Consider the following 57,671-nt stretch of genomic DNA (forward strand, 5'->3'; position numbering starts at 1 on the left):
GAGTACGCCCAAGCGGAGCAATCCTACCACCAATCTTTAGAAATTAGACGGCAACTTGAAGACAAAGCGGGGGAAGGCAACGCCCTCCTCAGTCTCGGAAATGTTTACTCTTATCTGGGAGAGTACGCCCAAGCAGAGCAATCCTACCACCAATCCTTAGAAATATCCCGGCAACTCGCAGACAAAGTGGGGGAAGGCAACACCCTCTACAACCTTGGAAATGTTTACCGTTCTTTGGGAGAGTACGCCCAAGCGGAGCAATCCTACCACCAATCTTTAGAAATTAGACGGCAACTTGAAGACAAAGCGGGGGAAGGAAACACCCTCAACAACCTCGGAAATGTTTACCATTCTCTGGGAGAGTACGCCAAAGCGGAGCAATACTACCGGCAATCTTTAGAGATATCCCGGCAACGGGGGAGTAAAGCGGGGGAAGGCAATACTCTCAACGGTCTCGGAAATGTTTACGGTTCTCTCGGAGAATACACCCAAGCGGAGCAATACTACCGCCAATCCTTAGAAATATCTCGGCAACTGGGAAACAAAGAGGGGGAAGGAAACACCCTCCTCAACCTCGGAAATGTTTACTATTTTCTGGGACAGTACGCCCAAGCCGAGCAATTCTACCGCCAATCCTTAGAAATTAGACAGCAACTCGGAAACAAAGAGGGGGAAGTCATGGCCCTCAACAACCTCGGAAATGTTTACTATTTTCTGGGACAGTACGCCCAAGCCGAGCAATACTGCCGCCAATCCTTAGAAATCTCTCTACAAATTGGAGACAAAGTGGGGGAAAGCAGCACTCTCAGCAACCTCGGAAATATTTACCGTTCTCTGGGAGAGTACGCCCAAGCGGAGCAATTCTACCGCCAATCCTTAGAAATAACCCGGCAACTCGGGGACAAAGCGGGGGAAGGCAACAACCTCATCGGTCTCGGAGTTGTTTACAATTCTCTGGGAGAGTACGCCCAAGCGGAGCAATTCTACCGCCAATCCATTGAAGTTCAGGAACAATTACGTCCAGGGTTGACCGATGAGCAAAAAATCTCCCTGTTTGAACAACAGAAATCAACTTACGAATTCCTGCAAACCGTTCTGATTGCTCAAAATAAACTGGATGCGGCCCTGGAAATTTCTGAACGGGGACGTGCCCGTGCTTTTGTGGAATTACTCGCCGATCGCCTCTCGGATAATCGAGAAACCCCAGTCACGGTGACCCCGCCCAATCTGCGAGAAATTCAACAAATTGCCGCAGCACAACAGGCTACGATTGTTCAATATTCTTACATTCGTGAACCTTTCACCTTTGGTAACATGGAGCGATTGTGGGAATCGGAACTGTATATCTGGGTGATTAAACCCACTGGAGAAATCACCTTCCGGCGCACGGACCTCAAACCGTTAGGGCAAGAGGAAGGCGGTTCCTTAGCCAAAGCGATCGCAGATGCCCGGTGTTTTGATAACTTTGCCTGTCTGAATAACATCACGGTTTCCCAAAGTCGGGAAGGAAGTACAGAAGTCCGCAGTGCAGGGGGTTTATTTAATTACCAGGCGCAAGATGAGCAAGTTAGTTCAGTTTACCAACAGGAAAATCGGGAGTTGAAACAACTGTATCAACTGTTAATTGACCCCATCGCCGATTTGCTGCCAACCAACCCGAGCGAACGGGTGATTTTCGTCCCTCACAATGCCTTATTTTTAGTCCCGTTCCCGGCGTTACAAGATGGCCAGGGTCAGTATTTAATCGAAAAGCATACTATTCTCACCGCGCCTTCGATTCAAGTCTTGGGGTTAACTCGGGACCAGAAACAGGCTCAGACGGCGGTGAATTCAGAGGTTTTAATTGTGGGCAATCCGACAATGCCGGTGGTGGGAACAGCACAACTGACTGCCTTACCTGGTGCAGAATTGGAGGCGCGGGAGATTGGGCAATTGCTGAATGTCACTCCCCTGATTGGGGCAACGGCAACTAAAGCGAGTGTCGTGCAGAAGATGCAGTCTTCACGGATTATTCACCTGGCGACGCATGGCAGTTTTGACCCGAATATTCCCTTAGATAGTTGGTTGGCGCTGACGCCTTCGGGTGCGGATAATGGATTGCTCACCGCAGCGGAAATTTTTGGGTTGAATCTGAATGCGGAGTTGGTTGTGCTATCGGCTTGTGATACGGGACGGGGGAAAATTACTGGGGATGGGGTGATTGGTTTATCTCGGTCCTTTATTTCTGCGGGTGTGCCGAGTGTGTTGGTGTCGTTGTGGAAGGTGCCGGATGATTCTACGGCGTTGTTGATGCGGGAGTTTTATCAGCTTTGGGAGGAGAGTGGGGATAAGGCGCAGGCGTTGCGGCAGGCGATGTTAACCACGATGCAGCAGTATCCGAATCCGGTGGATTGGGCGGCGTTTACGTTAATGGGGGAGGCGGAGTGAGATTGGATTTTTAACCACTGATTACACTGATTTGCACTGAGGGGGGAGATTTAGGGAGAGGGTTTGAGGGGGTGAGGGTGGGAGGTTGTTGCTCCCACTCTTACTTTTTGAAGGGTTTAAAATTGACAAGGCCCACTTCTGCCATTGGGACAAACTGTGAGGTTATCGGTGGTAATTCCGATGACTGTTGCTCCGGTGATATCGGCATTGGTTAGCTTTGCTGCGGATAAATTGGCTCCGGTTAAGTCTGCTCCCATTAATTTGGCTCCGCGCAAGTCGGCATTGATTAGGTTAACTTTTTGCAGGTTGGTTCGTTGCAGATTGGCGTCGATTAAACTGGCATTGTTTAAGTTAAATCCACCCAAGTTTAATCCGGCTAGTTGTCGGTTTCGTCGGGGCCAATTGACGATTTTCCAATTGAGTAAATCTTCGGAATCAATGCGGGTGGTATTAATATCAATTTGAGTATTCAGTAAATTCGCACCCCGAAGATTGGCTCCGCTTAAGTTGGCTCGAACTAAATTGGCTCCGCTTAAGTTGGCGAATTCGAGGTTGGCATTGGTGAGGTTGGCCCAGTCTAAACTGGCGTCGGTTAAGTTGGCATATTTGAGGTTAGCCGATTGCAGACTTGCTCCATTCAGATTGGTCTGTTGGAGGTTAGCGTTGATTAAACTAATTTCGGCTAAGTCGGCGTTATTTAAGGTTGAACTGCTGAAGTTGCTGTCATCTAATTGAGCTCCGGCTAAGTTGATTTGACTTAAATTTTTGTGGGTGGCGGTGGTCAGATATCCTTTGCGTAAGGCAAATCTTAACAAGGGGTCAGAGACTCGGGGATGAAAGAGTAATAAAAATGGGCTTAAAGAGAGCAGGACAAAGGCAACGCTCATGGCGTTTTTCATGTTTTGTCCAAGGCCGGTATTTCGGGTGAATTGGGAGTTGTAAGTGGCTGAAAGTAAGCGGCTATTTTCTTGGTTGGCGACTTCGAGTTGCCATTGGGTTTGGGAGAGTTGGGTTTGCAGCAGAACCCGCTCCTCATTGGCTTGTTCCAGTTGAGTTTGGAGTTGATTGCGCTCATCGAGTAACCAAGCGGTTCGGGATTCGCTGATGCGGCGTTCTTGCCGTTCTTCGCCGAGTTCGGTTTGGATTAGGGAGAGTTTGGTTTCGAGTTCTGAGGATTTGGCGGCGTTGGTTTGGAGTTGGGTTTGGAGTTGAGAGCGCTCCTCATGGGAGACCCGGCCTCCATTGTTTTTGTAGTGATGGAGTTCCGATTGAGTATCGGTGAGTTGGCTTTGCAATTGCCAGTAGGCGGTGGCTGCTTGTTGGAGTTGGTTTTGCAATTCTAGGACTGTTTCTCCATCGCTGGAATGGGAGTGAGCGGTTTGTTGTAATGTTTTTTCGAGTTCTTCAATCTGACGCTGGAGTTGAGTGGTCCGGGCTTTATGCAGTTTGCTGTCGGACTGGGCTTTGGTGAGTTCGCTTTGGATGCGATCGCGCTCTTTTTCTTCCTGTTCTAAACGGTCTTGCAAGCGCCAATAAGCTTTAGCCGCTTCGTGAATTTGCGACTTATATTGAGCACATTCCTGGGTAAATTCTTCCAGTTTAATCTGGCTGGTTTCGAGTTGAGATTTCAGGGATTGCTGGGCTTTTTTGGCGTCTTCTAGCTGGGACTGGGCCTGTTCTCGGTCTTTTTTGGCGGTTTCTAGTTCAGCGTGGGTGGTTTCTAGTTTGCTATGCAGTTGCCAATAGGCTTCTTCGGTTTGCTCAAACAGGGATTGGAGCTGATCTCGTTCCTGATTGGAGAGTTCTAGCTGGGTTTTGAGTTGGGACAACTGCATTTGAGTCTGAGTGACTTGCTCAGAATCAATGGGTTTAGACTGAGACTGCGATCGCCAATGGTTGCGGGCCCAACTCAGTTGTGCTCGTTCTTTCCGCAAAAAACTATCCGGGATTCGTCCCAAGGTCAAGGGGTATGGCGTCAAATCCCAACCACAGGTCGAGCAATTTTTGACCTCGCCCTCAACATAAGTTGCTTGACAAACTGGACACTGTGCCACTGCTCTCTCCCGCATCGAAATCAGGACTATGATATTGAAGGAGGGGAACTGGATTTTCTCCTCTGACAGATTATCTCCCAACATTCGACTTTTGCGATCGCCTCTTTCGGATTTTACCGGGGAAACTACCCGAGAGGGACCTAACTCTAGGCTATCCGGGGGCCAAATTCTCCGGCAACGACCGGCGGGGGATTAATCCCCCGCCTAACAGCTAAAGTCGGTTGAAACCGACTGAAAACACCACTGTATCAGGCTTGCAGTCGTCTTTAGACGACTTAAGCTATTAGACCGGCGGGGGATTAATCCCCCGCCTAACAGCTAAAGTCGGTTGAAACCGACTGAAAACACCACTGTATCAGGCTTGCAGTCGTCTTTAGACGACTTAAGCTATTAGGCCGCCAATCGTTTAAACCCCCGCCGGGTGTTGCCACTGGTGCAAGATCTCAGTTGAAACCGACTGAAAACCCCACGGGATAAGACTTGCACTCGTCTTTAGCCGACTTGATTCTATCAGGCTGGGGATTTATCCCCCATCGGTGTTGAGCCGGGTACTGTAGCGGCAACTTGATGTTCAGAAGCGGGTTCTCCCGGACTGCGGATGGCGCGGAACATTCCAAAGCGGCAGAGTCCCGTGCCAAAGGCTAGACGCATTAACAGAATTGTGGGAACTTCCCGCACAGATTTAATAAATCCAGATACTCCAAATTGCATCCATCCTTGAGGTCGAATGATGCCTTGCCAAATGGTATCAATCCAGGAGGGGAGGGTTTGTTTGGTCCAGTCATCGGTGGTGACTTCTGCGGCTACTAATCCGGTGGATTCTAACAGTTCAGAAAAGCCTTCAATGCTGGAAAAAGCGGGATGAGACCATTGTTCGAGGAGTTGCTGCATCACCGGGCGTTCCCAGAAATTGAGAGGAGTTTGGCGATCGTCCCGTTGATTCCAGTCGGCAACGACTAGGATACCTCCGGGTTTGAGGACCCGCAATAATTCTTGAGCAAATTGTGCTTTATCTGGCATATGCGGTCCGGCTTCAATGGACCAAACGACATCAAAACTGCGATCGCTAAAGGATAAAGCGAGGGCATCATCTAGGGCGAATTTAGCATCTAAATTCGGGGGGGTCAGTTCTTGTGCCCGCTTGACTTGTTCAGGACTAATGGTAATACCCGTAACTGAAAACCCATAGTCTTTCGCTAAGAGGCGACTGCTTCCGCCAATGCCGCAACCCACATCTAAAACTGTCGTTCCTGGGGGTAATTTATCCAATCCTCCCCAACGCACCATTTCATGTACAAAGTCTTCTTTGGCTTGGAGAAAATCTTTGGATTCTGGGGGAGAACCATAATGCCCGAGATGAATATGTTCTCCCCAGTAATATTCTAAAATCCCGTCTTGAGTCCATTCGTCATAAGAATTGGCGACAGAATCGGGAGATTGATATTTGCGGGCGCTGCTGAGATACAGAATAAGGCTAACAATAAATAGGGTGAGCGTTAGTCCAAAAATTAAAGTCATAAGCTGATTTGCAAGGTTTAACTAAAAAACAGAGGATTGGCGAGAAGCAGATGATATTAAAACCGGGTTGGGTTAGGTGAGGGCCCTCTCCCCCCTAACCCCCCTCCCCTGAGAGGGGAGGGGGGAATTTTATGGGTCAGAAACCCCCAATTTTTTGGGGGTGATGATAGTCAAAATGAGAGGAGAATTGACGAGGCCATTTCTGCGGTTAAATTGCCGGGGATAAACGGGCTGGAACGGGGAAAGGAGGCAGAACAAATGCTGTGGATTCCCGAATGATGTCCGGACGTTCTTTGTAGGGAACTTTTCCCTCAGAAGCGGCGGTATATTGTTGACAAAAGGTAGCTAAATCAGGTGCGGATTCTGTTGGAGGCAGTCCACTCAAAACAAAGGTAATTTTATCGGCCGCTGTAAGGGTAGCATTGCAAGCATCGCTGCAAGCTGCCATACAGCGCACCGGCTGAAGTTGGATTACCGATTCCAGGTTTTTGGCTTGCAATTCACTTTGCAATTGCTGAATTAAATACTCTCCCCCCGATAGCCCGTTTTGAGTGGGTTCTTTACGGGAAAATCGGCAGAGGGAACAGACAAATAGGGTAGCTTGGGTCATGGACTCTCTATCAAAGTTGAATGGATGGGACACCCGTAAGGGATTGTGAAGGTTGGCCGATCGCCCGTTTAACGCACTTGGGTCAAACTCGCGATCGCTGAGTGAATCATGCCCTGAATTCGGCGGCCTGATTGAGACAAAACAGGAATAACAATTCGGCTGTGGTTTGGCTTAAACCCAGACAAATCTTGACCCTTTATTCGGTTAGGAACCTTACCCCGTTGAAATCGAGCGTTCTGCCTATCCTACCACAACTCAACTGCAATTGTGCTTAATTTTTAACTCCCTCGCCCAGAAACAGCCACATCAAGAATAAAAAAAACAGCTTTGATGCAATAGTTTTTGTATTCAAATCAAGATAAAATGAAGAAAGTGGATTAACTTAAAAACCCCTTTCTTCCTCTTCTCCACCTTCTTCAAAAGGGAAGGGGTTTGGGAGGTTCGTTCACGGTAATTAGGGGATTGCAAAATATAAATCATCCAACCGTTTGTAGTGACTCCTTCAGGAGTCTTCTTTAAAGAAACCCCTGAAGGGGTTACTACGAACATTTTGGCGGTTTTATTTTTTGGAGTTTCCTGAATGGAGCAACCATGATACAATCCCTTTGATATCCGCTAACTTTAATATCCTAATGCTGCACCTGCGGGACGACGGGGGTCGTTTGCTCCCCAGAGGGTGTCTCCTTCTACAGCAATGGATGAGGCTGCACCCCAATTTGGGAAGGAATCAATGTGATATCCCATTGCGGACAACCGTTCTACAGTCTCTGGAGAGAGTGCCAAAGGTTCAGTCATCACCCTGTTCGGTAATCCTTGGTAGTGGAAGCGGGGATGGCTGACGGCTTGTGCTACGGTCATGTTACGATCGCTGATATGAGTAATGACTTGTAAGACGGTGGTGGGAATGGTGGAACCTCCGGGACTGCCGGTAACCAGGAACAATTCATCGTTGCGGGTGACAATGGTTGGACTCATGGAGGAGAGAGGACGTTTCCCCGGTTCGATGCGATTGACGGTTCCTTGGACTAACCCAAATTGATTGGGAACTCCAGGTTTAGCGGTGAAATCGTCCATTTCATTATTGAGGAAAAATCCCGTTCCCGGTGAAATTTCCATTGCCCCAAATAAGGAATTAATGGTATAAGTAACTGAGACGGCATTGCCGTAGCGATCGACGATGGAGTAGTGAGTGGTATCGGTTCCGGTGGATTCGGGAGTCTGATGGAAAAGCGGTTCCGGGGGAATGGCTTGATTTTCGGGAATTTTGGCGCGAAGTTGTGCGGCATAGTCGGGAGAGAGTAGCCGATCGCTGGGATGATCCACAAATGCTGGGTCCCCTAAATAAGTATTGCGATCGGCAAAGGCAAACAACATCGCCGATAGCATCAAATGCAAGCGGTGGGTTTCACTGCGGTTGAGTTCGGCGATGGAATATCCATCTAGCACATTCAGCATTTGGCAAAGGGTGGTTCCGCCTCCCGGTAGCGGTGCAGAAATCACCCGATCGCCTCGATAATAACATTCCACGGGGGCGGATTCGGTCACGCTATAGGTGCTAAAATCTTCTAAAGTGAGAATTCCCCCATTTTGTTCACTGGCATTAACAATTTTCTCGGCAATGGGTCCCGTATAAAAGGCATCCGGTCCTTGATCCGCAATCTGTTGTAAGCTGTTGGCTAAATCCGGTTGGATGAGGCGATCGCCAACTTCGTAGGGAGTTTTACCCTCTTTTAAGAAAATTGCTGCAACTTCTGGCTGATCTTGGAATTCTTCTACACTGCGATTGAGAATCTCAATGTCACCGGGTTGTAAAATAAATCCATCTTGGGCTAAGGCGATCGCACCAGCCATCACTTGAGCGCGATCAAGCTTACCATACCGAGTTAAGGCGCGATCGAGTCCCTTCACTGTACCCGGAACCGCAACCGCCAAATATCCCCTCCGACTCAATCCCTCCACGACTTCCCCGGTTTCATCCAGATACATCTCAGGGGTCGCCGCCAGGGGTGCCGTTTCCCGAAAATCTAGGAACACCTCTTCCCCATTCGCCTGACGAATTAGCATAAATCCACCCCCACCCAAGTTGCCACAACAAGGATGAGTAACGGCTAAAGCATACCCCACCGCTACCGCAGCATCCACAGCAGTTCCCCCCGCTTTCAGGATTTCTAACCCCACTTGAGAGGATTCCCTAGAGGCGGTGACAACCATGCCATTCTTTGCCGCCACCCCTTCGGTGATGGGAACATTGGCGAGGTGACTCTTGCTGGAAAGTTGAGCATTTACAAACTTCAACCCTTGAGACAGGGGTGGAAACGGACGATCCAGGTTTCTAAAAATCGCCATCTCCACTACAATCGATAAGGGAATGGCGATCGCCGATGCCACCATCAAGCGCAACAGTCCAGTTTTCAGGGGTGGGGGAACCCGACGCATAAATTCTCGACCCGTTTAAACAGTGAATCTATCTAGTTTAAATCATTCAGGTCTTCGCCAGATTAAAACAGTCCCTCCATTCGGATGCTTCCCATCCCTGAATCCACACCCGTCGGAACCCTCTGCCTCTGATTCCAATCCTCTGGAATCAGTAGGGACTAGAAACCGTGGCAATTCCTTCACTTCTCCCTTGCCGGTCATCTTCCATACAGCGTCAGGGGAATTCTGAAATCCTTCTTTAGATAGATAGCCGTTTCAAGCCTTTGACCGAAAATTGATATAACAAATGTTACATCAACTGAAAAAATATGGGGTCTTCCTCCAGAATCACCCCAGGGGCTAACAAAACGTTGCCCCTGAAGCAACCCCAAGTTGGACATCTGATTCGGGAACTGCGACAGCTTGCGGGATTAACCCAAGAACAGTTTGCATTGAGGTTGGGGGTGGCTTATGCGACAATCAATCGCTGGGAAAATGCTCGCGTCCAGCCATCTTCTTTAGCCTTGCAGCAGATTCGAGCAGTGATTGACGAACTCGGGGATTCCCCATCACCCAAGCTCCGAGAGGGGAGTCGGGACCTGCTGTTGAGCTATTTAGGAATAGAGGATTAGAGCTTCGTACCCAAGGAAAGCAAAGTAATGGAAGTGGAGGATAATTATTTGACAGTCGGTGGCAAGATGGGTCTGCTGATGGGAAAAATAGACTGGACGGGAACCCCCCTCGGTGCGATGGAAAGTTGGCCGGGGAGTTTGCGGAATGCGGTCAATTTGAGCTTGACTTCTCCCGTGGCGATCGCCATTTTGTGGGGACCGGATTGGGTCCAATTTTATAATGATGCTTACCATCAGCTACTCCAAGAAACTCCGCAGTTGCAATTATTCGGTCAGCCTGTGCGGGACTGTTGGATGAGCCATTTTCCGGCAATGGCAAGAGCAGTCGCCTCGGTATTTGCCACGGGACAAGCTCAAGAGTTAGAAAATCAATGCTTTGAGTGCGATCGCTGCAATTGTGCTGAGGAAGTAACAATTACCCTCTCTTCTAGTCCGATTTTCGATGAACAAGGGGAAGTTGCTGGGATTTTTAATATCATCACCCCCACCCTTGAGACGCCGAAAACTCTGCACCCGGAGCCAGAACCGATAGAGTTGATGGTTTCATCCGGGCGGAGTCCAGAACCATCCCCAGAGGGTGAGCAATCGTTGAGAATTCTGCCGTTTGAGGAATCGGTGCAATCAGCAACCCACCGGATCTCGAATGTTTTAGAAGGCATTCCCGATGGATTTATCGCCTTGGATGGGAATTGGCGGTTTACTTATGTCAATTCCGAAGCTCTCAGGCTGTTGCAGCGATCGTCCGATGAGTTATTAGGCAAAGCTTTTGGTGAGGAACTCAGTACCGAAGGGAGTCACTTGGAGTGGTTGAATGCTCCAGTGTTACAGCGATCGCAACTCCAGAGAATTCGGGTAACGGAGGAATATTTTTTATCCGAATCGAATCAGTGGTTAGAGCTCTCGGCGTTTCCCTTAAATGAGGGAATCGGGATTTATATTCGAGATATCAGCGATCGCAAGCGGACCCAACAGCGCCAATCGGCTCAATATGCGATCGCCCAGGTGTTAGCTGAAGCCAGCACTTGGGTTGATGCCGTTCCCGCTATTTTACAAGCCTTGTGCGAAAGTTTAGGGTGGCAAGTGGGGACGATTTGGATGCTCAATCCCCAGGATAATCGTCTGCACTCCTTCCAAACTTGGCATTCCCCCGGTTTAGAAGAACTCCAGGAGTTTTTGGACCTCACCGCACAAATTAGCTTTGCGCCCGGGGTCGGACTACCCGGACGAATTTGGGAGAACCGTCAACCGGCGTGGATATCAGATTTAGAACTAGATGGGAACTTTCCCCGAGCAGCAGCAGCCATCAAAGCGGGACTGCGGACTGCCTGTGGATTTCCGATTCTGTTGGGAGATAAACTCTTAGCCGAAATCGAATGCTTTAGCGATCGCCTCCAACCCTTGGACCCGGATTTGCTGGACTTAATGGTAGCCATTGGCTCTCAAATTGCCCAATTTATTGAACGCAAACGCACGGAAGATGCCTTGCGCGAGAGTCAAGAATTATTTTCTCACTTCATGAGCCATAGCCCCTTTGCTGCCTTTATCAAGGATGCTACCGGACAGATAATTTATGTCAATGGGCCATTAGAGCGATGGTTGCAGCGTCCGAATGCAGAAATTCTCGGCAAAACTGATTTTGAATTATTTCCCGTTGAGGTGGCGAGGAATTTGCAAATTAACGATCTCCAGGTGCTAGAGCAAGATATACCCATTCAATTTTTAGAAACAATTGAACGAGAAGACGAGGAAACCTGTTATTATATGTCCTACAAATTTCCCTTCTGGGATAGCACAGGACAACAGTTTCTCGCGGGGGTATGCCTCGATATTAGCGATCGCATTCGGGCAGAAGCCGCCCGGGAAGAAAATGAACGGCGGTTATCCCTCGCACTCAGTGCCGCCAATGCCGGAATCTGGGAATGGGACCTCACGACCGATCGCTGGTTCTGGTCCGATGAAAATTATCGCTTGTTAGGCTATGAACCGGGCGATTGTGAAACCACCTATCAAAACTGGTTGCAAGCGGTGCATCCGGACGATCGCCAAACCGTTGAGGCATCGGTACAAACCACCCTGAATAGTCCCAGTAACTTTAACTTAGAATATCGAGTCTTGCTACCCAACGGGTCCGTGCGCTGGTTGAGCAATATTGGAGAGACTCTATTAGATGAGAACGGTCAAATTAAGGGAATGAGCGGCATCCAAATCGATATTACCGATCGCAAGGGAACCGAGGAAGCCTTAAGAACCAGCGCTCAACGGTTGAGCCTTGCTTTAGAAGCGGCAAAAATGGGAGATTGCCGGTGGGAAATGTCCAGCGATCGCATGACCTTTTCCCCAAAAGCAGCAGAAATCCTGGGGATTGTCCCCGAAGCAGATCTCACCTGGGCCGAAATCCAGGAAATGTTACCCGAGGAAGATCGCAATCAGGTACAGCAGGCGATGGAACGAGCCATTCGCGATCGCCAGGACTATGACATTGAATATCGCATCCGACGTCCCGACGGCAGGCAACGGTGGGTAGCGGTGAAAGGGCTGGCTGAATATGATGCCAATGGACAAGTGCTGGGAATCTTAGGGGTGATGCAGGACATTAGCGATCGCAAGCAAGAAGAAGTAGAAAAGCAAGAACTGCTTGATCGCGTCAGCATGAAGCGAAAACTGCTCAATGCCATCTTAGAACAATTACCCGCTGGGGTGGTTGTCGCCGAAGCTCCCTCGGGAAAAATTCTCTTGTTTAACGAGCAAATTAAACAAATTTCCCGAATTCCAGACTTAATCCCTGTGGACGACCTGAATCACCCGAGCCTATATGAGGCATTTTATCCCGATGGACGGGCTTATCAACGCCAGGACTGGCCGTTATACCGTTCCGTCTATAGCGGGGAAGTGGTGAGAAACGAAGAAATCCATTTTAGTCGGGGAGATGGTACAAGGGGGATTATTCTGGTCAATTCCGCCCCAGTATATGATGAAAATGGCACTATCAGAGCTGGAGTGGTCACCTTTTCTGATATTACCGATCGCTATTTGGCCCAAGAAGCCATCCGCCAAACCGAAGGCGTATATCGGGCGATCGGGGAAAGCCTAGATTATGGGATCTGGATTTGCGATCGCCAGGGACATCACCTGTATGCAAGCGATTCATTTTTGCGTCTAGTCGGCATGACCCTGGAAGAATGGAAGGGTTTAGGTTGGGTACAGGTGTTGGAACCGGAAGCAGCCCAACAGACCCTCGCTGACTGGACTGCGGGAGCAACAACAGGGGAGTTGTGGGACCGGGAACAACTCGTGCGTGGGGTCGATGGCAACTGGCATCCGATTCTGGTTCGAGGCGTACCTGTGCGAAATCAAGCCGGAGAAATTATCTGTTGGGCGGGGATTAATTTAGATATTAGCCGTCTCAAACAGGTTGAGGGGGAATTGCGCGAATCAGAGTATCGTTTCCGGCTGTTGGCGGATAAGGTGCCGATCCAGATTTGGATGCAGGATGAACAAGCCTGCTGTCACTTTGTGAATGAACGGTATCGTGAGTTTACGGGTTTGTGCCAATCGGATATCACTCAGGATTGGACCGAAAGTTTGCATCCGGATGATTGGGCGGATTATATTAGAGAGTATAGCTTGGCGATCGCCAATCGGAGTGAGCATCGCTCCGTTGTGAGGATGCGTCGCCATGATGGGGTTTATCGGTGGATGGAAGTGCTAGGGTTGCCCCGGTTTGAAGGCACTCGCTTTGTCGGCTATGTCGGGTGTAATACCGATATCACTGAGCGTAAACAGGCTGAAGAAGAACGGGAACAACTCCTCGCCCGGGAACGGTCGGCCCGAGAGGAATCGGAAGCAGCTAACCGGATAAAAGATGAATTTTTGGCCGTCCTTTCTCACGAGTTGCGATCGCCCCTTAATCCAATTTTGGGCTGGTCAAGACTCTTAAGAACTCGCCAATTTGACAACGCATCTCGCGATCGCGCCTTGGAAACCATTGAGCGCAATGCTCGCTTACTCTCTAAACTGATTGAGGATTTATTAGATGTATCCCGCATCCTCCAGGGTAAAATTGCCCTCCATGTCGGTCCCGTCGAGTTAGTCTCCACCCTAGAGTCAGCGTTGGAAACCGTTCAGTTAGCTGCCAGTTCCAAAGAGATTCAGATTGCTACCCATTTTGAATCGGATATTGGGCTGGTATCTGGCGATCGCGATCGGATTCAGCAGATTATCTGGAACTTATTATCCAATGCCGTTAAATTTACACCCACCGGAGGACGGGTGGATGTTTACCTGGAACGGAAAGGCCCTTGTGCTGAAATTAGGGTAACCGATACCGGAAAAGGGATTGAGTGCGAGTTTTTGCCTTATGTCTTTGACTTATTCCGCCAGCAGGATGGGAAAACCACGCGACAATTTGGGGGTCTGGGATTGGGATTGGCGATCGTGCGCTATCTCACTGAATTGCATGGAGGAACCGTTGCCGTAACCAGTCCCGGCGAAGGACAAGGGGCGACATTTACGATCTGTTTGCCCCTCACTCAGGACCGGGGAACCCCTGGGGATAGTCTTGAATGTGATTCGGTGTTGGAACCCGACGCCTCACCTCTGAGGGGAGTTCAAATTCTGTTGGTAGACGATGAGGCGGATATGAGAGAACTAGCCACAACAATTCTAGCTGAAGCTGGTGCACAGGTCAAGGTTGCAGCCTCGGCAGTCGAAGCCATTAACTGTCTCGATCGCCATAGCTTTGATGTTCTCGTCAGCGACCTGGGAATGCCCGATATTGATGGATATATGCTGATTCAGCAGGTGAGAAACCGGCCTTCAGAACAGGGGGGCGCGATTCCGGCGATCGCCTTGACTGCTTACGCAGGAGAGTCCAATCAGCAAAAAGCACTCCAAGCGGGATTTCAACTGCACCTATCCAAGCCGGTAGAACCTGAAGTCTTAGTCAAGGCGATCGAGCAGTTAATCCCCGGGTGATTTTGCTTCATTGGTCATTGGTCCTGGGTGCTTGGATGGGGGATTCTCTCTCCTTTTAAACCAGGGCCTAAACATCGGTAGGGGAGGGCTTTCGGAATCCCAACCCTGAAAAAGATGCGGAGGGCCCTGTTATTCACCCACCGAATCCTAGTCTGTCCAAAGGTGGATGCTCCGAGCAGTTGCTCACCCGAATATGATGAATTCTTAATATTTCGGCTTTATCCAAACTTGGGTTTTGAGAGGCGCTACAAATCCCTGAAAACCTTGTATATTAAGTCTTGCACCTGAAACCATCTCAGGGGAGCAGTTTCCCCTTGCCAGGGCTTAAGTCGCCTCAATTCTCTCAATGTTATCGCAAATCCAACCTTCAGACCCCTAGGAGGATGGAACTTTAGACAGAGTAGCTGCGTCTTGGGCGCGTTTAGATTGACCCAGAGAGTGAAATGGCAACCCAAATGAGCAAATTGTTATAAAAATTTAACCTTTTTTGAAGAAAAATGGAATATACTTCTATAGAAACTTTAGTATGATTAGCTATTCACTTGGTCCTTCAGGCTAAAGTGCAATCCAGTCAATGTGCCGAAGGGATTTTCCCGGGAGAACGCCTGGGAACGAGCAACTGCCTCGGACAGGCAGCGATCGTTGCGATCGGTCCCGGCTTTGCAATCCTGCTCACCCCGTTAGAGGGGTGGGGTCCCGATCAATGGGGCGATCGCACAGAGGTCCATCGCAACCGACCCTACCGAGACCGGCACCGAGACCCACCGAGGAAACCCTCTTAATAACATAAAAAAATTTAGGATATAGACCATGATAGACCTGTATTCCTCCGATGAAAGCGCTCATCCTCACTCCCTATCCCTGAAACGATTAGACCGCGCGATTTCTCTGTCCCAAGGTCAATTTTGCCTAATTTTGGCTTGCTGTAACTCCGTTGCTCTGCGATCGCAACTCGTCAAGCAATTACCGATTAATTGGTCCGGAGAGATTTACCAACTATCTTTGCAGCCCTCGGTCAAAACCCTTTATACGACCGTGCAACAAACGCTACACAATAAACAGCCCAATGCTTTAATGATTTTGGGATTAGAATCCGTTATTTCTATTGAACAATTACTGACAGCTACCAACTTTGTCCGGGATGATTTTCGCAAAGACTTCGCCTTTCCCGTCATCTTGTGGGTGAATGATGAAATCATGCACAAATTAGTTCGGTTAGCCCCCGATTTCAAAAATTGGGCCGCCTCTACCATTCGGTTTCCCATGATAAATGAGTCCGTGGCGACACCGGATTTAGCCTATCAATTAATCTAACAAATCTCCCGAGGGTTCCTCTGTCCCCGAACAGTGAAACTTCCCCAACCAAATTCCCTAAAGGTGACAAAACGCGGTAACGTAAGCGATGTTAATCCAGTCCGTCGTTACTGTCATGTTAGAGATTCAAACGTTAATTGATGAAATTCAGAAAGAAGCAAAACGGGCTGAATTTCCCCTAGATGAACCCGTTTATCAAAAAGCCAATGCCGAACCGACTCAACCGATTCTCTATGCGGGGAACTTGCAAAGTCAGTTATGCGTTTTTGGCCGAGATTTGGGTAAAGATGAAGTCGCAACTCGGCAACCGTTATATGGTGCAGCGGGTTCCCTGGTTCGCAAAGGACTGTATCGGACTCTTTTTAACAGCGAGGCAGGGGATAAAACGGAACTAGAAAAGGTGCTGGACCAAGTTTTATTGACCAATACCGTCCCCTACAAACCCCCGGGAAATAAAGCCTATAGTACAGCGGTTAAACAGCGCTTTCGGCCCTATATTGAGCGCCTCCTCGTCTGCCACTGGCAAGGCGATCGCATCATCACCCTCGGAAACGATGCCTTTGACTGGTTTACTCCCTACGCCCCAAAAGGGACCTTGAAAGAATTTTTTCAGCGTGGCGATCGCTACAGTTCTAGCCAACCCATTACCCTTTGCGCTAAAGACTCTCAAGGTAATCTCCATCAGCGTCCCATCACCTTACTGCCACTCCCTCATCCCTCCCCCCTCAACCAGAGATACTACGCCCAATTTCCCCAACTCCTACAGCAACGCCTGAGTGACATTTTTCAGTGAATTTATGGAGGAGTTATCGGTGATTTGTCCTGTTTTTGGACGAATCACCGATGATTTGGCTGTTATGAAGTTTTACGAAGTCCCTCATAAATTTTTCCTAATTAAAGTTGGGTGGTTTCACGGAAGCATTTCGGGGCAACTTTATCATATCTTTATAAATGAGATTCAAGAATTCATGAAAAATTTAAACAGCAATTAGCGGAGATATAGTAATGGCAACCTTAAGCTACGGTTTCAACCCCTCCTTCCTCCCCTTGAGCGATCGCGATCAAAAAGCCCTCAACTCCATGTTTGAAGGCATTGAAGGCGACCCCCTAGCCGAGCTGGAAACCGTCTTAAACGAATCCTTTGGTGCTAGACCCCAACAGAGCAATAGAGTCCGCCAATCCTCTCTAGTCCATACCTCCGCATTTAGGTGAACTACAAGAACCCCACCCTAACCCTCCCCAAGACACAGGGGAGGGGACCGGAAATGTAAAAAACCTGCTGTTGTAAGTCCTCCCCATCTCCCCATCTTCCCCAACTCCCCCATCCCCAATCTCCCCTAAGCTACGATTAGGATATAAATCCCCGAAGTTCCTATTTAGCTTTGAAGCATTGATTCAGTCTGAGACCTTAGAACTCCTAGAATGGCCGCGCCTGTGCCAGCACCTAGCAACATTTGCTGGGACCAAGCTGGGAGCGATCGCTGCCGGTGACCTCCAAATTCCTGAGACGTTGGAGCAGACACTGGTGCTGCTTGCTCAAACCCAAGAAGTCTATGAATTAGAAAATCAGGGACTCACTACCCTGTCCTTTGATGGCATCCATGATATTGGGGACTCCTTAGAACGGGCGGACTTGCATGGCATCTTATCTGCGGAGGAACTGCTGGCGATCGCCACTACCCTCTCCGGTGCCCGACAACTGCGCCGCACCATCGACGATCATCCCCAATTATCCGTTCTCAACCGTTTGGTTGCGGATCTGCGAACCTATCCAGAAATCGAGCAGGAAATCCATCGATGCATCGACGATCGCGCTCAAGTCGCCGATCGCGCCAGCACCCTATTAGGGGAAATTCGCCAGCGTCAGCGATCCATCCGCGACCAGATTTATCAGAAATTGCAGAGTATCTTGCAACGGCATAGCAACGCCGTCCAAGAACAACTGATCACCAAACGGAGCGATCGCTTTGTGATCCCCGTGAAATCTCCCCAAAAAGATGCCATTCCCGGCATTGTTCACGATAGTTCCATGAGTGGGGCGACCCTTTATATAGAACCCCATAGCGTCGTTGAACTGAACAACAAGGCGCGGGTCCTGCTGCGCCAAGAAAAAGCCGAAGAAGAAGCAATTTTGCGGGCGCTAACGGCCAAAATTACCGAAGTCGTCGAAGATTTAGAGCGATTATTGGCGATCGTCACCATCCTCGATCTGGCAACCGCCCGTGCCCGGTACAGTTACTGGTTAAATGCCAACCCCCCGACCTTTATTGACCGAGGGGAAGAGGCCCAAACCATTACCCTGCGGCAATTGCGCCATCCCCTGCTCATCTGGCAACAACAGCATGAAGATGGCAATGCCGTCGTTCCCATTGATTTAATTGTCCAACCTCAAATTAAAGTTGTTGCCATCACCGGGCCCAACACTGGAGGAAAAACCGTCACCCTGAAAACCTTGGGGTTAGGGGTACTCATGGCGAAAGTGGGGTTATTTATCCCCGCCAAAGTACCTGTAGAACTGCCTTGGTTTGACTTTGTACTGGCGGATATCGGAGACGAACAGTCCCTAGAACAAAGCCTTTCCACCTTTTCCGGCCATATTCGCCGGATTAGCAGGATTTTAGGGAGTTGTACCCCAGACTCCCTGGTGTTACTGGATGAAGTAGGGGCTGGAACTGACCCCACCGAAGGCAGTGCCTTGGCGATCGCCCTGTTGCATCATCTGGCGGATTGTTCCCAGTTAACCATCGCCACCACCCACTATGGCGAACTCAAGGCCCTCAAATATGAAGACGATCGCTTCGAGAATGCCTCAGTAGAGTTTGATGAAGCCACCTTACAACCCACCTATCGCTTACTCTGGGGGATTCCGGGCCGTTCTAATGCCTTAACCATTGCGCGCCGTCTCGGGTTGAAGTCTGAAATTGTGGATCAGGCAGCCAACTTAGTCGCACCCACCGGCACCCAAGACGTAGATCGAGTGATTGCTGGATTAGAAAATCAGCGCAAACAGCAGGAAACCAAGGCGAAAGAAGCGGGTCAATTGCTGGGAGAAACCGAACGCCTGTATCGGGAAGTGGCGGATAAAGCAAAATCCTTGAAAGAACGGGAACGGCAACTCCAACAGTCCCAAGAACAAGCGGTTGCAGAGGCGATCGCCGTTGCCAAGCAAGAAATTGCCCAAGTGATTCGCCGCTTGCAACAAGGCAACGTCACAGGACAGGATGCCAATCAAGCAACCCAGGATTTACAGGGAATTGCCGAAAAACATCTGCCGTCGCGACAGCAAAAAGCCGCCAAACCGAAACCGGGATTTCGTCCCAAAGCGGGCGATCGCGTGCGGATTCCCCAAATTGGACAAACCGGCGAAGTATTGGCAGTCGGAGAAGGAGATTTGGAGGTTACGGTGCGGTTTGGATTGATGAAAATGACCATCGGGATTACAGAAATCGAATCCCTGGATGGTCAAAAAGTGGAACTCCCACCCAAAAAACCAGCCGCTACCCAAACCCCCAAAGTTTCCCCAGCAGCAGAGGCAGCAACGGAAAAAGTGGCAACCCAAGCCCCCATCGTCCGTACTTCCCGAAATAACCTGGATATCCGAGGGGCCCGAGTTGCCGATGCGGAGATGGAACTAGAACAGGCGATCGCCGAACAAATTCCCCTAGGCGGTGCGTTATGGATTGTTCATGGCAAAGGCACGGGTAAATTGCGCCAAGGAGTGCACGACTTTTTGAAACAACATCCCCAAATTAGTCACTATGAACTCGCCCCTCAAAATGAGGGCGGTTCCGGTGTTACAATTGCGTATCTTAAATAGGGAATGGGATGGGAGATGAGTGAAGATAGGGGAGATAGGGGAGATGGGGAGGATAGGGGAGACTGGGGAGTAGAAGCGACAACCGGCGGGGGTTTAAACCCCCGCCTAATAGCTAAAGTCGGTTAAAACCGACTAAAAAATCTGGGCGGATTAAGGATGTCCCCATCTCTCCCACCCTCCCCATCTCCCCCATCTCCCCCATCTCCCCCACCCTCCCCATCTCCCCCATCTCCCCCATCTCCCCCACCCACAGAGGTTCACGATGCGCCAGACCCTAAAATTAGCTCCCCCGGGTCAACCTAACGGTGTTCCTAACAAAGCGACACCGATCGCTGCTTCTCCACCTTGGGAGGAAGTAGTGGGTGTGAATGCACCGACCCCGGCACAGTTGGATAACATCAAAACTCAGTTAGATTTAGTCTTGCTGGCCCTGGAATGCTTGGCGGACATTGGTTCCGAAGCCATTCTGCGAACAGCAGAGGAATTGGGACTTGAATCGGTGGTGGCCGATCGCGTCTCCTTGTGGCGACTGCGCCAGTCCAATCCCATGCGGAAGAGTCAGGGGGGTCGCAAAAAGCTGGATGTGGAGGAAGCGCGATCGCTGGTGATGATTATTTGTCACCTCGCCAAAACCCACCACGAATTAATCCGCCGGGGTGTGGCCCTGCTGGAACAGCTTTCAGAACAAAACCGCCCCCCTCATGAAGCCTCTATGTTAGGGGACTTCATTGATACGTTTTGCAACACCTACCAAGAACGCATGGAAGATGGAGACACCACCTCCCCGGACCTGCTGACTCACTTAGCCCTCAAACTGCTGATTGATTTACTCTTCTACAGCGGTCCGGGCGGTCATCGGCGGCTGTGGTTGGCTTTGCTCGATCGCTCAATCAGTCGTTAACCATTCCTTTAGCACTATACCCCCTCAAAATTTTCTCATGCCATCGTTCAATTCTGTTATGCGAAGGTACACGCCCCCCACTTGCACCCTAGAGATTGTGGCAAAAAGCTCCCCTCTCTCCAAGTGGATGGGCAAACCTGTCCTTAAACAATTGCGCTTTCAACTCAGTTTTGATGCGCCGCAATTGCCCGAGGAACAACAAGTTACCATTCGCGGCGACGCCCGAGCACTGGATGCTTTGTCTCATGCCGTCACAAATTATGTCCAAGACTTCGTGCAGCAGTCGCCCCAACGCCTCAATGCTACTTATTTCGCTGCCGAAGCTGACGCCACCTCTACGCCGTCGGAAGTCCAAACGGAGATTACAGAACCCACCACGCGCTTACAATCTCCTCACCCGACCCTAGAGGAAAAACCGATCGCCGGTTTCCCCTCTCCCCCACCGGATCAAGTCTCCTGGAATTCTCAAACCCTTGAACCCGTTCTGGGTATTTATTTAAAACCTCGGGGGTTACTGGCGCATGAGTTACATTTCGGTGAACTCGCAACCCCAGAATCGGGTCCCGTGGTGAATTTGGGAACGTTACAATTATTTGACTTAGCCACGGCCCTAGATTATGCGGCAGCGGATGCGATCGCCTTACCGAATTTAGGCGGAGTCGCCGGATTGTCCAAGACTCCCCCTTGGCTGGCGATCGCAGCAATGGCCCTTTTTACCGTCGGCGTCAGTGCTTCCCTGTTAAATCTGCTCAATCCCGCTACAGAAGGGGATACGCCCACGGTAGCTCAAAGCCCAGCGGAACCCTTACCTGAGCAGAATGTAGTCCCCGTTCCTCCCCCAGTCGTCGCCCCTCCGACCGTTCCCCCCGGGACAAATCCGGCCCCAAATGGCGTCCAGACCCCCCCGAACGGTCAACAGCCTTCCGCCTTACCCCCCAAGGCCCCAACTTCGCCTCCGGTTCCTCCGGCAGCGCCGCCCGTGGGTCAGACGAGTCCTCCTGCTGCTGCACCTCAAGCGGGAGTAAACCGTCCTTCACCGGCATCGCCTCCAGTGGCACCACCTCCGGCTGCCTCGACACCCAGACCCCTCCCTGAAGGGCGGCAGAGTGGTTTGCAGATGCCACCGCCTGGATCAGCCCCCCAGCGCCCCCAAGTCGAGTTGGAAATTACTCCGGACGATTCGGACCCGATGCCTCCCATGCGTCCGCTACCGTCCCTCGCCGACGACCCCATCCCAGAACCCCCGGATTGGGATGAACTGATGGCACAAAGGGGAAATTCTACAACTGCACCGGAACCAAGTTTCCCACCGATGCAACAGACACCGGAACGGGTCCCGACTCCGGCACCAACCCAACCCGCTTCTCCTCCAGAAACCCGCCAAGAAGGCAATCCCGCCCCAGCATCGCCTAATCGGTCCCCCTTGGATGATGCACCGCCTCCTTTGCCTAATGTCCGCCTAGATTCTTCGGCAACGGTCCCGGAAGGAGGCGAGGAGAGTTTGGTATCCGAGGCAGAAGGGATGGATGCGATCGCCCTAAAAGCGCCTCCCACATCGTTCCCAGAGTCGGAATCCAGTGCTGGGGATGTCCCCGCAGAAAGTGCCACCCGCACTCAATCCATCTTTGAGGACCCACCCCAACTCGCCGAAGCTAAGAGTTATTTCCAAGATACCTGGCAACCCCCCCAAGGGTTTAAGGACAAGTTGGAATATGTCCTCACCCTCAATCCCGATGGTTCGATTCAGCAAATCGTCCCTCTAGGAATCGCCTCGGGAACCCACATTGATATTAGTGGAGTGCCGTTGCAAGGGACGCCGTTTGTCTCACCCTTACCGGAGGCCCAGTCTCTGCAAATTCGCGTCGTCCTCGAACCCGATGGTCGGGTCTTGACTTTTGCCCAATAATTTGGGATAATTAAAGGTTATTTTGAAATCGGGAGATTGACCTCAGTTGGGTCAGTCTCCCGATTTTTTTGGGGAAGGGGAGAATTGATACAAAACTTTACATATATTTAATTTGCAATTTTATTTATACCAAAATTTAAGGAGTGCGAGCATCTTGATCGCTCTTGATAATTAATAGCGAGCAAGATGCTCGCACTCCCCAGATGGTGACGCGGCTTCAGCCAGATTACGAGGAAGTTTAATGCAAATTAAATGTTTAAAAATTCCCAAATTGAAAATTCTTTCAAAAAAACTAGGGGGTGAGGGGTGACACCCCCCATCGACCGTGTTATATTAAATTCTGTAGATGCACCCTGATGGCAAGCGCCCAAGTTTTTGGGCGTTTTTTTTTGTCTAAAATTAGGAAAGGGTAGAGGTAGAGGGGAATCCGGGAGAGGCGATCGCCCTTTGCGTGACATCAAACAAGCTAAAATCGGGAACCCTCTGAATTAACCCCTGGTTTTATCCCCCGCGATTTTATGATTGCCATTGAAGAAGTCGTGAATGCACTCGACTGCCAAAACTATCGAGAAGCGGCAAAATTACTCAAAGCGCTGCGTGAAGAATCACCCCAGAATCCTTGGGTGGGGTTTTATGTGGGTCGATATTATGAAGAAACTGGGAAACTGGATAAGGCAGAGAAGGCGTATCGACGGGTACTGCGAGAGGTAACTAATCCCAAGATTGTGTCTCAGGCGCGGCAGGGGTTAAAGCGCATTGAAACCCTCCCCAAGGAACGAGTCAAGGAGGCGATCGCCCAAGTCAAGAGTGATCCCTCCCAGCTTAAACCGGGGTTGCTGGTGATTGAACCGATTGATGTGGCGCAAAGAAGCGAACTGGTGGTCAAGTTTGCGCGGATTATGCAGCTACAACCCTATAACGCCAAACTGTTGCTGCCAACGAGAACCTGGCGGATGTATCGAACCGGGGCGATCGGGGAATTGCGAGTATTTGTCTCGGAACTGCGACAAGCGGGAATCAATTGTTTTTGTGCCACTTTAGAGGAAATTAATCAAGTGCGGGTGTTCCGCATCACTCATTTTGAAGCCATTTCTCCCCAGGCGGTGGTCATTTGCAAAGACGAGAGCGATCGCCTGGGTCAATTAGCCTTTAATTGGTCCGAAGTCAGCCAACAAGTCGAAGGCAACCTCCCCATATTCAAACAAGTCGCCGTCGAAAACCATCGCCGCACCGAAGTCACTTATAAACAAGAAATGCACGAATATATCGGCATGAAAGACTTGCATATACCCGGGAGAGGCTGCATCCTGCGTCTGTGCGAAGAACATTATGAATTTGACAAAGGATTTTCCTTCATTCCGGGACAAGAAAACCAGGGAAAAGCGAAAAAATATACCATTGACAGCATGAGTATGCACTTAAAATGGCAAACCCTGAGTAAAGTCCTCAAACAACACCTATCAGCAGTCCCCACCTGGTCCGACTTTACCCCCTTCGCCGAAACCACCCTAGCCGAAATCGATATGCTAGAGCGCATCCCCTCTCACATTCATCTATTTAGAGTGCAACCGAGTGTTTGGGACCCGGCGTTTCATTTGTATAGCAGCCTAGTGTTTCTCAAACCCTATTTGTAAGCGAAGGACAGATTGAACTCTAGCCTATAAAAAAAACCCCGCAGGCTAAAGCCTGGGGCTATACGGACGAAGCCTGCCTTCGCAGGCTAAAGAGTAAAACGAGTTTTACCAACCGGATTTGGGATCAAGATGTATTTGTAGGGGCTTCGAGGCTTGCGCCCTCTACTCGGGCGATTCGCGAATCGCCCCTACAGGGGTTGAGTCTCCGTTACAGCGCCAGCAAAATTTTTCTGAATGACGGGGTGGCAGGACCGCATCAATCTGATTATGATAGATTAATAAATCAACCCGACCTCGGCAGGACTCATCATGTTAGCCACCACCCCCACTTACACTATCACCTGGGAAAAGTTGCCCGATGATTTTGTGCTGCCTGATGACCCAGTGGATCATATCAATCAACCAACTCTTGCGGTTGCCTTAAGCGAAAGCCTACACTTTGCGGGAAAACACCCGAAAACCGCCCTCACCACTACCAACTACGCCATTTGTGCCACCCTCAATGGCCAATTCGTCGTCAAAGCGCCAGATTGGGCCTACATTCCCCACATTACCGTTGACCTTTCCGAAGTCAATCGCAGTTATACCCCCCGACTGCAAGGAGAAATTCCCGCCATCGTTCTGGAGTTTTTCTCAGAAATAGAAGGGGAAGAATATTCCATCAAAGAAACCTATCCCCCGGGAAAATTCTACTACTACGAGCAGATTTTGCAAGTTCCCAGTTATGGCATTTTTGACATAGAAACAGGGACATTAGAATTGTATCGGTTAGGGGAAAACAAACGCTATAAACTAGAATCGGCGAATGAAGGAAGCCGGTTTTGGATACCCGAAATGCAGCTATTTTTGGGAGTATGGCAAGGAAAACGAAACAATTGGCCCGGATACTGGCTACGCTGGTGGGATGAAGATGGGAATTTACTCTTATGGGGTACAGAACGGCTCGAACAGGAACAGCAACGGGCTGAACGATTAGCGGCTCAACTTCGTGCTGCGGGAATCGAACCCGAGGAATGACCTATTCTGAGAGGACGGAGGGTTAATCTGTCCTCTTCAAAATTAACGCCTTGTCGTCAATACACCCCATTCATAGATTTATTCTAGCCCTGAATTTTTTTAAATCCTTCCCCTCATCCAATTGACCATATCTGCAAACCAATTCCCTTGACTTGCCGAGAAGGTTTGCAACCCACTGACTCGCGCCTCAGTCACCACGCAAATTGCCCCCTCAAACTTACTTAAATCCTGGAGGAATCTCTCACTAAATCCTGAGAGTTCCGGTGCAGTTAGAGAGTTGTAAAATACTAAGGCGATCGGCTGTTCCGATTCTAACGTCAATTCATCCCAATAGGATTGCAGATCCGCCATTGTTCTCGGTGTGCCATCTGCACTTTTGGGACAGTTAGCGCGGCGCATTTCGTTGTAGATTTTAGCAGCAGGATTATCTTTATCGATAAACTTGCTGCCATCAATGCAGATTAACTGGAGGCATGAAGACAATCCCATTTCTTCCAATTTGGCATGGAGGCGCTGGGGTAAATTGGAGACTGGTTCTGGTTCTACTTCATCCTCCTCACCATGCCAAGCCCGATAAAATTCAGGATAAGATAGCTTTTGGTCGGAATCCCAAATGAGAGAGTAGCATATCTTAAATAAGTAAGGATTATTCGTACTTACTGGAGTGGTGAAGCAGCGTTTTAAGCCATAGATAACTTGGGCATAATTCTGATTTGTAGTAACAATTTTCTGTAAACTTTCTGCCCCTTCACTCCGAGTATATTCATCCGTAGCAATTTCTATTAGCTGGATTAAAGTAGTAACAGCCTGGTGATTTCCTGTACCAATTTTCCCTAAGCTAGTTACCGCTTGCCTACGGGTATCCTCATCACTGGTAGTTTTCACCAAGTTTACTAAGCTAGTAATAGCCTGTTGATTGCCAGAGTCAATTTTCCCCAAGCTATATGCTGCTTCCCTACGGTTATACTCTTTAGTAGCAGTTTTCACTAGGTTTACTAAGGTATTAATAGCCTGTTGATTGCCCGGGTCAATTTTTCCCAAGTTCTCTGCTGCTTCTCTGCGGGTATCCTCATTTGTAGTAGTTGTCATCCGCTCCACTAATGCTGTTATCGCCTGGTGATTGCCCGGGTCAAATTTTCCCAAGCTCTGTGCTGCTTGCCTGCGGATAGATTCAGATTCAGATTTGGCGATTAAATTGACTAATGCCGTGATCGCCTGGTGATTGCCCGGGTCAATTTTTCCCAAGCTATATGCTGCTTGCCTGCGGATAGATTCAGATTCAGATTTGGCGATTAAATTGACTAATGCCGCAATCGCCTGTTGATTGCCCGCGCCAATTTCCCCTAAACTTGACGCCGATTCCATGCGGATAGATTCAGATTCAGAGGTGGCGAGTAAATGAATTAACACCGCGATCGCCTGTGGATTGCCCGCGCCAATTTCCCCCAAACTTGACGCCGCTTGCCTGCGGATAGATTCAGATTCAAAGTTGGCGATTAAATTGACTAACGCCGCGATTGCCCGTCGATTGCCTGCGCCAATTTTCCCCAAGCTTTGTGCCGCTTCCATGCGGATATATTCGGATTCAGAGGTGGCGAGTAAATGGATTAACACCGAGATCGCCTGTGGATTGCCCTGTCCCATTTTCCCCAAGCTTCGTGCCGCTTTCAGGGGTGTATATTCAGATTCAGAAGTGGCGACTAAATCGATTAACGTCGCGATTAGCTGTGGATTTTCCGGGCCAATTTCCCTCAACATTTCTGTCGTTATGTTGCTGCTACCTACACATTCAGGATCGGCCATTAAATTAACTAACGCCGCGATCGCCTGTGGATTGTCCGGGTCAATTTCATACAAACTTATTGCTGCTTCCCTACGGATATATTCATCGTCAGAGTTGGCGATTAATTTGGCTAACGCGGCGATCACCGTCAGATTGCCCGGGTCAATTCTCCCCAAACTTGATGCCGCTTCCATGCGTGTATATTCATCTTGCGAGTTAGTGATTAAATTGACTACCACCTCCATCGCCTTGGTTCGTTCTGTTTCTGCCAGAACAGTTATCGCGTTTGATTCTATGGGAGCGAGAAAAGTCCACCACTCTTGCTTTTCTTCATTAAAGTAACCAAACCCCAACTCCACAATTTGAGGAACAATATCATCAGCCTGATCGCATTCCTTAAACTCGGCTATTCCCGCAGCAACAAGAAAATAGGCGCGATATTCATAAAACCCGCGATCGCACTTCTCTTGGTTTTCCCATTCTCCGCATCCATCCTCAAACGTGACTAACCTCTCAATAAACTCCTCTTTCCTTTTCTTCTCTATATCTTTGCGCCCCAACCACAGCAAAATTGTCTGTTTCCACAGGGGGTCAAAGATGCGATAGCGCTTTCCCGGAACTGGGCGATCGCAATGTTCTCTAGGCAGAAAAAAATCCCAATCCTCAAGACTTAACGCGGCGAAATATTCCTGAAACGTGGCGTGATAGAAAGCGTAAACCTTCTCATCGGGGTCTTCTGCTGCGACTCCCACCTGATTTAACCAACCCAGTTGCAGCGCTAAGGCAAACAGAGACTTATCATCATCACAATCCCCCAGTACCTCGGCAACTAACTGATGCCGCAGGCGAAACGGAGAGGCGGCATCATCTATTCCTTGCCGCGCCAACTCTCCTAATGCCTGGTTAAGTTGCTGACGCTGCTGTTCGGTGGTGGGGAAATAGTTCTGTTTCCACTGATAAATTTTCCCCACAAATCGTTTGTAGAGTGCTGCCTGAGTTTCCGGTAACCCTTCGGAGGTTTGCCAAGTGCTGCACAGCAGGGTCAACCGCAGGGGATTTTTCACCAAATCCTGTAGGCGCTGATATTCCGCTTTGGCTAATTCCTGGCGCAGGGCTTCCCCGTTAGCGGCATCACTGTGTTCAAACCACTTGCCGATAAACGCTTCCACCTGGGTGGGATAGTTAAAATTCAGCATCCGATAAGTCTCGAACGCTTCCAAAGCATTGAGATTCGCTTCCCAGACATTAACCCGACAAGTCAGAACCACCCGCGCTGAGGCGATCCAGCCTTTGAGTTGAGTGGCGATTTGCTGGAGTGGCAATCCTGCGGTGGCCCTTTCCGTCGCCATCTCATCCACCCCATCCAGCAGCAACCACACCCGCCCTTGTTCCAGTTGCGCCAAAAAGTCTTCCCGCACCTGTTCACTCAGGCGCGACGGGGGAATCGCTTGTTTCAGCCAAGTTTCCAGCAAATAGTCCCCCAGTTCCCGTCCCTGCAAGTCAGCTAAAGAAATCCAAATCGGCAAATCCGGGCGTTCCTCTAAAATCCAATCGGCGATTTTTTGCAACTGGGTGGTTTTTCCGGCACCCGGTTCGCCGATGATGGCAATCTGCCGCCCTTTGGTTTTGCCTTCCCCTTTGCCGAGGATATTATCCAAAAACTGCTGGTGTTCAAAGCGCTGCTTTTCTTCATATCCCGTGGGTTCGTAGAGTTGCGAACCGTCTTCGGCGCGGGTCTCCCCCGGGCGTTTGTCGCGCTGGCGTCGTTCCACTAGCGCCAGGGGAACGTGAATGTCATCGAGGTTAAAGTTGATATCCTCGTTGGCAGTGAGAAGGTTACTGCTGAGTCTGCGGTTGAGCATCGTTTCGCAGACTTCGCGCCAGTCGATAGCGTTGGTTGTGGGTTCATCCGAAGTTGGGGGGTTCCAGTCGTTGAGGTCCACAACCTCCTTTACGTCTAATCCCAAGGCGGTGCAAATGCTAATAGCTGTCTTCCGTAGAACACGGTGGCCCCCACAAAAGCGCTCAACAGATTTCTCACTAAACCCTGATTCAACTGCAATATCTAAATCAGTCCAGACGTTTCCGTCACAGTCGCGTTGAGCAGCTTTTGCTTCTGCGAGTTTTTGGATCCCTTGTTGATGTGCCTGAACCGTATTTTTTTTGCCCTTTTGCCCCATGTTGATTATTGGCGCTTTTGTAGATATCCCCAGTTTAGTCCAACTCGATGATTCCAGGATAATCCAAATCATTGATGCAGGTTCCACTGCTGAAGGCATTTACCGAGGGACAAAAAGGGTCATTTAATTTTGACCTTTAATGTCCAGCGCTGTCCCTCGCACCCCAATTAGAGTGGTCTCAAACCTACTAAAACAAGGAGACCAAAGATGCCGGAAAATCAAGAAATTCGCCAAATTCAACCCATTGAAGAGGTGCCTGTGCCAGAGGAACTCATTCAATGTCCCCATACCTGGAACCAAGATGGAAGCAGTCCCCCCGACATGATTAACTCACTCGCTTTCTTGATATCTGCGACAGCCGCCCTGATTACAGCAATCAAAGAATGGCGCAAATAGCAACCCGCCTCTAGCAGTAATTTTCCAGGGTCTGGCAAGGGTAGGAATTAGAGGGGTGCGATAATTCTCCTACCCTTTAGATGATCAATCTGGTGGTCCATCTGGTGGTGTTGCGGGTTCTGCGGAAAAAATAGGCAGTGAAGGGGGCATCGGATGAGGATGAATGCGATCGCCCCCTGATGCTTCCATTCAACCGTTAGGGGAAAATAGGATTAATCCTAATTCAAAGGCTGAAAATAGGTATGACACCAAAAGCAGATGAACGAGTGAAAACTGTAGAGTTTACAGAAGACTGTCTCCGGGTCGAACTGATGGACTGTCGCATCATTTCTGTCCCCTTAGCTTGGTATCCTCGGTTATTGCACGCCACGCCGGAACAACTCTCTCAATGGCAGATTTGTGGCGGTGGTTATGGGATTCATTGGCAAGCTCTTGAGGAAGATATTAGCACCGAGGGTTTACTTCGGGGTTCTCCTGCACCTGGATATTCCTAAGTCAATGGGTTTTCCATCGATAGTTTGCGGTTAGGGTTCAACTCATTGGAGGTCGTTACACCTGGTGATTTTTTATTCTCATCTCGCTCAACTCAAGCGGATTTTAGCGGCATGGCAAACGGGAGCATCGGAGCGATTAATCGCGAAAGCTACGGTGCTTGAAGACCGTTTATTAGTCACGGACTGCGCCTTACAAACCTGGGAAATTCCCTTCCAGCAGTTACCGATTTTAGCAAAACTTTCCCCGGAAAACCGAGCGGAATTTGAAATTGATGAAGATGGAAGTTATCTCTATTGGCCGAGTGGCGATATTCACCTGGATATGGAAGCCCTTCGAGCCATAGTGGATCCGGAATGGCAGACTCGTCTCCGGGTTGAACGGGCAATTTATGACCAATATTTTGGGGAGGCGGTGGCAGCGGTTAGGAAGGCGCATCATCTCAAACAAACCGATATTCCGGGGGTTTCATCCCGCCAGATTCGGCGTATTGAAAAAGGCGATCGCCCGAAATTGGAAACCCTGAGAAAATTATCTCAGGCGCATGGTCTCACGGTCAATGAATATATGGAGGAAATTGCTGCCACTCTATCTCAATGGAGAAGTATTACCTAGGTAGAAATCAGGAGAAGAGCCGGTTAATTTCTATGCAATGGTTGGTAGCGATGTCGGCTTCTGCTTTGGCTATCAGTTTATCTAATTTTCCCGAGGCTAAATCCTCTTTCATCTGCTTATCCCAGGCATCATCTAAATACTGCTGAAGCCATTGGGCCAGTTGACGCACTTCCGCTTCGGGCAATTGGGCGATCGCTGTTTCGATTTCGACTAGGGTTTTCATCTAGTTTGGTTTGAGAGAAATTACGCTCAATTTTACTGTAATTACCGCTGTAAATCAACAATTATAGGCAAAAATTCATTGATATTTTCCCATTCTCCTCCATTCCTGTACCATTAAATTATCCCGAATTGAGGTCTAGTCCAAATGACTCAGCACTTACAAATCCTCTTGCCGGAAGAAACGATTCAACTGATTGACCAACTCACGAAACCTGACAATTCTGCTGACGATGCCCTGCATAAGCGCAGCGCTTTGATTAACGAGGCTGTTAAATTTTATATTGCCCAGAAGCAGCGAAATTCTCTCAAAAAACAGTTACAAGAAGGGGCTACTCGCTGGGCTGAACGAGATTTGGGTTTGGCGGATGAATGGTTCGATATTGAAGAGGAAGTATCGGTGGCAACAACCGGCGGGGGATAAATCCCCCGCCTCATAGCTAAAGTCGTCTAAAGACGACTGAAAGTCTTATCCCGTAGGTTTTTAGTCGGTTTTAACCGACTTGAGCTATTAGGCGGGGGTTTAAACCCCCGCCGGGTGTTGCCACTACCCCAAATCCTCAACAGCCCTTGACAAAACTTGAATTTTATGGTAAATCTCCGAGATATGATGCCAGACCCCTGAATTTCTGTGAAGCCATAACCGTTTCCTGGAATTTTTGCCAGTTACACTGAAATAAGCTGTAAGGTCCATGAAAACCCTTAGTCTTGTTGGAAGGTGGTACTGTGCCAAATCGTAATTTTTTGATTCCTCTGTCCATCGCCCTTGGTCTGTTTACGGTGGTTCCACCTGTGATGGGACAGGCTTTGTTGCCTCGGACTCTCCAGCTTGATGGGACTCAGTTGGAACAGCAAGGGTTGTTTTTGGCGGAAGAAGCGGCTCAGTTGGCGAGATTTCAGCAGTTTGAGTTGGCTTTAGCCCGGGCGGAACTGGCGGCGCAGCTTGCGCCGAATGCTCCCCAAACTTGGGGGATTTTAGGGAGTTTGTATTTGCAATCGAAGGAGTTGCCGAAGGGGATTGCAGCGTTGGAACGGGCCCGATCGCTGGATCCGGAGAATCATGTGGTGATGTTTGCCCTGGGTTCGGCTTATTTTCAGCAACAAAATTACCAGCAGGCGATTAACTCCCTGCAAGCGGGATTGAAGTTGCAACCGGATGTACCGGGGGCATTATTCGATTTGGGCAATGCCTACTACATGACTAGAGATTATCGGCAGGCGATCGCCCAATATGAACGAGCAGTGGCCCAGGATGAAACATTCTGGCCAGCGATGAACAATATTGGTTTAGCGGAATACGAACAAGGGAATGCCTCTGCTGCAATTGAACGCTGGGAAGCAGCACTCAGCATTGACTCGGAAGCTGCGGAACCGATGATGGCGATCGCGGTGGCAACCTATGCCAAAGGCAACCGAGAACGGGGTCTGGCCCTCGGAGAAGCGGCATTACAGATTGATCCGCGCTATGGGGAAGTGGAGTTTCTGGTCGAAAATCTCTGGGGGACTCGTCTGATGGAAGATACCAAAAAATTCTTGGAAACCCCGCGCATTCAAGCGACCCTGGCGCAATTGGCTCCCACGCCACATCAGCATTAATCGTAGACTGAATCCCATCAAGGTGGAAGGATGAAGGATGAAGGATGAAAATCACCCTGTAACTCTATCTTCCATTCCAACAGACCCTATCCCTCATCCCTCATCCCTCATCTTTCATCCCTCCTCTTTGGGCAGTAGGGCCGCAATCTGGTCAACGAACTCTTGATGATCCACTACGGGTTTAGAAATGTAGCCATCGGCCCCACTCTGTTCCAGAAAAGATTCCTTATCCCCCGCCATCGCGTGTGCCGTTACCAAAATAATCGGCAAATAGGAGGTTTTGGGGTCAGCTTTGAGCATTTGAGTAATTTTGATGCCATCCACTGCCTTGCCTTGGTAAACGCTGCGAGACAGGGACACATCCATTAAAATCACATCTGCCTCACCGGCTTGGGCAATTTGCATCACCTCTTCCACATTTTCGGTATGCTTGACATTGAGGCCACCCCGCTTGGTGAGGATTTTAGAGAAAACCCTAGCGTTGACCAGATCGTCCTCCACAATTAGAACGGTTCTCATATCCCTTTCCTTTTCATTTAATCAATCGGATGCGCTTTATCGTCAGACTGTCAGGAATGATAGTACGCTGACAAAGTGTCCTCCGATCTTCTTCACTTCGCTAACGATAGCGTTATTGAGCGCAAAAAAGCAGGACACTGTTGGAAGTTGGTTTGGTTTAAGGAACGAAACTCATGGCTAAACAATTGAACCTACTGTCTACTGGACAGGTTATCCCGACTGCGTTGCACGTTGAAATGCAACAGTCCTACCTTGAATATGCCATGAGTGTGATCGTGGGGAGGGCGTTACCCGACGTCCGAGATGGCTTAAAGCCTGTCCACCGGCGGATCATGTACGCGATGCATGAATTGGGATTGTCTCCCGATCGCCCTTATCGGAAATGTGCTCGCGTGGTTGGGGATGTCCTAGGTAAATACCACCCCCACGGCGATCAATCCGTTTATGATGCGATGGTGCGGATGATCCAGGACTTCTCCAGTCGGTATCCCCTCCTCGCGGGTCATGGCAATTTTGGTTCGGTAGATAACGACCCCCCAGCGGCAATGCGTTACACGGAAACGCGCCTTGCCGAAATTGGCAGCGATGCCATGCTTCAGGAAATCGGTGAAGCGACGGTTGATTTTATCGGGAATTTCGATAATTCTCAACAAGAACCCATTGTTTTACCGGCACAATTACCCATGCTGCTGCTCAATGGCAGTTCGGGAATTGCCGTGGGTATGGCAACCAATGTCCCTCCCCACAATTTAGGGGAGGTGGTGGATGCATTGATTGCTTTGATTGATAACCCGGATCTGTCTGATGAGAAATTATTTACCCTAATTCCTGGTCCCGATTTCCCCACCGGCGGCGAAATTATTGACACCGAAGGGATTCGATCCGCTTACACCACGGGACGGGGAATTATCCCCTTGCGCGGGGTGGCACGAGTGGAGGAAATCCAAGGGGGACGCGGCAAACATCGGCGTCAGGCGATCGTGGTGACGGAGTTGCCGTATCAGGTGAATAAATCTGCCTGGATTGAAAAAATCGCGGATTTGGTGAATCATGGACGCTTGGAAGGAATTTCCGATCTTCGTGACGAGAGCGATCGCGATGGGATTCGCGTTGTCATTGAACTCAAACGGGAAATGAACCCGGAAGTAGTTCTGCAACATCTCTACCACCAAACCGCACTGCAAAATAACTTCGGTGCAATTCTCTTGGCACTGGTAGAGGCACAACCGCGCCAATTATCCCTGCGGCAAATGTTGCAGGAGTTCCTAACCTTCCGGGAACAGACGCTGAATCGTCTTTACACCCATGAACTCGAACGCACTCAGCAGCGGTTGGAAATTGTCGAAGGATTACTCAAGGCGCTGAACAACTTAGATGCACTCATCGAGATTTTGCGGAATGCGCCGGATGGCACGACGGCAAAAGTTGAGTTGCAAACCGAGTTGGAACTCACGGAGAACCAAGCGGATGCGATTTTAGGGATGCCGATGCGCCGGATCACGGGATTGGAACGGCAAAAATTGCAGGATGAACGGGACCAACTCAATACCAGGCGGGAGGAGTTGGAACGGTTACTCGGCGATCGCCGGGAATTACTCAAAGGGTTGAAGAAAGAGTTGCGATCGCTCAAAAAGAAATATGGCGACCCTAGGCGGACCCGGATTTACAGCGTTTCGCCCGATCGCGAGACAGTGCTGGTGGCAACTCCTGACTCCGGGGAAGAAACCAGCAAAACTAAATCCCGCAAAGGCAAAAAGGCAGAGATTTCGGAAGAAGTTGCTCCCTCTCTCCCCCTATTTGCGACTCCCCCAGAACCAGAAGAAACGGTTCTGGAATTTACTCGACGCGGGTATGTACAACGGTTATCTCCCTCCACTTATGAGCGTCAGCAACAGAAACAGGAGGAAAATCCCGAGATTCAAACCCTCGAAGCGGGTGCGGATTTTGTAGTAGAAACCCATGTTGCCTTTACGGATCAAGATGTCCTGATTTTGACCCGAGATGGCAAGGGATTCTCGATTAAAGTCGGAGATATTCCCGCGAATAAACGAGGCGCAAAAAAAACGCCGTTCGTGAGTTTGTTTCCCCCGGCAGTGCATGGGAATCCTGATGCGATCGCCACTCAGTTTATCCTCTCAGATTATCCTGAAACTCTGGATTTAATCTTCTTGACGGAACGGGGAAGAATTAAACGCTTACCGCTGTCAGAATTCGCCAATTTGACAGCAAGAGGATTAACAGCAGTGAAGCTAAAAGAGGGGGATGCATTAGCGTATGCCAATTTAGCAACGGTGGGACAAGATATCGCGATCGCCACCTCTGGGGGACGATTACTCCGATTTGCGATCGATGATGAGAATCTGCCGATTACCAGTCGCGCCTCCATGCCACAACAAGCATTGCGTTTAGGCAAGGGTGAGAATTTGGTCGGATGTGTCGCCCTCAGTCAGCGTGAGAAACTCTTGCTGGTGTCTAAATTGGGATATGGAAAACGCTTGCCGATGGATTTAGTCCGACTGGCGAAACCGGGGGATTTGGGTACTCAGTCGATGATGTTTAAAAATAAGACTGATGCGCTAGTAGGAATGGTGGCAGCACTTCCAGATGCGGAGTTGAAGTTACTTACCAGTAGCGATCGCTTCTTGCGGTTGCCGGTTAATTCAGTGAAATCCAAGCGCAAAGATGACGCAGGCGATCGGTTAATCAAACTCGAACCCAAAGAAACCCTCGTCTATCTGAGTGTTTCCTCTCCCGAACCCGAACAATATGTGTAAGGGATTAGCCCTTTTCCGGTTCCCTCCCCTTGGCAAGGGGAGGGTTAGGGTGGGGTCCCCAAGGGTGCGGATTTTCCCAGACTATCAAGACCGGATTCCATACAATAGTGTTTAAGTCTTTTCATAAGATAACCCTATGAAACTCAATCTAACTGACGATACCTTACAAATTGAATTAGACTTTTGGGAGCAATTCTTGGCATTCAGCTTTGAGAAAACATTGACAATTCCCCTAAGTCATATTATCAATGTCTCCACCGCCGAACCCACCAGCAACTGGGCGGAAATTCGTGCCCCTGGAACATTTTTACCCGGAGTCATCAAAGCTGGAACCTACTACAATCCGGGTGGAAAAGAGTTCTGGTATGTCACCCGCGAAAAAGATTATCTCACCCTAGAGTTACGAGATGAACCGTTTAAACGGATTGTTTTAACGATAGATAATGCCTTAGATTGGGCGAACCGAATTCAGGGAGAAATTTAGGGTAACCGGCGGTAGGTTCACAGCCTAAAAACCGGCGGGGGTTTAAACCCCCGCCTAACAGCTAAAGTCGGTTAAAACCGACTGAAGACTTTAATAGAATTGGATTCAAGTGGGTTTTTAACGGACGTGGAGATGCAAAATTTAGCATTTATGCAGGCGGAAGATTAGAGGTATTTGAAAGCAGGATTACTAAAATGAGCCTGTTGTCTCAGATAAGTCCTAACTAAACAGCGTAACGCACTAAAAAAACAGTCGGTTTTAACCGACTTTAGCTATGAGGCGGGGGTTTAAACCCCCGCCGGTTTTTAGGTTGCCTAAATTAACCCCCAGCAACAGCAGGAACAATACTCACCTCATCCCCTTCCTTGAGAGGCGTATCAGTCCCCTCTAAAAAGCGGATATCTTCTTCATTAACATACACATTCAAAAAGCGCCGCAGTTGTCCTTTTTCATCACAAAGACGCTCTTTAATGCCGGGACAGTTAGCTTCGAGGGAATCTAACAATTCCGCCACATTACTACCACTACACTCAACGGTAGCCTTATCGCTAGTAAACTTCTGGAGAGGAGTCGGAATTAAAACTTTAACGGACATGATTCGCCAATAAATAGGATAGGGGAGACAGTTCGTAGTAACGACTTCAGTCGTTCTCTTCGTTCGTAGTAACGACTTCAGTCGTTCTCTTCGTTCGTAGTAACGACTTCAGTCGTTCTCTTCGTTCTAAATCAAACCCATATTAAACTAAAACCTGCTGCCATTCCAAGCGATCGAGCGTGCGAGAACGTTCTAACGCCCGTTCAAAGCTCTCTAATTTCGGCTCAATGGTCAGGGGTTCACCAATATAACCGTGAACCGCTTCCTGGGTTTTTAATCCATTTCCAGTAATATAAACCACCGTCGTTTCATCCGGGTCAATCTTACCAGCTTCCAGAGATTTCTTCAGCACAGCAATCGTCGTCCCGCCAGCAGTTTCGGTAAATATTCCTTCCGTTTCTGCCAGCAGCTTCATCCCTTCAATGATTTCTGCATCAGTGACGGATTCAATATTGCCATTGGTTTTGTGAGCAATTTCTAAAGCATAAACGCCATCAGCAGGATTCCCGATCGCAATGGATTTTGCCACCGTATTAGGTTTAACCGGCTTAATAAAGTCCCGTCCTTCCCGGAATGCAGCGGCGATCGGCGAACAACCCTCCGCTTGAGCCCCTGTAAACCGAACCGCTTTCTCGTCAACCAATCCAACTTCAATAAACTCTTGAAATCCTTTGTAAATCTTGGTGAACAGAGAACCCGAGGCAAGAGGTGCAACAATGCGATCGGGCAACTGCCAACCCAATTGTTCTGCGACTTCATAAGCGAGGGTTTTAGACCCTTCCGAATAATAAGGCCGCAGATTAATATTAACAAACCCCCAACCATGAGTATTGGCAACTTCAGAACAGAGGCGGTTTACTTGGTCATAATTCCCTTTAACTGACATCAGGGTTGGATTATAGATGAGGGTTCCCAACACCTTGCCAGCTTCTAAATCCGAGGGAATAAACACACAACAATCTAACCCCGCATAAGCGGCGATCGCAGCGGTAGAATTCGCCAAATTCCCGGTACTCGCACAAGAAACCGTGGTAAATCCCAGTTCCTTCGCCCGAGTCAACGCCACCGAAACCACCCGGTCCTTAAAACTCAGGGTCGGCATATTCACCGCATCATTTTTAATATACAGATTTTTCATCCCCAACCGACGCGCCAAACGGTTGGACTTCACCAAAGGAGTCATCCCCGTTCCCACATCAATCGGGGTATCCGTCATCACCGGCAAAAAGGGACGATAGCGCCAAATCGAATTAGGACCCGCCTGAATCGTTTCCCGAGTCACCTGACGGCGAATCTCATCGTAATTATATTTAACTTCCAGAGGTCCAAAACACAATTCACAGACATGAATCGCCTTCGTTTCATACTCCGCACCACATTCTTTACATTTCAGTTGGTCAAACGTGGCCCCACTCGGCGGGGTGTCATGACTGTGGTTGTGCAATTCTGTCGCCTGGATCATGGTTCAAACCTCTGGACTCTCTAAAAATAGGGGCTTGGAAGTCACCTTCCCTCATCTGTTGGGAAGATACTAACACAGCGCAAAATACTCGTCAACCAATCCCGACTGTTTTGGTCGGGATTGGTCCTTGACCAACAAGCAACAACTCTCACCCCCCACTCACAGGCGGAATTAACACCACTTCATCCCCCGCTTGTAAGGGAGTCTGGGGGTCAACAAAATCGAGATTGATGCCAAAGCGAGTGATATCGCGCCAGCAGTCGAGTTCCGGGTGTTCAGCAATCAGGCGATCGCGCACTGCCACCACCGGAGTCCCCGGAGGAAATTCCAAAACTAACTCAGGAACGCCATAAGCTTCTTGATAAGCAGCGAACAGTTTTACCGTAACGGCGATCGAGGGTTCAGACATTATCAAAAAATCACAAAACAGCTAACTCTAATAAAATACCTTGAACTTGTTAACCGGACGCAATTCATTTATGATCAGGAAACCTTACAGTTTTCAGACTACCCAAGTCTAAACCTGCAAACCCTGATGTTATCCCATTTTTAAAATGCCAACTCGAAAAAACCCTGAATCCATCTATCAACTAAAAATTACTCTGAGCAATATCCGACCCCCCATTTGGCGGCGAGTACAAGTGAGTAGCGATTACACCTTGGCAGATTTACACGAAGTGATCCAAGTCGTGATGGGTTGGGAAGATTGCCATCTTCATTCATTTACCATTCAAGGGGAAGATTACGGAATGCCAATGGATGATGATTTCGGCTTTGGGGGCGTGGAAATGAAGAATGAAACCCGAGTCAAACTCAGCAAAATCATCCCCGGAGAAAAGTTTAAATTCTCATACCTCTACGACTTCGGCGATTCCTGGGACCATCAAATCCTCGTCGAGAAAGTGCTGCCACCGGATCCGGATGTCAAATATCCGATTTGTATAAAAGCGAAAAGAGCCTGTCCCCCAGACGACTCTGGCGGTCCTTGGGGATATCCAAATTTCCTAGAAGTGATCCAAAATAAAAAGCATCCGGACCATGAAGAAATGCTCGACTGGGTAGGTGGCTCTTTTGACCCCGAGGAGGCTAACCTAGATGAGATTAACGCTGATTTGAAGAGAGTTTTTAAATAAGATGACTCATCTTCCAAGCTAGAAAATTGTTACAGGTTTGAAGAAGCAGGACCAGAAACCGGGTTTTTAGCCAAAATTTTGGAAAATTATTATAAGTTTTGTCACAAAACCCGGTTTCTAACCTTTAAAAAAGTACAAAGCAAGGAAAATAATAAACTTTTAAACCTCAGTAGAGGCAGGTGAAATATAAAAATTAAGGTTAAAATTTGGTATGATAAAGAATCTGCTTTTTTAGAAGTTATTTTTTAAGAAAAGCTGGGGTTTATGCGAGAACCCAAGCCTATCAGCTATTATCATACTATAATTGTTATAGGGTGAGTGTCTGGGGAAAATCCGGAAGAGGGGAGGGCGATCGCATCCTCGATGAAACAGGCCGCAGGAGTAAACGCCTTGCGCGGATATGCTGGAGGGAAGCCATCTACTGATGAAAACAGATAGCCTATTTTACCAAATATTTCAGCAGTTTCCTGCAAGTTTTTTTGAAGTTATCAATCGCTCTGCCAGCGATGCAGCCGCTTATCAGTTTACCTCAGTAGAACTCAAACAAGTGGCGTTTCGGATTGATGGAGTGTTTCTACCCAAACAGGAAGAGTCTACCCAACCATTTTATCTGGTAGAAGTTCAGTTTCAACCCGATGATAGTTTATATTATCGCCTCTTTGGGGAACTGTTTCTGTATTTAAAACAAAATCAACCACCCCATCCTTGGCGGGTGGTGGTCATTTATCCAAACCGCCGCATCGAACGCGCACAAGAGTTACAGTTTGCAGAAATGTTAGAACTCACTCGCGTTTCGCGGATTTATCTGGACGAGTTGAACGACTCAACTGAGTCCTTGGGAATTCAGGTGTTGCAACTGGTGATTCAAGATACCGAAAGTGCAGCAACAGAAAGAGCGAAACAATTAATTGCTCGCTCTCAATCTCAAATCACCTCCGAAGAGGTGCGACGGCAGTTTATCGAGTTAATAGAAACCATCATCGTCTACAAATTACCGCAAAAAAGTCGGGAGGAAATTGAAGCTATGCTGGGATTGAGTGAATTAAGACAAACCAAAGTCTATCAAGAAGCCTTTACCGAAGGCAAACTTGAAGGCAAACTTGAAGGCAAACTTGAAGCGATTCCGAAAATGATTCAAAAAGGAATTAGCCTGGAGGAAATTGCCAATATTTTAGACTTACCGTTAGAAACAGTTCAGCAAAATACCCCCGATTCTGAAGGGAAATCGCCAACTTAATGGAATCCCGGGACAATAATACGGAATACGGTACGGATCAGTCTATAAAAACGAGCGGCGTCAAGCTGTATTTGTAGGGGCGCAATGCTTGCGCCCTTTTTTTTATAGACCTTAGTAAGTTCTGTTAAAATCAGTAAAGATCCATCTATTGCCGAAACCCATACCATCATGAAAAATATAGTCTCTCTGCAACAGGCGATCGAATGCGTAGAATCGCTTTTGATATAGCGGTTCTCTATTGGATGAGGTACACCAGTTGGGCGCAAGCATTGCGCCCCTACCAAACTCTTGAATATTCTGTACCTCACACGCATGAAAACCGCTATAGATGGGGCCCGACTACGAATCTTCACGGGAGAGGAGGAGACGCAGGCGACTGCCCTGTATGTCTCCTAGTCCCCAAAAATGCTTCTGATGCCCGAGAACTGCTGGTAAATGACCTTCCGGCGCGTCGGTATCGAACTGAAGATCTGGGTAGTACAGCCAGTTTTCTTCTTGTTTCCATCCCACTGTTTCGGCGAATTTTGACCAAATTTCTGCCTTATATTCGCCCGTTCCACCTAAACCGTCATAAATACGTTTTTGTCGGGAAAACCCGAAACGATCATTGCTGTTTGTTTTCCACAGATGATTGATATAACTGAGATGTTGTTGAGAAAACCCGTTGATACTTTTATCATCGAACCACTTTGTACTTTTGACAACTTCCAACATGACCCGCCTTGTTTCATGATCCGCCTCCTTCCACTTACCATCTTTCAGTAAATTTTCTAACTGACTGTAATCTATGCCCTGTGGACATTCTATTGGAGGAAATGGTGTAATTTTTGTTCCATTTACTGGATTTTGAGAGGTTTCCGGCTCTGAGCTCTTAGGATTCGTTGAAAATTGTTTGATAATTACTTGTGTTAAATCTTCATCATCTTGTACGGTGTACAAATCGTTGCTTCGACTTGCTTCCAAAACTCGCTCAAACTTGGTAGGGTTATCCAAAAGTGTATCTCCCTCTAATTTTGCTTTGTAAAACAGACGAGCGGCATTGCCCACCGTAAAAATCATTAGGGCTTGAGAAACTGCGCGGATATTTATTTCATCGAAAAAGTCAACATCGAGCCATCCAATACCGGCATTGATCGCCCTTTTTCCGAGCCAAGCTATACCGAAAGCTGCCAACGCTTCAAACTGTCGTATCGGGCTGTTCAAATCGAAGTCGTAGATCCCCGCAATTTTAAAAACCATTTCGGCACATTCCTGCGTAATGGTTTTTAAGTCGCATTTGGCTACGCTAGAGATAGCGGTTTTGATTTCATCTTGAATATCCTCGGGAGCTAGGTCTTCTATGTAACTAATTCCGGCTACTTTAAAAACTGTTTCTTTGATCAGGATGTTGGCAATTTCGTCGCGAGTATGATTGGGATATTTTGTTTGGAGTTCTGCTACGTGGTTTCTTGCTTGTTCAAAATCAACGTCAAACCAAAGCTCTGCAAGGGGTTCAATCGCCCGAGTGATAGATCGTTTTGCTTGACCTAAGAGCCACTGAACTAGCTGATTCCAGGCTGCTGGATTGGCCTCTGATCTTAATTTATTAAGTTGATTCAGTTCTGGGTTATTCTCGATTTCATCATTGATATTCTCTCGGATCTGGTCTGGGGTTGGCACTTTTTTGGGTTGGGCATTATTGCCGTTGTGATTCGGTTTTTGTTTTTTATTTTTTGTTTTTTTTGTCTTTGTTTTTATTTTTTGTTTTTTGTTTCCCGGCTCTCGGAGCTGGTTTAGGGAATGAATAACCTCAATTCCCAGGTCGCGACATTCATCGATTAAAACTTTATATTGCGTTCGCCGGTCGAGGAGAATGACGGCATCTGGAAGCCGAGCCATTCGTTTGATGCCCCTCAAAGGATTCAACTGACGCTGCAAATGGGCAATCTCTTCCCGTTCAGACTCATCTAGTTTTTCTAGCCTTTCTAATTGTTGCAGCTTCGATAACTTGGTCAGGATTTTTCCCGAGTACAGTCGATTTACATAACAGTGCTGTTGACCCGTCTTGTAGCGATAAACTTTCCGACTATTTTTGCAATAAAATATTTTATCTTTGTAGCACTTTGCTAATTTGTCCACCAGTTCTGATGTCCGTGGTTTTGTTCCGACAATTAGAAAAATTTTTTCCTGGTGGTTGGGTGCTTCTATATACTCGCAAACCTGTTCCATTAAAGTTCGGGGATATCGGGATTTTTGATTGATTTTTGCCCGGTGTCCGGTGTTTGAGGGCTTCCTTGCCATGTTCGATTCCTTCCTATGTCTAGGGTTGTCACAGTTTTAAGTTTGGCGAGTAGCGAAAAGGTGCTGTTTAGTATCAGAGTGTAACAGAAAGTTGCTTTCAAATAGCGGAAGCAGGCTTTCTAATAATACTTAGTCATAATGTAGCATAATATTACCAAGATTTCACCTTTGCTTTTAATAAGTGTTCGGAGGCTTTTCCAGGTAATACTCTAAAGTGAAAATCTGTCTTCTGTCGTTGCTGTGGTTTTGGGGTTGGTACTCATGAGAAAATTTCCTCCAACGATTACTTACTAAGCTTCGGGTTTAATTTGCTCTCTCACCCAGGCGCGAAAGGTTCTGATTAACGTGGTTTCCCCAACGGTTTGGCTTTGTTCTAAAAACTTGGCAACTTCGGTCACGGGTAATACAGGAAACGCTAGAGAATGCCCTGTTTCTACATAGTTGCCCGATCGCAATTGTAAAAACTGGACCACACCGCGATCGCATCTCCAGATTTCTGGTACTCCCATTGCCGCATAAATCCCCTCTCGGTCAATGGAACTGCTGGTGACATCAACTTCGATTACCAAGTCAGGTGGTGGATCGGTTTTTAAGTCGAGGCGTCGCTTTCCTTTGATAGAACTCTCATTTTGGATATAAAAACTTGAATCGGGTTCTGAAGCGCGAGCCAAATCTGGGTTCTTCAATGTGGTGGAACCAGCTCTAATGATTTCTATATTTAATTCCTCCGCTAATACACCAACCAGAGCAGAGATTAATTCTTTGGGATTCTCATGTTCAAATAGCGGGGTCATGATTTCTAATAATCCTCGGTCATAATGTAGGCGAATATTGCGGTGATCTCCAATTTCATTTAATAAGCGTTCGTAAGTCTCCCAGGTAATATTCTGGAGTAAGACTCTGCCTTCGGTGGGTGGTTTTGTTTTGGGGGTGGTGGTAGTCATTAAAAAATTTGCTCCCAACGACGAAAATCTCGTTCGACTTCCATCCACAGCGATCGCTGGTGTGGATCGATACGGAGGGCTTTATTTGAGGATATTATAGCTTGGTCTAGGTCTTTGGGGGCGATCGCATCGCGTTCCCGTTGATAGGCGATCGGCACTACAGACACCCCGTCATCCGGCGGGGGATAAATCCCCCGCCTAACAGCTAAAGTCGGTTAAAACCGACTGAAAGTCTTATGGGATAACGTTTTCAGTCGGTTTCAACCGACTTTAGCTATGAGGCCGCCAATCGATTTATCCCCCGCCGGGTGTTGCCACTTCATCGGAAATGTGAGAAAAAAACTCCCCAATCAGAATCAACTTCCAATCGGGGAGAATTATTTATTTACCTCACTTAATCACCAACAAGAGAGTCAGAATTGCTCACTTTACCTTGTCGGTATCGAATGGGCTAGAAACCGGGTTTCTCACAATAGGCTGATTGCTAGAAACCCGGTTTCTGGTTCGATGAGCACTAACCTGGTAGGACAACCTTACTCAAAGTCATCCTCAATGTCGTCATCATCATCAAAATCATCATCGTCCTCGAAGTCTTCCTCAAGGATAGAGAGCGATCGCACGTCTTTGGCCCCTTTCACACCCAAATCGGGGAGAGCAAACTCATCGTCTGCATCTTCATCATCAGGAGTCAAAATCTCCTCTTCTAACTCCATCCCCGTACTCCGGTAAGCCCGGGCGGTATGGTCATCCAGGACGACATCAGGAAACTCCTCTTCTTCCTCATCCAGCACCCCCTCATAGGCACTATCATCCGGAAGCAGCATCATATCCTCATAAGCATTAAACCCGGTCCCGGCAGGAATCAAACGTCCGATAATCACGTTTTCCTTCAATCCGCGCAACCAGTCAGACTTGCCCTCGATCGCCGCTTCCGTCAGCACCCGAGTCGTCTCCTGGAAGGAAGCCGCCGAGATAAAGCTATCCGTATTCAACGACGCCTTAGTAATCCCCAACAATAGCGGAGTGTACTTCGCAGGCGCACCGCCAGTAATCGACATCGCCTCATTCACCCGTTCCACCTGTTGCAGTTCAATCAACTCCCCAGGCAGCATCGTGGTATCTCCGCCATCATCGATTCGCACTTTGTTCGTCATCTGACGCACAATCACTTCAATGTGCTTATCACTAATATCAATCCCTTGGGACAGATATACCGACTGCACCTCACTCACTAAGAACGTCTGCACCTGCTGGAAGCTCAACAGGGTATGCTCATAATTCCGTTCCCCGGGCAGATTGAAGAAAATCTCCAAAATCTCATGAGGATTGCTCGGTCCATCGGTGAGGGGTTCCCCGGCTTTTACCCGTTGACCATCACTTACCAGCAGGGGCTGACCGGGGCCAATTTCATAATCTGTAACCGCCCCGTCATCTTCCACCACCTTCAAGATGACCGTATCATCATCCCCATAAACCACTTGGGCCACCCCAGGCAACGCGGCCAAAATGCAACCCTCCTTGGGTTTACGGGCCTCCAGCAATTCCTCAATCCGGGGCAACCCTTGAATAATATCCCCGGTCTTGGTGCGCTCAAACACCAGCAGCACGAGGTTATCCCCCCGTTGCACTAAGGAGCCATCATCCACATGAAGGACGGCCCCTGGGGACACGCGGTAAGGACGCGCCAGACGCAATTTCAGGCGGTAATTCCCCTGGGACAAGGCGGAGTCATCGGAAGGCTCCAGGGCCGTCACTTCCACAATCTGACCTGAATCGGGCATCCGCAACCCGGGGGCGACTTCGGTGTTCTCCACCACAAAATCCCCCACTTTGACGGTGGGTTCTTCCTTCGCGTCCACGGTAATCACATCATCATCCCGGACCACCAGGACCCGGCGAATGGCTTCTGCGCCTTCACGAATCCCGCGAATTTCACCGGCTTCTTTGCCGAGAATCTCAGTACGGGCGACGACGGCCCCAGGGGGAATCCGGTCCCCATCTTTGACCAACAGGCGAGTTTGGGTACTGCCTTGGGTGGTATCTGCCACGACATCCCGGCGAATGACTAAGGATTCGAGGATCACCAACTGCAAGCGCATGGGCGCACCTTTGGAGGGGTCTAACTCCTCTGAGGAGAGCAGTTCTTCTTCCTCGACGGGCACTAATTCAATATCGGCGGCTAATCCGGGGGCATCTTTATCAATTTCCAGGACTAACTGGGTCCGTAGCAATTCCAACCCTTCTACGGATTTGACCCGTTCCCCATCTTTATAGGGCAAGCGCTGGACGGCGCGCAGTTGAATCATGGCCTCTTCCCCATTGTTCAGGGATTCCTGAGAGGGAATGGCGGGTTCATCCAAGACGGGATATTCTACTGCGGGACGCAGCAACAAGGCTGGACCTTCGGGGGTTTCCAGGATTTCGACATAGCGCAATTCCTGGGCGATGAGTCCGGGGATAATTTCTTGACCGGGATTGACGAGACTGCCATTGGCGATCGCCACTTCCTCGGGGTCCTCAATCATAATCAACTCCCCGGGCTTGATGGTCACTTCCCGGAGAATGTCATTTTTCTGGGTGACTTCCACCACCCCACTGCTGGCGCATTTGATGTCTTTAACGATTTCCGTCGCCGCTTCCACAAATTGGCCGTCTTCCACCAGCAACAAGGAAATATCTTTGTTGATTTCGTGGCATTCTTCCGGAATCCACAGTAAGGTGCCGCCTTTGACGACTTCATAGCCTTGTTTGGCTTTGCCCCGTTTCTGGACTTCCACTCCGGCATATTTGATAATCCCCCCGCTGTGGGTGCGGTAGGTTTCATCAATTAATTCAGCCACCACTTGATGATTCAACACCTTGGTTCCCGGGGTAGCTTTCAGGGAGAATAACTGTTTGCCAACAGTTTCAATGGTGTAATGGTCCCGACCTCCGGTGGAGGTGGCATAGACGGTGGCGCGGTCCAGAGTGACCGATGCGGTGATAATCTCGACTTCCCGAGGCATGGAAGAGGGGCGGTTTTCCATTTCTTCCGGCAGACGAACGATCCCGCCATTGTCGGTGACGAGCTTGGTTTCGGCGAGGACGCCACCGGGTTGGATGCGATCGCCATTCTTGACCACAGGTTCAGCCCCAGGGGGTAGGTTATAGACCTCACCGGACAAAATCCAGACCAGACCCCCCCGGGTGGCGGTGCGGGTGGCATTGCCTTGGCGGTCCTTCTTCTCTTCTGGCATCAAGTCGGCAAAGACCACTTCCCCGGCTAAGTCGGAGGCGACGTCTTTGGTGGCTTTCTCCGTGGTTCGGCGAGTGCGTCCGGGTAGGGGGACTTCGGCCAGTAGGGTCAACCGTTCCACTTTAGCGCCATCGGGAACCAAGAGGACGGTACCTTGGAAGACATCAAAGACTTCCTTGCGGCCCTCGGCTTGTAGGGTAATTTCTGATTTGGCATTTTCCACGACGAAGGCATCTTCCCCATGACGAGTCCGGAATCCCCGGGCCCGCATGGTGGGGGAATAATGGACGGTCCCGGAGAAGGTGGCGGTGACAGTCCGGGCGACTTCGGCGGTGAAGACCCCTCCAGTGTGGAAGGTCCGCATGGTGAGCTGGGTACCGGGTTCGCCAATGGATTGGGCGGCGATAATCCCGACAGCTTCTCCCATATCTACGAGTTTGCCATGAGCTAGACTCCAGCCATAGCAAAGCTGACAGACGGAACGGGAGGCTTCACAGGTCAGGGGCGATCGCACCATCACCCGTTCCACCCCATGCTTCATGATGTTTTCGGAAATATCATCATCCATCGGCTGATTGCGCGCGGCAATCACTTCGCCGGTTTTGGGCGAAACCACGTCTTCGGCAGCGACTCGACCAAAGAGGCGATCGCTCAAAGGAATCAGAATCCGGTCCTCATCCTTCATCGACTCCATCGGAATCCCGCGAGTCGTGCCGCAGTCCACTTCCCGGACAATCACATCTTGGGAGACATCCACCAGACGCCGAGTCAAATAGCCGGAATCTGCCGTCCGCAGGGCGGTATCGACTAATCCCTTGCGTGCACCGTAGGAGGAGATGATATATTCGGTGACGGTCAGACCTTCGCGGAAATTGGTTTTAATGGGTAAGTCAATAATTTCCCCCTGGGGATTTGCCATCAACCCCCGCATCCCCACCAACTGCCGCACCTGAGAGACGTTCCCCCGCGCCCCAGAGAAGGCCATCATATAGACGGAGTTCAGGGGGTCGGTTTCTTTGAAGTGACGCACCACTTCATCCTTGAGGGATTCACTGGTACTATTCCAAGTATCAATAACTTTCTGGAAACGCTCGACTTCGGTAATTTCCCCTCGGGCATAGCGGCTTTCCGTTAAGGTGATTTCGCGTTCCGCCCCCATTAACAGGTCTCGCTTGGAGGGGGGAATCATCAAGTCATCCACACTGATCGAGACCCCGGCTTTGGTGGCATAGCGGAATCCCAAATCTTTGAGGCGATCGGCAATTTGTGCACTCCGGGCGGTCCCATGCTGCACAAAAGTTCGGGAAATTAGGCTTTTAATTTGGCCTTTATTAATAACTCGGTTGTAGAAAGTGAACTTATTTTTAGTCATTAGTCCTTTGTCCTTTGTCCTTTGACTTTAGTCCTTTGTCCTTTGACTGATGAGAGGGGATGGGGGGATTATCCTTCCCTATCTTCCCCTGCTTCCCTATCTTCCCCTGCCTCGAACAATTGCCTCAAGTTCTTTGTTCGTAGTGACGTCTTTAGTCGTCATTCTGGATAACGCCTGAAGGCGTTACTACAAACAATTGCCTCAAGTTCTTCGTTCGTAGTGACGACTTTAGTCGTCATTCCGGATAACGACTGAAGTCGTTACTACAAACATTGACCTCAAGTTCTTTGTTCGTAGTGACGTCTTTAGTCGTCATTCCGGATAACGACTGAAGTCGTTACTACAAACATTGGCCTCAAGTTCTTTGTTCGTAGTGACGACTTTAGTCGTTATCCGGATTAACGCCTGAAGTCGTTACTACAAACATTGACCTCAAGTTTCTTTGTTCGTAGTGACGACTTTAGTCGTCATTCCGGATAACGACTGAAGGCGTTACTACAAACAATTGCCTCAAGTTCTTCGTTCGTAGTGACGACTGAAGTCGTCATTCCGGATAACGACTGAAGTCGTTACTACAAACAATTGCCTCCATCCTATCTTCCCGAAGCTTCCGGAAGCTTCCCTCTTGCTTTAAATCAACACATCGGCAATGGTTTTATTGAAGATAATTCGGCCTGCGGTGGTGTGAATATATTGAGACAGGATATTGCCATTGGCATCTTCTCGGATACGGCGATCGGCATAGAGTTTGGTCACAGTTCCATCGGAATGGCGGGTGATTTCTGGTTCGGTTTCTTTCGTTTCTGAATCAATATCCCAATTCACATCTAGCCGCACCCAAATCAAAGCGTGTAACTCAATCAACCCTTGCTCATAGGCAATAATCGCATCCTGCAATGAGGCAAAATAACCCCCAGCACCCTTATGCGCTTTAGGATTATGGGCGGTCAAATAATAACAACCCAACACCATATCCTGAGAGGGAGTAACAATAGGCCGTCCCGTTGCCGGAGACATAATATTGTTAGAAGCCAACATCAACAACCGGGCTTCTGCTTGTGCCTCTAAACCCAGAGGAACGTGCACCGCCATTTGGTCTCCATCAAAGTCAGCATTAAATGCCGGACAAACTAATGGGTGCAATTGAATGGCGCGTCCATCTACCAAAATTGGCTCAAACGCTTGAATCCCTAAACGGTGGAGAGTCGGTGCGCGGTTTAACAGGACCGGATGGGATTCAATCACCTCTTCCAACACATCCCAAACACTGGGATCGGCGCGTTGAATCAGTTTTTTCGCCGCCTTAATATTGTTCACCAAACCTTGACGAATCAAGCGGTGAATCACGAAGGGTTGGAAGAGTTCGATCGCCATTTCCCGAGGCAATCCGCACTGATGAATCTTCAGTTTCGGACCAACCACAATCACGGAACGTCCGGAATAGTCCACCCGTTTTCCGAGTAAGTTTTGCCGGAATCGACCTTGTTTACCCTCAATAATGTCAGACAAAGATTTCAGCGGTCGGTTATTCGCACCCACCACAGTCCGTCCCCGACGACCATTATCAATTAAGGCATCCACCGCCTCTTGCAACATCCGTTTTTCGTTCCGAATGATGATTTCCGGGGCCAAAATCTCCTGTAATCGGGCCAACCGATTATTCCGGTTAATCACCCGCCGGTACAAATCATTGAGGTCACTGGTGGCAAACCGTCCCCCATCCAACTGCACCATCGGGCGCAAGTCTGGGGGAATGACGGGAATGTATTCCAGAACCATCCAATCCGGCTGAGATCCGGTGGCGATAAAGTTATCAATGACCCGCAAACGTTTAATCAGTTTGGCGCGCTTTTGACCTTTAGAGTTGGCGATTTCTTCGCGTAACTGTTCCGCTTCAGTTTCTAAATCAAGGTCTTGTAATAACCGTTGCAACGCTTCGGCCCCAATTCCGACCTCAATGCCGATGAGTTCCGTATCCTCACTGTAGAGTTGGTCCTCAATTTCCATCCAAGCATCTTCACTCAGCAGTTGCTTGTATTGGAGATTATCTGCATTTCCGGGACTGAGAACACAATAGGCATTGAAGTAGACAATTTGTTCGACATCCCGCAAGGGCATATCGAGGAGAATGGCGATATAGCTGGGAATCCCCTTGAGATACCAAACATGAGCAACGGGTGCAGCTAACCGAATAAAGCCCATGCGATGCCGACGCACGCGAGACTCGGTAACTTCTACGCCGCATCTCTCACAAACAATGCCGCGATGGCGGACCCGCTTATATTTACCGCAATGACATTCCCAATCTTTCGCCGGACCAAAAATCCGCTCACAAAATAAACCGTCCATTTCCGGTTTTAAGGTGCGGTAATTAATGGTTTCCGGTTTGGTGACCTCGCCGACAATTTGACCATTCGGCAGAGTTCGTTCACCCCATTGCCGAATTCGGTCTGGGGAGGCGATCGCAATCTTTACATAATCAAAGCGTTGCTCAATCTTTGGCATTCGATGATATCCCCTTGTAAACTTTGTCCTTGGTCCTTGGTCGTTTGTCCTTGGTCTTATGGAATAAAAGGTGGGAAGGAGAAGTAACAGTTTCTAGTAACGACTTCAGTCGTTATCCCCCCTCTCCTTTCCACCTCAATCCGAAGCAGTTACTCTTCCTCTTCCTCCTCTAACGCTTCCCGCGAGACAGACTCATACGTTGGCCGAGAGGGGGTGCGCCGATTGGACACATCCGCCATTAAGTCCACTTCGACATCCCGAGAAGTGCCATCCTCCTGGGTCTGCACTTTATGCACCGCAATATCCAAACACAGCGACTGCAACTCGCGCATCAGCACCTTGAAAGACTCTGGAGTTCCCGGACGAGGAATCGCTTTTCCTTTGACGATCGCATTCAACGCCTCATTCCGTCCCTGCATATCATCGGACTTAACCGTAAGCAGTTCCTGCAAGGTATAAGCGGCCCCAAATGCCTCCAATGCCCAAACTTCCATTTCTCCAAACCGCTGGCCCCCTTGTTGCGCTTTACCGCCCAAGGGTTGCTGGGTGACCAAAGAATAGGGTCCCGTCGAACGGGCGTGAATCTTGTCATCCACCAAATGCACCAGTTTGAGCATATACGCCTTACCCACGGTAATCGGACGGTCAAAGGCCTCTCCGGTCCGGCCATCATAAACGATGGTTTTCCCGGGGTGGTCTTCATTAAATAACCAATCCTTACCCGTCTTCTGCCGCGCTTCTTGTAACTTGCCATGCACGCTTTCGCGAGACTTTTCTGGACCGTGCATTTCATCAAACGGCACCACTTTGAACCGGGACCCGAGGTTTTGTCCGGCCCACCCGAGGAGGCACTCAAACACCTGGCCCACATTCATCCGCGAAGGCACACCCAAGGGATTCAACACGATATCCAACGGCGTCCCATCGGGCAGATAGGGCATATCTTCTAGGGGCAAAATCCGGGAAATAATTCCCTTATTCCCGTGACGACCCGCCATCTTGTCTCCGACCTGGATTTTCCGCTTCTGGGCCACATAGACCCGCACGACCATGTTTGCACCGGGAGGCAGTTCATCGCCCTGTTCCCGGGTAAACACCCGGACATCCACAACCCGGCCTTTTTCCCCGTTCGGGACTCGCAGGGAGTTATCCCGCACATCCCGGGCTTTTTCTCCGAAAATCGCCCGCAGGAGTTTCTCTTCTGGCGGTTGGTCGGACTCTCCTTTGGGCGTAACTTTACCCACGAGGATATCCCCGGATTCAACCCAGGCCCCAATCCGGATAATTCCCCCTTCATCTAACTGACGCAGGGAATCTTCCCCGACGTTAGGAATTTCTCGGGTAATTTCTTCCGGTCCTAGCTTGGTTTGGCGGGCCTCAATTTCATATTTTTCAATGTGAATCGAGGTGTAGAGGTCGTCATAAACCAGACGCTCACTAATTAAGATGGCGTCTTCGTAGTTATAGCCTTCCCAAGGCATATAGGCCACGATAATATTCTGACCCAGGGCCAATTCGCCCCCTTCGGTGGAGGACCCATCTGCCAAGACCTGTCCGGCGACCACATCATCCCCTTCAAACACCAGGGGACGCTGGTTCAAGCAGGTGTCTTGGTTGGAACGCTGATATTTCTGTAACTGATACTCCATTTCCCGACCGCTGGAGTCCTGAACCCGAATCTTGGTGGCATCCACAAAGGTGACGATGCCCTCGGTCCGGGAAACGACGACCATACCGGAGTCACGGGCGGCTTGGGCTTCCAGGCCGGTTCCAACTAAGGGTCGCTCTGGCAGTAACAGCGGCACGGCTTGCCGCTGCATATTAGACCCCATCAGGGCGCGGTTAGCGTCATCATGTTCCAGGAAGGGAATCAGAGACGTTGCCACGGAGATAATCTGCACCGGAGAAACCGCCACATAGTCCACTTGGTCCGGGGTGGTGGTGGTGAAGTCTTGGCGATAGCGCACAGGTACGGTTTCACCCTGGATATAGCCGCCTTCATCTACGGTAATATCCCCCGGAGCAACCCGCAGGTCATCTTCCTCATCGGCGGTCATAAACAAGGCACCCCGTTCCCGCAAGACGCGACCATTTTCTACGGGATAAAATGGGGTTTCGATAAATCCGTAGGGGTTGACGCGGGCGTGAGTGGCTAAGGAACCAATTAATCCGGCGTTAGGACCTTCTGGAGTCTCGATCGGGCAGATCCGGCCATAGTGGGAGGGGTGAATATCTCGAACTGCAAATCCAGCCCGTTCCCGGGTTAAACCGCCTGGACCCAAGGCGCTCAAGCGGCGTTTGTGGGTCAGTTCCGCTAAGGGGTTGGTCTGGTCCATAAACTGGGAAAGCTGGGAGGACCCGAAGAATTCCTTGATGGCGGCGACAAGGGGTTTGGGGTTAACCAAGGAGGCGGGGGTCAGGGAATCAGCATCAGAAACGGTCATCCGTTCCCGGATGATCCGTTCTAAGCGGTTGAGTCCGACTCGAACTTGGTTTTGCAAGAGTTCACCGACCGATCGCACCCGGCGATTGCCTAAGTGGTCAATGTCGTCGCTTTGTCCCACGTCGAATTCCAGGTTAATCAGGTAATCGATCGCCGTCAGAATATCCTGGGGCGTTAACACCCGAACGTTATCAGGAACCGACAGGCGCAATTTTTTATTCAGCTTATAGCGGCCCACCCGTCCCAAATCGTACCGTTTCGGGTCAAAGAAGCGTGAATCCAGAAGCTGGCTGCCTCCAGATACGGTAGGAGGTTCCCCGGGACGCAGCTTCTTGTAGAGCTCCATCAGGGCTTCTTCTTCCGTGAATTCCCCTTCTTTTTCAATGGTTTTTTGAAAATATTCCGGGTGGCGCAGGGCATCGAAAATCTCGTTATTGCTGAGTCCCAGGGCTTTAAGCAGCACTTGGGCGCTCAATTTCCGGGTTTTGTCAATGCGGACCCAAACTAAATCATTTTTGTCCGTCTCAAATTTCAGCCATGCCCCTCGGTTGGGGATCAGGCTGGCATTGTAGGTCCGTCGGCCATTTTTGTCCGTCTCGGATTTGTAGTAAACTCCGGGAGAACGAACAATTTGGTTGACGATGACTCGTTCGGCCCCGTTAATGATGAAGGTTCCCCGTTCGGTCATTAAGGGTAAGTCGCCGATGAAGACTTCTTGCTCTTTGATTTCGCCGGTTTCTTTGTTGATGAGTCGGGTGGGGACATACATTTGCACCGCGTAGGTACTGTCCCGGCGTTTCGCGTCATCGACATCGTATTTCGGACGCTTAAGTTTGTAGTCCTTCCCTATAAAATGTAATTCTAGTTTTCCCGTATAGTCAGTGATGGGGGAAAAGCTGTCGAGTTCTTCAATCAGTCCTAATTCAAGAAACCAACGGAAACTTGCCCTTTGAATCTCGACGAGATCGGGGAGGGTAAATGCCGTTGCTGCTGGGTAGGTCGGATTATTCATTTGTGTCGATCGCCTCTACGCTGTGAATTCTACGCAAGTTTAGGGAAGGAGAAAATAAAGACCTGTGACGGAAGGATGAACCGAGGGATGAAGGATGAAGGATGAAGGATGAAGAATTTTCATCTGGGCTTTCAACCTTCCGCCTTCCTGCTTCCTTATATTCATTCTTCAAGCTTCGTCCTTTGGTGTTTTTGTTTCAAAGAATGCTTTTGGGTGACGCAGTTTGGGTTAAACTCCCGTTTTGGCTTGGCACAGTTCTCGGGTCAAAGATAGGTTTTTTTCTAGCAACTTTATGGCTCTCCCAATCAACGATTTAAGCTATCCATCAAGGGATAGCTACTGCGGTGAAATTCAGATTTAGGCAATTTTTGCATTTTTTTCAGGTAACCCATTATTATAGCTTCGTTCGTTTTTAGCGTCAAGAAATGGTCTAGTTTTCAGGTGCGATCGCAGAGGGAGATGTTCTATTTTCAGGCTCAACTCATCCGAGGGTGAGTTGAAAGAGGCGACAGGCATTGTCTGTGGTTTGGGCGGCTAAGGTTTTTAAGGAAACCCCCCGCAGGGTCGCCACTTGTTCCGCCACGTAGCGAACGTAGGCGGGTTCATTGCGTTTGCCGCGTTTGGGAACCGGGGCCAAAAACGGGCAGTCAGTTTCGACCAGGAGGCGATCGCTGGGAACGAGACGAGCGGACTCTTGAATGGTTTGAGCATTCTTGAAGGTGACAATCCCGCTAAAGCTAATATAAAAGCCTAAGTCGAGAAACCATTGGGTCTCTTCGGGAGTTCCGCCCCAACAATGCATGACCCCAGGAACGGGCCCGCGATCGCGCCAGAAACTCCGCAAGAGTTCAGCCATCTCCTCGGACGCATCCCGACAATGGATGATCACCGCCTTATTCAGCCGTTGGGCTATTTCTAGCTGGGCGATAAAGGCTTCTTGTTGCTGCTGTTGATTTTCGGCCTTATAAAAGTCTAGCCCAGTTTCTCCAATGGCGACCACTCGCGCCTCGGATGCGGCTAATTCTTCAATGCGATCGCCAAGCTGGGAGGACCATTGATGGGCCTCCAAAGGATGCAAACCGACGGCGAAGGAAATTTCCCCAAACCGATTGGCGAGTCCTTGAATGGTACCAAATTCTTCAGGCGTGACGCAGGAATGCACAAGATGCACGACCCCGGCTTCATGCCAACGCTCGCGGACCGCCTCTAAATCGCAGTCAAACCGCTCAAAATTAATGTGAACGTGGGTATCTATCAATTGCATCGGAATCGACGCGCTCTTGGGATGGAAAGATTTACCCGATCAAAGCCGCGAGGGTTCGCGTCTTTAAATAAGGGACGGAAAACGGTTGAAAAAATAAGCAGGGAGAATGGGGTTGGACTAGGGCTTTGAGGGCTTTTAGTCCAACCGACAAGGACGCCCTCGGTTTCCCGATGTCGTCCAGGATCGCAACCCTGCATTGTTGGTCATCCCTACGAGGCAGACGATTGCGCCAATACCTGTTGTTTAACAACTCTGGCTAAATTGGATTTTTTGCGTGCGCCGTTGTTGGGATGAAGAACGCCGCATTTTACTGCTTTGTCGATCTTGCTGTAAGCGGCATTGAGCCGATTATGGATCTCTTCCTTCAACTCCGGTGTGGGATTGCTGCCGTATTGCTCGGCAGAGGTTACACATTTCTTGATCAGGGTTTTGACCGCTGATTTATAAGATTTGTTACGCAAGCGATTGCGTTCGGCGATTTGGACGCGCTTGATAGCAGACTTAATGTTAGCCACAGTCGATAAGCCCAGAACTCAATACGGGAACAATTTTGACGATTCTCCACCCTAAAGCAGCGGAGATTCTTGGGCTGAATGGGGCCTCCACTGAGAGATCCAGTTTCGGTCTGACCCGTTCATGTCTAGCCAGAACAGATGTTTTCACATCGTCCAATTAAAGGCTACTCCCCAAGCTTGACTTCGCGTGCGCCCCACGCTAGTGGATTTTTTCCGTGCTGACCGCAGGGTCTCCAAGTTGTTTACGGATAGTGACGGTTCGGCTTTCCAAGTTGCGGAATAGGACGTTAACCCTGTTTCCTCGCGCCTTGGCTGGTCAGCGACCCAATAGATTTTAACACAGAAAGGAATTTTAACACATAAAGCAAGTTAAGGCGCAAGAGTTTGGCTCATCCTAGAAGAATGAGAGTTTTCTAGCGTCATGTTTTTGAGAAAACACTATACCACTGAATCAAGGGGAAAATGCATTTCCGTTGAAGAAAATCCAGGTTAAGCTAGAGAGGACGGGGACGGGTAAGCCAAAGCAAAAGCATCGGTAGTCGCGGTTGATGTGGCGAGCGACCCGTTCTCCTCAAGGGCAATACCTGTCGATTATCTCCTAACTCCATGCTGCGAATCATTACACAGCGGGCTGAGGCACAAGCTGAACTCCGGCGCATCTGCGATCGCACCCACGACGACCAAGTTGTCCATAAAGAGGCAACGGTTCGGGAAGTGCTCCAAGCGGTCAAACGCCAAGGCGATCGCTCACTCTTGCATTATACGGCTGAGTTCGACGGGCAATCCTTAAAGCCCGAAGACCTGCGCGTGAGCGGCTCCGAATTGGATGCCGCCTATCAGCAGGTGTCAAAAGAACTCCTAGACGCCATTATTTTGGCAAAGCAAAACATTGAAGCGTTCCATCGTCAGCGCGTCCCCAAATCTTGGGTTCAATTTGGGGAAGATGAGGTGGTGCTGGGTAAACGTTATACCCCCGTCGATCGCGCGGGGCTTTACGTTCCGGGGGGGCGAGCCGCCTACCCCAGTACCGTGCTGATGAATGCCATTCCGGCTCAGGTGGCTGGGGTCCCCCGGATTGTGATTTGTACCCCTCCGGGACCAGAAAAAACCGTGAACCCAGCGGTCCTGGTGGCGGCCCAGGAAGCGGGAATCGAGGAAATTTATCGGGTGGGGGGCGCTCAGGCGATCGCCGCCTTGGCTTATGGTACGGAAACCATCCCTAAAGTGGATGTGATTACCGGCCCGGGTAACATTTATGTCACCCTGGCGAAAAAGCAGGTCTTTGGCACCGTGGGAATTGACTCCTTAGCCGGTCCCTCGGAAGTCCTGATTATTGCCGATTCCCAAGGCAATCCGGCTCATATCGCCACGGATTTACTGGCGCAAGCTGAACATGA

At 49.3% G+C, this 57,671-nt stretch carries 40 protein-coding genes (1 of these 40 cut by a window edge); 22 read left to right on the forward strand and 18 right to left on the reverse strand.

The features are described 5' to 3' along the window. The coding region (locus NG795_RS14530; protein WP_367289379.1) for a CHAT domain-containing protein at positions 1-2,427 on the forward strand (2,427 nt) is incomplete at its 5' end. 116 nt (positions 2,428-2,543) lie between these two features. Here the strand turns inward: NG795_RS14530 and NG795_RS14535 are convergent. The 4 genes from NG795_RS14535 to ggt all read right to left on the reverse strand — a co-directional run bounded on the left by NG795_RS14535 (position 2,544) and on the right by ggt (position 9,045). After that, a complete protein-coding gene (locus NG795_RS14535) occupies positions 2,544-4,481 on the reverse strand; it encodes a pentapeptide repeat-containing protein (RefSeq protein WP_367289380.1) in 1,938 nt (645 codons plus the stop codon). A 510-nt stretch (positions 4,482-4,991) separates the two neighbouring features. Beyond that, the gene (locus NG795_RS14540; protein ID WP_367289381.1) at positions 4,992-5,999 is read right to left on the reverse strand and encodes a methyltransferase domain-containing protein; all 1,008 of its coding nucleotides are present in this window, start codon (positions 5,997-5,999) and stop codon (positions 4,992-4,994) included. Positions 6,000-6,207: 208 nt separating this feature from the next. Then, positions 6,208-6,609: a DUF1636 domain-containing protein gene (locus tag NG795_RS14545; protein ID WP_367289382.1), complete on the reverse strand. Its 402-nt coding sequence runs from the start codon at positions 6,607-6,609 to the stop codon at positions 6,208-6,210. A gap of 621 nt (positions 6,610-7,230) precedes the next feature. Continuing rightward, on the reverse strand, positions 7,231-9,045 hold the full coding sequence (gene ggt, locus NG795_RS14550) for a gamma-glutamyltransferase (protein ID WP_367289383.1): 1,815 nt from the start codon (positions 9,043-9,045) through the stop codon (positions 7,231-7,233). A 308-nt stretch (positions 9,046-9,353) separates the two neighbouring features. On the opposite strand from ggt, the gene NG795_RS14555 reads away from it, so the two are divergent. The 11 genes from NG795_RS14555 (at position 9,354) to NG795_RS14605 (ending at position 25,219) form a co-directional block, all read left to right on the forward strand. Next, a complete protein-coding gene (locus NG795_RS14555) occupies positions 9,354-9,656 on the forward strand; it encodes a helix-turn-helix domain-containing protein (RefSeq protein WP_367289384.1) in 303 nt (100 codons plus the stop codon). 27 nt (positions 9,657-9,683) lie between these two features. Next, positions 9,684-14,630 (forward strand): PAS domain S-box protein, encoded by a 4,947-nt coding sequence (locus tag NG795_RS14560; RefSeq protein WP_367289385.1) that lies wholly within the window; start codon positions 9,684-9,686, stop codon positions 14,628-14,630. 560 nt (positions 14,631-15,190) lie between these two features. Next, positions 15,191-15,412: a hypothetical protein gene (locus NG795_RS14565; protein ID WP_367289386.1), complete on the forward strand. Its 222-nt coding sequence runs from the start codon at positions 15,191-15,193 to the stop codon at positions 15,410-15,412. Between the two features lie 28 nt (positions 15,413-15,440). Then, the gene (locus NG795_RS14570; protein ID WP_367289387.1) at positions 15,441-15,944 is read left to right on the forward strand and encodes a hypothetical protein; all 504 of its coding nucleotides are present in this window, start codon (positions 15,441-15,443) and stop codon (positions 15,942-15,944) included. Between the two features lie 88 nt (positions 15,945-16,032). Then, positions 16,033-16,737, forward strand: coding sequence for a uracil-DNA glycosylase family protein (locus NG795_RS14575; RefSeq protein WP_367289388.1), 705 nt, complete (start codon positions 16,033-16,035; stop codon positions 16,735-16,737). 212 nt (positions 16,738-16,949) lie between these two features. Further along, positions 16,950-17,156, forward strand: coding sequence for a hypothetical protein (locus tag NG795_RS14580; protein WP_367289389.1), 207 nt, complete (start codon positions 16,950-16,952; stop codon positions 17,154-17,156). 178 nt (positions 17,157-17,334) lie between these two features. Then, entirely contained in the window at positions 17,335-19,761 is a 2,427-nt protein-coding gene (locus NG795_RS14585) for an endonuclease MutS2 (protein ID WP_367289390.1), read from the forward strand. A gap of 262 nt (positions 19,762-20,023) precedes the next feature. Further along, positions 20,024-20,662 carry a DUF3038 domain-containing protein gene (locus NG795_RS14590; protein WP_367289391.1) on the forward strand — a complete coding sequence of 213 codons (639 nt, stop codon included), beginning with the start codon at positions 20,024-20,026 and terminating at the stop codon, positions 20,660-20,662. Between the two features lie 58 nt (positions 20,663-20,720). Beyond that, positions 20,721-22,568, forward strand: a complete 1,848-nt coding sequence (locus NG795_RS14595) for a DUF4335 domain-containing protein (protein WP_367289392.1) — start codon at positions 20,721-20,723, stop codon at positions 22,566-22,568. 518 nt (positions 22,569-23,086) lie between these two features. Continuing rightward, positions 23,087-24,202, forward strand: coding sequence for a tetratricopeptide repeat protein (locus tag NG795_RS14600; RefSeq protein WP_367289393.1), 1,116 nt, complete (start codon positions 23,087-23,089; stop codon positions 24,200-24,202). 309 nt (positions 24,203-24,511) lie between these two features. Next, complete coding sequence (locus NG795_RS14605) at positions 24,512-25,219, forward strand: Uma2 family endonuclease (RefSeq protein ID WP_367289394.1); 708 nt, start codon at positions 24,512-24,514, stop codon at positions 25,217-25,219. Between the two features lie 99 nt (positions 25,220-25,318). On the opposite strand, the gene NG795_RS14610 is transcribed toward NG795_RS14605, so the two are convergent. Continuing rightward, the gene (locus tag NG795_RS14610; protein WP_367289395.1) at positions 25,319-29,182 is read right to left on the reverse strand and encodes a HEAT repeat domain-containing protein; all 3,864 of its coding nucleotides are present in this window, start codon (positions 29,180-29,182) and stop codon (positions 25,319-25,321) included. A 207-nt stretch (positions 29,183-29,389) separates the two neighbouring features. Between NG795_RS14610 and NG795_RS14615 the strand changes: the two genes are divergently transcribed. From NG795_RS14615 to NG795_RS14625, 3 genes are all read left to right on the forward strand, one after another. Then, positions 29,390-29,578 carry a hypothetical protein gene (locus tag NG795_RS14615; RefSeq protein ID WP_367289396.1) on the forward strand — a complete coding sequence of 63 codons (189 nt, stop codon included), beginning with the start codon at positions 29,390-29,392 and terminating at the stop codon, positions 29,576-29,578. A 242-nt stretch (positions 29,579-29,820) separates the two neighbouring features. After that, a complete protein-coding gene (locus tag NG795_RS14620; RefSeq protein WP_367289397.1) occupies positions 29,821-30,072 on the forward strand; it encodes a DUF2442 domain-containing protein in 252 nt (83 codons plus the stop codon). A gap of 64 nt (positions 30,073-30,136) precedes the next feature. After that, on the forward strand, positions 30,137-30,685 hold the full coding sequence (locus tag NG795_RS14625) for a DUF2442 domain-containing protein (protein WP_367289398.1): 549 nt from the start codon (positions 30,137-30,139) through the stop codon (positions 30,683-30,685). A gap of 7 nt (positions 30,686-30,692) precedes the next feature. On the opposite strand, the gene NG795_RS14630 is transcribed toward NG795_RS14625, so the two are convergent. Next, complete coding sequence (locus tag NG795_RS14630) at positions 30,693-30,908, reverse strand: hypothetical protein (RefSeq protein ID WP_367289399.1); 216 nt, start codon at positions 30,906-30,908, stop codon at positions 30,693-30,695. 144 nt (positions 30,909-31,052) lie between these two features. Here NG795_RS14630 and NG795_RS14635 point away from each other — a divergent pair, with 144 nt between their 5' ends. Next, positions 31,053-31,328, forward strand: coding sequence for a hypothetical protein (locus NG795_RS14635; protein ID WP_367289400.1), 276 nt, complete (start codon positions 31,053-31,055; stop codon positions 31,326-31,328). Between the two features lie 302 nt (positions 31,329-31,630). Next, entirely contained in the window at positions 31,631-32,500 is an 870-nt protein-coding gene (locus NG795_RS14640) for a tetratricopeptide repeat protein (RefSeq protein ID WP_367289401.1), read from the forward strand. 114 nt (positions 32,501-32,614) lie between these two features. Here NG795_RS14640 and NG795_RS14645 read toward each other — a convergent pair whose 3' ends face one another. Next, entirely contained in the window at positions 32,615-33,019 is a 405-nt protein-coding gene (locus NG795_RS14645) for a response regulator (protein ID WP_015151249.1), read from the reverse strand. Between the two features lie 173 nt (positions 33,020-33,192). Between NG795_RS14645 and NG795_RS14650 the strand changes: the two genes are divergently transcribed. Beyond that, on the forward strand, positions 33,193-35,793 hold the full coding sequence (locus tag NG795_RS14650; RefSeq protein WP_367289402.1) for a DNA gyrase/topoisomerase IV subunit A: 2,601 nt from the start codon (positions 33,193-33,195) through the stop codon (positions 35,791-35,793). 136 nt (positions 35,794-35,929) lie between these two features. Then, entirely contained in the window at positions 35,930-36,277 is a 348-nt protein-coding gene (locus tag NG795_RS14655; protein WP_367289403.1) for a hypothetical protein, read from the forward strand. Positions 36,278-36,596: 319 nt separating this feature from the next. Here NG795_RS14655 and NG795_RS14660 read toward each other — a convergent pair whose 3' ends face one another. The 3 genes from NG795_RS14660 to NG795_RS14670 all read right to left on the reverse strand — a co-directional run bounded on the left by NG795_RS14660 (position 36,597) and on the right by NG795_RS14670 (position 38,743). Continuing rightward, complete coding sequence (locus NG795_RS14660) at positions 36,597-36,872, reverse strand: ubiquitin-like small modifier protein 1 (protein ID WP_367289404.1); 276 nt, start codon at positions 36,870-36,872, stop codon at positions 36,597-36,599. Positions 36,873-37,014: 142 nt separating this feature from the next. Further along, positions 37,015-38,334, reverse strand: a complete 1,320-nt coding sequence (gene thrC / locus NG795_RS14665) for a threonine synthase (RefSeq protein WP_367289405.1) — start codon at positions 38,332-38,334, stop codon at positions 37,015-37,017. A gap of 148 nt (positions 38,335-38,482) precedes the next feature. Beyond that, a complete protein-coding gene (locus tag NG795_RS14670; protein ID WP_367289406.1) occupies positions 38,483-38,743 on the reverse strand; it encodes a MoaD/ThiS family protein in 261 nt (86 codons plus the stop codon). Positions 38,744-38,888: 145 nt separating this feature from the next. Between NG795_RS14670 and NG795_RS14675 the strand changes: the two genes are divergently transcribed. After that, complete coding sequence (locus tag NG795_RS14675; RefSeq protein WP_367289407.1) at positions 38,889-39,467, forward strand: plasmid pRiA4b ORF-3 family protein; 579 nt, start codon at positions 38,889-38,891, stop codon at positions 39,465-39,467. 424 nt (positions 39,468-39,891) lie between these two features. Beyond that, a complete protein-coding gene (locus tag NG795_RS14680) occupies positions 39,892-40,704 on the forward strand; it encodes an Rpn family recombination-promoting nuclease/putative transposase (protein WP_367289408.1) in 813 nt (270 codons plus the stop codon). A 339-nt stretch (positions 40,705-41,043) separates the two neighbouring features. Here the strand turns inward: NG795_RS14680 and NG795_RS14685 are convergent, their stop codons facing one another. From NG795_RS14685 to rpsT, 8 genes are all read right to left on the reverse strand, one after another. Then, positions 41,044-42,984 carry a 30S ribosomal protein S2 gene (locus NG795_RS14685; protein ID WP_367289409.1) on the reverse strand — a complete coding sequence of 647 codons (1,941 nt, stop codon included), beginning with the start codon at positions 42,982-42,984 and terminating at the stop codon, positions 41,044-41,046. A 290-nt stretch (positions 42,985-43,274) separates the two neighbouring features. After that, on the reverse strand, positions 43,275-43,928 hold the full coding sequence (locus NG795_RS14690) for a Uma2 family endonuclease (RefSeq protein ID WP_367289410.1): 654 nt from the start codon (positions 43,926-43,928) through the stop codon (positions 43,275-43,277). Further along, on the reverse strand, positions 43,928-44,095 hold the full coding sequence (locus NG795_RS14695; RefSeq protein WP_367289411.1) for a hypothetical protein: 168 nt from the start codon (positions 44,093-44,095) through the stop codon (positions 43,928-43,930). The genes NG795_RS14690 and NG795_RS14695 overlap by 1 nt, the downstream gene beginning before the upstream one ends. A 366-nt stretch (positions 44,096-44,461) precedes the next feature. Continuing rightward, positions 44,462-48,535 carry a DNA-directed RNA polymerase subunit beta' gene (locus NG795_RS14700; protein ID WP_367289412.1) on the reverse strand — a complete coding sequence of 1,358 codons (4,074 nt, stop codon included), beginning with the start codon at positions 48,533-48,535 and terminating at the stop codon, positions 44,462-44,464. Positions 48,536-49,165: 630 nt separating this feature from the next. After that, complete coding sequence (locus NG795_RS14705) at positions 49,166-51,040, reverse strand: DNA-directed RNA polymerase subunit gamma (protein ID WP_367289413.1); 1,875 nt, start codon at positions 51,038-51,040, stop codon at positions 49,166-49,168. Positions 51,041-51,189: 149 nt separating this feature from the next. Further along, on the reverse strand, positions 51,190-54,495 hold the full coding sequence (rpoB, locus tag NG795_RS14710; RefSeq protein ID WP_367289414.1) for a DNA-directed RNA polymerase subunit beta: 3,306 nt from the start codon (positions 54,493-54,495) through the stop codon (positions 51,190-51,192). 481 nt (positions 54,496-54,976) lie between these two features. Then, positions 54,977-55,759 (reverse strand): TatD family hydrolase, encoded by a 783-nt coding sequence (locus NG795_RS14715; RefSeq protein ID WP_367289415.1) that lies wholly within the window; start codon positions 55,757-55,759, stop codon positions 54,977-54,979. 209 nt (positions 55,760-55,968) lie between these two features. Further along, positions 55,969-56,274 (reverse strand): 30S ribosomal protein S20, encoded by a 306-nt coding sequence (rpsT, locus tag NG795_RS14720; protein ID WP_367289416.1) that lies wholly within the window; start codon positions 56,272-56,274, stop codon positions 55,969-55,971. A 606-nt stretch (positions 56,275-56,880) separates the two neighbouring features. Here rpsT and hisD point away from each other — a divergent pair. Continuing rightward, a protein-coding gene (hisD, locus tag NG795_RS14725) for a histidinol dehydrogenase (RefSeq protein ID WP_367289417.1) crosses the window boundary here: on the forward strand, positions 56,881-57,671 show its 5' portion. It continues 511 nt past the right edge of the window; the window shows 791 of its 1,302 coding nt (coding positions 1-791); the start codon lies at positions 56,881-56,883; its stop codon lies beyond the right edge, outside the window.

Source organism: Laspinema palackyanum D2c, from assembly GCF_025370875.1.
GTDB classification, from domain to species: domain Bacteria; phylum Cyanobacteriota; class Cyanobacteriia; order Cyanobacteriales; family Laspinemataceae; genus Laspinema; species Laspinema palackyanum.

What these genes read in the sequence shown, in the direction of transcription:
- NG795_RS14540 (WP_367289381.1), bottom strand. Translation starts at nt 5,999, where the DNA reads ATGACTTTAATTTTTGGACTAACGCTCACCCTATTTATTGTTAGCCTT.
- NG795_RS14545 (WP_367289382.1), bottom strand. Translation starts at nt 6,609, where the DNA reads ATGACCCAAGCTACCCTATTTGTCTGTTCCCTCTGCCGATTTTCCCGT.
- ggt (WP_367289383.1), bottom strand. Translation starts at nt 9,045, where the DNA reads ATGCGTCGGGTTCCCCCACCCCTGAAAACTGGACTGTTGCGCTTGATG.
- NG795_RS14555 (WP_367289384.1), top strand. Translation starts at nt 9,354, where the DNA reads ATGGGGTCTTCCTCCAGAATCACCCCAGGGGCTAACAAAACGTTGCCC.
- NG795_RS14560 (WP_367289385.1), top strand. Translation starts at nt 9,684, where the DNA reads ATGGAAGTGGAGGATAATTATTTGACAGTCGGTGGCAAGATGGGTCTG.
- NG795_RS14570 (WP_367289387.1), top strand. Translation starts at nt 15,441, where the DNA reads ATGATAGACCTGTATTCCTCCGATGAAAGCGCTCATCCTCACTCCCTA.
- NG795_RS14575 (WP_367289388.1), top strand. Translation starts at nt 16,033, where the DNA reads ATGTTAATCCAGTCCGTCGTTACTGTCATGTTAGAGATTCAAACGTTA.
- NG795_RS14580 (WP_367289389.1), top strand. Translation starts at nt 16,950, where the DNA reads ATGGCAACCTTAAGCTACGGTTTCAACCCCTCCTTCCTCCCCTTGAGC.
- NG795_RS14590 (WP_367289391.1), top strand. Translation starts at nt 20,024, where the DNA reads ATGCGCCAGACCCTAAAATTAGCTCCCCCGGGTCAACCTAACGGTGTT.
- NG795_RS14595 (WP_367289392.1), top strand. Translation starts at nt 20,721, where the DNA reads ATGCGAAGGTACACGCCCCCCACTTGCACCCTAGAGATTGTGGCAAAA.
- NG795_RS14600 (WP_367289393.1), top strand. Translation starts at nt 23,087, where the DNA reads ATGATTGCCATTGAAGAAGTCGTGAATGCACTCGACTGCCAAAACTAT.
- NG795_RS14605 (WP_367289394.1), top strand. Translation starts at nt 24,512, where the DNA reads ATGTTAGCCACCACCCCCACTTACACTATCACCTGGGAAAAGTTGCCC.
- NG795_RS14610 (WP_367289395.1), bottom strand. Translation starts at nt 29,182, where the DNA reads ATGGGGCAAAAGGGCAAAAAAAATACGGTTCAGGCACATCAACAAGGG.
- NG795_RS14615 (WP_367289396.1), top strand. Translation starts at nt 29,390, where the DNA reads ATGCCGGAAAATCAAGAAATTCGCCAAATTCAACCCATTGAAGAGGTG.
- NG795_RS14620 (WP_367289397.1), top strand. Translation starts at nt 29,821, where the DNA reads ATGACACCAAAAGCAGATGAACGAGTGAAAACTGTAGAGTTTACAGAA.
- NG795_RS14630 (WP_367289399.1), bottom strand. Translation starts at nt 30,908, where the DNA reads ATGAAAACCCTAGTCGAAATCGAAACAGCGATCGCCCAATTGCCCGAA.
- NG795_RS14635 (WP_367289400.1), top strand. Translation starts at nt 31,053, where the DNA reads ATGACTCAGCACTTACAAATCCTCTTGCCGGAAGAAACGATTCAACTG.
- NG795_RS14645 (WP_015151249.1), bottom strand. Translation starts at nt 33,019, where the DNA reads ATGAGAACCGTTCTAATTGTGGAGGACGATCTGGTCAACGCTAGGGTT.
- NG795_RS14650 (WP_367289402.1), top strand. Translation starts at nt 33,193, where the DNA reads ATGGCTAAACAATTGAACCTACTGTCTACTGGACAGGTTATCCCGACT.
- NG795_RS14655 (WP_367289403.1), top strand. Translation starts at nt 35,930, where the DNA reads ATGAAACTCAATCTAACTGACGATACCTTACAAATTGAATTAGACTTT.
- NG795_RS14660 (WP_367289404.1), bottom strand. Translation starts at nt 36,872, where the DNA reads ATGTCCGTTAAAGTTTTAATTCCGACTCCTCTCCAGAAGTTTACTAGC.
- thrC (WP_367289405.1), bottom strand. Translation starts at nt 38,334, where the DNA reads ATGATCCAGGCGACAGAATTGCACAACCACAGTCATGACACCCCGCCG.
- NG795_RS14670 (WP_367289406.1), bottom strand. Translation starts at nt 38,743, where the DNA reads ATGTCTGAACCCTCGATCGCCGTTACGGTAAAACTGTTCGCTGCTTAT.
- NG795_RS14675 (WP_367289407.1), top strand. Translation starts at nt 38,889, where the DNA reads ATGCCAACTCGAAAAAACCCTGAATCCATCTATCAACTAAAAATTACT.
- NG795_RS14680 (WP_367289408.1), top strand. Translation starts at nt 39,892, where the DNA reads ATGAAAACAGATAGCCTATTTTACCAAATATTTCAGCAGTTTCCTGCA.
- NG795_RS14685 (WP_367289409.1), bottom strand. Translation starts at nt 42,984, where the DNA reads ATGGCAAGGAAGCCCTCAAACACCGGACACCGGGCAAAAATCAATCAA.
- NG795_RS14690 (WP_367289410.1), bottom strand. Translation starts at nt 43,928, where the DNA reads ATGACTACCACCACCCCCAAAACAAAACCACCCACCGAAGGCAGAGTC.
- NG795_RS14700 (WP_367289412.1), bottom strand. Translation starts at nt 48,535, where the DNA reads ATGACTAAAAATAAGTTCACTTTCTACAACCGAGTTATTAATAAAGGC.
- NG795_RS14705 (WP_367289413.1), bottom strand. Translation starts at nt 51,040, where the DNA reads ATGCCAAAGATTGAGCAACGCTTTGATTATGTAAAGATTGCGATCGCC.
- rpoB (WP_367289414.1), bottom strand. Translation starts at nt 54,495, where the DNA reads ATGAATAATCCGACCTACCCAGCAGCAACGGCATTTACCCTCCCCGAT.
- NG795_RS14715 (WP_367289415.1), bottom strand. Translation starts at nt 55,759, where the DNA reads ATGCAATTGATAGATACCCACGTTCACATTAATTTTGAGCGGTTTGAC.